This is a genomic window from Paraburkholderia mimosarum LMG 23256 = NBRC 106338 (genome assembly GCF_000739815.1).
GTDB classification, from domain to species: domain Bacteria; phylum Pseudomonadota; class Gammaproteobacteria; order Burkholderiales; family Burkholderiaceae; genus Paraburkholderia; species Paraburkholderia mimosarum.
Genome location: NZ_BBJJ01000025.1, coordinates 57,672 through 113,475, shown reverse-complemented (window position 1 = coordinate 113,475; position 55,804 = coordinate 57,672). Strand labels below are relative to the sequence as shown.

Below are 55,804 nucleotides of genomic sequence, written 5' to 3'. Positions count from 1 at the left end.
GGTTCTAAGAACCAGTCGCTCACTCAAAGCTGACAGGTTTCGAATAAATTCAAAAACCTGACTTACTTTAGTGTGAGACTCTTGATACTTTTGCTATTCCGGCTTCGCCCCGAAAGGCAAGGCCGGGTCGCCACCGCATCAAGCGCCCACACTTATCGGCTGTAAATTTTTAAAGAGCAATTCGTCTTAATCGCTTCGTTTTCGTTCGCAGCGATCAGCGAAGGAGGCGAATTATGCGGGTCATTCCGGATGCCGTCAAGCGCATTTGGAATATTTATTTTTTTGAGGGCCGCTACGGCGATTCTGCCTCCGCATCCGCCAGTCACGCCGCCACGGTCTCGCCGATTCCCTCGGGAATCGGTTCGAGCAGGCCGACATAGAAGCCCTGTGCGTAATCGATACCGATTTCGCTCAAGCGCCCGATGATCGCCTCGCTTTCCACCACGAATTCAGCGATCGTTGCCTTGCCTGCCGCGTGCGCCACCTGATGAACGGACTGGCCGATCGTCCGTCGAGATCGCTGCTGGCGATACCGCGCACGAAGCTGCCGCCGATTTTCAGGTAATAGACAGACTCTTCAAATAGTTGACTTCCTCCCCGGGCTAAACCCCAAGGATTCCTACTTCTAGCGCTTGAAGTCCCAAGCGGACAATGTTCCTTGCGGCGTTTGTGTCGCGGTCGTGTTCCGCGCCGCAGTCGCTGCAAGTCCACTGTCTTATTCCGAGGCCGGCTCTACTTTTCGGACTGCTGGGCGGAATGCTGCCGCAGCACGAGCACGTCTGGGTTGAAAACGCCTCGTTGACTTCTTCGAACACCACGCACTGCCTAATGGCCTTGTACTTGAGTGTTGTTCGGAACATCGTCCACGCGGCGTCGTGCACGGACTTTGCCATGCTCGTTTTCGCCATCGCTTTCGCGTTCACGTTGCCTACGAAGATTGCTGCATGTTTCTTGACCAGCGCGGTCGTTTCCTTGTGGATGGCATCCTTGCGCCGGTTCGCGATCTTGATGTGGACAGCCTTCACGCGTCGTTTCTTGTTTGCCCGCTGCGCGATGCCGAGCGCGGCTTCCGTATCGCGGTAGAACTTCGGCATGTTGAACGCCGAGCCGTCGCTGTACGTCGCCATCGTCTTCAGGCCGAGGTCGATGCCGAGCGTGGTCACGCCGTCTGGCACTCGTTTTTCGTCGACCTGGACCTTCACGGCGATGTTGACGTACCAGCGCCCACGCGAGTCCTCGTTGAAGCTGCCCGCGCCGAGTTCGTACCTTGAGAGGCCGTACGAGTCCCACAGGCCGATGTTGATGCCGTTGAATTTAAGCTGGCCATTTTTGTACGTCAGTGCGCGCTTCTTGAACGGCACCCACCCGAGCGAATACTTCGGGGACTTCCGGTCGCTCACGCGCCAGTTCATCTTCTGGCGCTTGAACTGCCGCAGGCGCGTCGCGAATTCCTCGCAAACCTGCTGAACCGTGGGCGAGCCAGCAACGACGCCATCGCACTTCACGAAGCCATTTGTCAGCTTCTGGAGGTCGAATCCCGACAGCCACACCTTGGGACGGTTGCAGTATCGCTTGAGGCTTCGGTACTGCGTTTCGTTGCAGAAATTCCAGACCGTATTGACGTCGCGCGCCATCGCAAGCATCGCCTTCGCGTGCTTGTCCTTGATTCGCAACTTCAGGGTCTTTACGGCTTCCATGCCTGAAACCATACCTGGTCTCCAAAATTATTGAAAGGGGGATATGGGCGGCCGAGGAAGGTTGATAGCGAATTGAGGCAGGGTAGGCATTGTGTCTTCGCAATGCACGTTCACCTTGTTTTCGCTACGAAGTATCGGCGAAACCTGTTCATGAAAGAGCACCTGGATGGGATGCGATGCGATTGATCCTCGCGAGTGCCGGGACTTCGAAGCGGAACTGGCGGAGTTCAACGGCGAGCAAGATCATGTGCATCTGTTCGTAAACTATCCTCCACAGGTCGCGGTATCGAGCTCGCTGCGTCCATGAAGGCCCTATCTGCATGGCTGCTGCGGCAGGAATTCGGAGACTTCCCCCCTTGGCTGACTCGATAGTGAACGGTAAGAGTGCCGTAACACGACCATTGCGTACGCAACAAAAATCAGGGATTGCATACTAATGGAGTGACTTTCGCTAAGTCGATTGAGGGTCCCAAGCGCGCGGCGCGCTGCACACATGGCGGGCCGAAAAAGGCTAAGCTGTGATCCGGCCTGCGCGAGCCGCAGCGGACCCACGGCGCACGGCGCGCGCGCGAAATCGACATCACTGCAAGGAGTGACCACGATGAAAAGGCAACGCAAGGCTACCCGGATCGCCTCGACCCTGCTGGCTGCGGGGTTCTTCCTCGCGCTCGCGGGCAGCGCAATCGCGCAGACGGCCGCGGCGCCAGGCGCCAGCGAACCTTCGACGACCGGCATGCCGGCAACCGAACAGCAGGGCGACGTATCCTTCGTGTCCGGCGGCGTTGGCCGCGACGAATCGACTGCGCTGCGGCAAGCGCGCAGCCAGTGGCCGCTCTCGCTGCTGTTCACCGGCCCCGGTTCGAGTTATGTCGCCGATGTTCACGTGCAGATCACGAACCCGAGCGGCGCATCCGTGCTCGATACGCGTTCGCACGGCCCGCACATGCTCGTGCGACTGGCACCGGGCCGCTACACGATCAATGCGACGTATGGCAGCACGACGAGAACGCAACACGTAAACGTCGGTGGCAACGGTAGCGCGCGCGCGACATTCTCGTTTCCGGCCGCCCACTGAGCGCGACTGGCATCTCCCGCCTGGTGGCCCGGCTCACCAGGCGCGAACTCTCCAGAAGTTCGGCGAGAGAACGCAGTTCGGCACGGCCCTCACTCACTTCGATCGTACCCGGCCTGGCGATGCTTTTTTCGATGCCAAGGCCCGCTTCGGGTGGCGGCTCTTCCCCGGGTCGAATCGAAGCCACCATCGAACGGCACCCGCGGGATTGGACTGATCGGACCGCACCACGCCTGGCGGAGGCAATCGGGCATCGCCTGGCGCAAACGATGCCAATCGTGTCGCGTTCTGCCGTAGCCGGCGCTACCATAGCGCGCCGGGGATCGTCGCAAACCGGTGGCACCCCGGCGCGCCGGCCATATCGATAAAGGGAGCACTTGCCATGCTAGACGTGCCAGCAACAAGGAATATCCGACGTACACACGCGCTGGACGACGCGATATGGGGCGCCTTGACGGGCCGGCATCGCCAGTTTGCCGTTGTGGACCAGCGCGTGCTGCGGTATGCGCCTGCGGTCGCGCCCTTCGCCGCGATGGCGGACACCACGCCGGAATCATTCGAAGCCTTGCGCCGCCTGATCGCGGAACACGAACCCGTGGCCTTGACCACCCTCGACGCACTGGATCCGCCCGACGGCTTCGTGGTCATCCGGCACGCGGCGCTGCTGCAGATGGTATGGGGAGGCCAACCCGTTGGGGCGACCTCGCTCGAACACGTTCGTCTCGAAGCGCGCGACGTGCCGGAGATGATGGCGCTGACCGCCGTGACGGAGCCTGGTCCGTTTGGCCCGCGCACGATCGAACTCGGCGACTACCTGGGCGTACGCAAGAACGGTAAGCTCGTGGCCATGGCGGGCGAGCGCATCAAGATCGACGGACATACCGAAATCAGCGCCGTTTGCGTGGACCCGGCCTTCAGGGGGCAGGGCCTCGCCGCCGGCCTCATCAGACTGCTGATCGCGGCAATCTGTGCGCGCGGCGAAACACCCTTCCTGCACGTACTGACGTCGAATCACGGCGCCGTTTCGATCTATCGGGAAATGGGCTTTGTCGAGCGACGCGAAATGCATCTCACGGTGCTCGGCATCGCTCAGCCCTGAACTCGCGCCGGGCGCTATCGCCAGAAAGTAAGGAATGCGAACGAGGCATCGCCCTCATTAAAGCGCGACTCTCCATCCGGCAATCCCCTTCGCGCGCAGACATCCGTTCTGGCGAAAGCCGAAGCCAGCCCCGATACGCTACGCGGATTTCAGCGCCACGTGCTTGCCGGCTCTCGACGCGCTGATCCTTCCGAACACGAATTGACCCAGATACCAGGCGAGATCGGCGTTCGCGAGGATGTCGCCTTCGGTGACTTCGGCGGGCTCGAGCTTCATGCGGCGCAGCATCAACTTTCCCTCGCGGGATGTCACCCAGCCACGAATGAATTCCCGTTTGCTCCGTTCATCGGCCGCCATGTAGTGCTCACGGCCCAGCCTCGCTTCCTCGTTCATGCGCGCGCGCGACTCCTCCTCTTTCGAGGCAATGCTATGCGCAACCGACGCCTGAACCTCCACCGTTTCGGCGCTCTGCTGGGCTTCGTGGTTCAGCAGCTTGGCCTGCACTTCGACCATCGTCCGCTCGGCCTCCGACATCTTCCAGTTGTCGCGCAGCGCCTTCATCAGATAGCCCGACGGGCTCTTCTTCACCTGGCCGCGGTGAAGGCGGAAGCGTGTGTATTCGATCGCCTGCTGGATGCGTTCGTCCGTCCACGTTTCGCGATTCTCCGAAATCTCGCTGAACTGTCTCGACGAGAGGTTGAACTCGTCCTTGAGCACCTTGTACACGTGACTCGCGTCGGCAAGGCTCGCCATCACGGCGTCCGCGGTGTCCTTGCGCTTGAGCACGAACCGGATGCGATCGATTTTCTTCGACGATGTCGACTCGGTCCTCGTTTCATACGAGAGCTCGATGTCGGACACCTCGTTGATTTCCTTGACTGCCGGTTCGAGCCAGTCGCGCTTGAAGTATTTGAAAATGGCCGCGTTTGCGCCCATCTTGCCCGGCCACGTCCGCATCACTTCGAGCGGAATCCAGTCGGTGCGGCCTGCCGGAACGCTTGGCAGAACCTTGTCGTAAATCGCCCTTGCGAGGCTCCGGGTGAAAGCGGTCGAGATGCGCAGGCTGAGCCAGTGCGACTTGCGCGGGTCGCGAATGTGCGGCACCAGGGTGGGGTGAACGTCGAACCGGATGCGCCCGCGATGAAAGCCAACGAGCCCGATGAGCTGCACCTGCACCCACAGGTCGTCTTCGTGAGGATCGCGATCCGAGGGCGTATTCGTTACGCGGATCTTTGCGTTCTGCGCTTCGTCGGCAATCGTCCGGAGATGTTTGAGATTCCGGCTGTCATAGCGCATCAACCACTTGAAGTAGTTCAGTTCGACATCGTACTGGTCCTGGGGCTGCGGCTCCTGGGCGACGATAAAGTACGCGGCGTCCAGAAAGCGTCGCGCCGGCAACCCCATGTTCACGATTTCGGTGAAGAAGTTGTTGCGCTGATACCCGATCTCGCGGCTGGACTCGTTCACCGGCAAACCCAGATCGAACATGTCCTCGAAGAGCGCCAAGGCCATCTGCCGGGGCGTCGTTCTGGTTCTGCCCTCTTGCGGATTGTCCGATGCCATCGCGTGGTTTGCCCATGTGCCGATTTGGAGTCATGGGACTTTATCACTCGTGGGTGAGGTGTCAACACAACAAACCTCACCATCTGGAGATGGCTAACCAGCGAGTTTGGGGCGTTTGGAAGCTGGTGCACAAAGAATCTCACCTGACGCACAACCAACCTCACCACGGAAGTCCGCCGATCATCGTAAGCCGGCCGTCCTACCTGATTCCCGACGAGTTGCCGGTCAGGTTTGCACAATGAACCTCACCCCTGTGGATAGATCGGAGCGCTGCACAGCCTACCTCACCATCGCGCGGACTCAACCTCACTTCTCCGGGGACAAAACCTCCCTCTTGTGCACATACGACCTCACCTTCAGCACAACGGGCCTCACCTTTTCCTACCTAACTCATTGATTATTATGGAAGTAGCGAGCACTTGTTAGTTTGTCGGTTCGGTTTCAGGTTTACAAAACAACATACAAACCGGGAAGCGCCGTCCTGGATAGGTGCGCGACGTATCAACGGCGGCTGCGAATAACGGGGTGCTGTTGGATATTTCGATGGTTTTGTGTTTTGGGCCAAGAGAAGGCAAAGGATTTATGGTGAGGTCGATTGTGCACACTGGATCTCAGCGTCTCCGGGTGGCAGGAGGCCCCATGGTTGGAGCGTCGGAAGGCAGCCAAAGGTGAGGTCATTTGTGCAATCGGGCGATGAGAAGCCCTGTTTTTGCCTTTTGGTCGGCGGTTTCAGCTCGGTCAGCCCTGAGAAGGTGAGCCTCGTTGTGCTCGATTTGGCGAGGCTTCGGCCCGAATCGACCCAATTGCGCGCGTTCGGACGGCAAAAAATCCAATAAATTTCTACGTTTACGACGATTTAGGCTGAAAATATCGCATCGCTTCTGTATTATGAGGTTTATCGAAATCATCACGAAAACCTCAGAATGGTGAAAACAAGCCAACTTCCAGCCGTCGATCGGACTGTGCCTCTGGAGCAGATTAGCGCGTTCGCTGAAAAGGTATCGATTTTTACGGATGAACTGCGCGAAACCATCCTCGCACCCAGGCCACGCAAGACCGCACCCGTGTTCAAGACGGGTGAAATCGCCGCGATGTGCAACATCACCCACTCGCAGGTTCAGTATCTTGCCACCAAAGGCGATGGCGAGTTACCGCCCGGCACCGCAGCAGGCACCGGCCGCACGCGGACGTTCACCCTCGAAGAGGCCCGTATCTGGGTACAGAAAGTCTCGGATATCTATCAGACTCCCCTCGTCACCGGCACAAGGGAGCCGGACGGAAAAATCATCATAACCGCCCAGCTCAAAGGCGGGTCAGCCAAGACGACGACGACCATGTGTCTGGCGCAAGGCCTGACGTTGCGCGGACGCAAGGTCCTCGTCGTCGACCTCGATCCGCAAGCTTCGCTTTCCGAGCTCTGCGGGCTGTACGCCGAAAAGGACGTAACGCCGGAAGACACGGTGCTCCCCTATATCTACGACCAGCAAATCGAGGGGGGTCTCGCCGCGCGTGTTCAGTCGACCTATTGGGACGGCCTCGATGTAATCCCGGCGCACACGGAACTCATTGGAGCGGAATTCCACTTGCCGGCGATGCAGAAGATCAAGCCGGGATTCAAGTTCTGGACGGTGCTGCGTGAAGGTCTCGAGCCGCTTCGCAAGCAGTACGACTACATCCTCATGGATACGTCTCCGTCGCTTTCCTATATGAATCTGAACGCGCTGCTCGCGGCGGACTCGCTGGTGATGCCGATGGTCCCCGAGAACCTCGATTTCATCAGCTCGTTGTCCTTCTGGCGTTTGTTCTCGGACGTGTCAAAGAGCTTTATCAAATACGAGCAGGGCAAGAAGTACGACTTCATTTCGCTGCTGCTTTCCCGGGTGGATTATGGACGCACTTCGTCGGCGCCGATCGTTCGCGCGTGGGCAGAGAGCGCCTACGAAAACTGGCTCCATGCGATCGAGGTTCCGGCCAGCTCGGTGATGAGCACAGGCGCGCTGGCTTTTTCCACGGTATTCGATGTGAGCAGTTCGCATAGCGCGGCCAAGGCGCTACAGCGCGTGCGACAGCCGCTCATCGACTACTGCCGTTGGTTAGACGAAATTTACGAAGAAAAATGGAGGACCGCGCAATGAGCAACATGCGTGAACAACTACTCGCGAAAACGGCGGGCATTCGAAAGACGTCGTCCATCAAGGAGGACGAGGTCAAGCGTTCGGAGCGCACCCAGACTGCGCCCGGACTCGCCGGCGCGCTCGCTGTCGCGCAACTGCGCGTGCAGGAACTCGAGTCGGCGGGTGTTGCGTCGCAGTTGCCGGTCGCCGAGATTGCGCCTAACCCATGGCAACCGCGACGCATCTTCAACGAAGCCAAGTTGAGCGAACTCGCCGAATCGATCCGCGAGGTCGGGCAGGTGCAGCCGATCGTCGTGCGACGTGTCGAGGCAGGGTATCAGATCGTTGCGGGCGAGCGGCGCTGGCGTGCGCACAAGGTTCTGGGACTGGAATCGATCAAAGCCGTGGTCGCGGATTGCTCGGATTCGGACATGGCCGTTCTGGCGATGGTCGAGAACGTCAGCCGCGATGATCTGGCGGACTACGAAATCAGCCTCTCGATCCGGCGTACCGAAAAGGAATTTCCGGACCGGAAGCGATTGGCGGAAGCGCTTGGTTTGTCGCGAAGCGGCCTCTTTCAGTTCTTGAGTTTCGACAAGCTGCCTTCCTTCATCCTCAGTGACCTGGATATTCAGCCGAGGCTTTTGGGGGCGAACGCGGCAGAGGCGATCGTATCGGCTATCCGAAAGTTCGGCGAAGCCGGCCTGGCCGCGGCGCGCGAGGTTTGGCCCGCAGTGGTCTCAGGGGAGATCGAGCAAGGAAAAGCCGCAGCGGCGATCAGGCAGATCGCGACGCGGGGAGCGACGTCGGCGCCGGCAAATGAGCGAAGCATCGACAAGTTCTTCGCCGGAAAGGAACATGCTGGATCGATTACGAAGGACGTGAACGGCTTTACCGTCAAGTTCAAGCCAGGGATGATGACCGAGGCGCTGGAAACGCAGATTCGTGCGCTCATTAGCCAGACGTTCAATCAAGATCCGAAGTGAGGTGATCCCACCCTTCTCGAAGCCCGCCAAAAGCGGGCTTTTTTTTCGGCTGACGCTGCGAGCAGTCCATAGTATGGACTGAGGGGTCCCGGCGATGTGATGTACCTGCCTTGGTCTGAGCCCGACGACAACGTGAGTGCATAGTATGGAGTCGTCCGGCGGGAGGGGGAGGCAACCGCTAGCGCATTTTCTCGAACGCATTGCTGTTGGCGACTTGTGCCGGCGAACGAGCTGAAGTGGCATTGCCCGGGCGAGTCCATACTATGGATTCCAGCGATGCGTGCAGGGAATCGCGGCCGGCGGAACTGGCTGGTTTCGCGAGCAGAGAAGGCTAGAGTCTGATGCGAACCGGTCCATAGTATGGACTGTCGGCCATTAGACCCAGGTTGGAGCGCAAACGACGTTCGCCAGCGCGGAGCACCTCGGAGTACGTCGGCCGTGCAGCGCCGCGTCGAACAAATCGCCGAAAATAACCCGACAACGAGTCCGTACTATGGACTCGCTCACGTTACGCGCCGGGAAGATGGGTTGGGGTGGGCCTCCATCGCGCAAACGAAAGCGAAATAGATGGAGAGTGAAACAAATCACCGCGTTGAGGCGAAGTACAAACAGAAGCCCTGGTTAGTCGAGCAAGGGATTGATTTTGTGCGATTGAATTCAACGGCGGAACTGCGTCAGATGCCACCGCGCCTGCCCTTCCCGTACGATGTGCCGAACACTATTCGAAAGCGCAGGAACGCCGCGATCTGCACGCGGCTGTTGCCTTTTGCGGCGTCGAGGCCGACTGAGCGCGAAGCCTCTTGGCCGCCCAATCCCAATCTGGTGGGCGGTCTGTTGTCATCTCTGCCAGGCCGAGCCCGAGGCGCTCGGCAGGCGCAATGACGCCTAGTCACGAGTCCGCTGTCTCGCTTGAACCTGGACTGATGTCACTTGGCTCGTCCCCCGGACCTGGTTGATTGGCACCCACAGCAGACGACGATGCGCAAGCGTGGCTTTTTTCCCCCAGGCAGAGATCGGCCAAGAGCGATTCCGAACCATTCCCCTGCAGTGATTTTTTCCCCGAGCGTTCCGCTTCTCCCACTCGCTGGCGTTTTGCCGACGGCTTTGGAAATCGTTCAGTAGCCCACCCACTATCTGACCAAGATTGCTTCGCCCGTGCTGAGGTCGAGAATCGACTGGGATGAAAACCTCGGACCACTTGGCCGGAATGACGCGCCGAATGCACGGGGCCAACAAAGCTTGGATATCAGGCGCAATGCGAAGCTCGGCGATTGATCAGCGAAAGGCGGTACAACAGCTCATCAGGTTCTTTAGCCGCGGATCTCGATGCTCGTTTGAATGTCGCTATCCTCTTCTTGAACGCGAAGCTTCGAGCCGATGAGCGTACAGATAGTGCTTTGGTCAGTGCAGGAGGAGCGGCGCGTCAAACGCCCAGTCCCTCAAGATTGTCTAGTTAATGCAACTAACCGCATAACGACGCAGCTACCGTATCGCCGCGCCGCCTATCGTGCAGAACATGCCGACCCCCTTGATCGAACCACCTGGGCAGCGCGGGCAGTTTGACCGCTTTGTTTCGTGAAACATTCGGGGTCAAAGTTTCAAAAGCTCCAACGCCCCACACAAAGGACGTTTCCGAGAATTCTCGCGAAATTGTTTCACGCGCTAGCCGAGATCCGCAGCCGAAATAGTCGCGACAAACGCATCATTGGGGAACGCAACGACCGCCGCGCCTTCGGCGTAACAGACGACACGTATTTTGTAGTGAAACGTCGCGCGACGTTCCGGGTCGTCGGCTAGCTTGCCAGGGAGCGCGCGAGACAGGCCTTGCACCGTTCGCAAATCAGCACGTTTTAAAATTCTTTGCCCAGATGTGCATCAGCAGTGACCCCGCGTTTGACGAAGCGCATCGCGCCGGCGGCGGGCCGCCATTTGCCACGCTTGCCGGGCAAGTTGGGTGCATGAGCGCCCGCCTACCGCTTCCTTCCACTGAAAAGGCCGCCGGCTGGCGCACGCATCCCCCCGAGTCCTTCGCACCGGCCGTGAGGCGCAACATCCAATATGTTTCGTTATCCGAATTAAAATTCGGAAGACTGCGCTCGCAGATCCAGTGAAAGCTTTCGCCCCAAAACATGTCCAATGACCGCGACTCGCAGCTTGTTATCCATCGCGGTGGGGCGCAGCCGAATCCCTTCGCTCTAAATCGCCAAAGTGCGTTCGCCCGACGCGACGGCCAGGGGCTCCTGTGTCAATGGCGGCCAGCCACCAGGCACCAGGCAAACCGCATGCGCTTGATGTTTGCCAACGAAGCTTCACGCACGAGGCGCCGGCCATTCACCGGATCGTCTGGAAGATCGCGGTCGCAACGACGAGTTGGTCGGCGAAAGAAATGGAACAGAAAACAGTTCGGCCGCGTTTGAGCAAGTCCAAACGTTTGCCCGACCGTAGATGTGTACGCAAAGAGTCAGCGGGCGCCCAGGCGCTCCGGATTTTCCGTGGCCAGCCGGCTGCCGGCGAACGGATCGTTCGCCCAATCGACGCGCGCGCGTTGGGGAGCGGGTTTCTCGTCGGAATTCCCAATGGCGAAGTGTTCGAGCGATTGTCCGGCGCTGATCGCCTGAACAAGCCACTGCGGCATCTCACCGTTGCCGTCCCATGTGTTGCCAGCCGCATTCTGGTAACGCGCAGCGCGCAGTCGCAACTGGTCCTGCGCAATCGAAGCCGCAATATCGTCTGGCTCGATTCCAAATTCCGCCATTCGGCGGCGGAGATATGAAACTATACTTTCTCGTTTTCGTTCATCCACGTCTAAAACTCCTTCCATGCGAGTGACTGCCTAGCTGCACCACACCGTTATCGAGTCGCAAGTCGCATGCCGCAAGAATAGCACGGCAGCTAACGGAGGCTGACCGGTACGCGGGAATTCTCCAGGCGTTCCGCGTCGTTTGCGGGCTGTCGCGCGCCCCTGTATCCGGGATGCCAGCGGTACGGACGACGCGCGCCAGGTGGCCATCCCGATTGCGGTCAGCGTCGTGCGAAAGCCACTATGATTGGCGTGTGGTATCCACGCTGTGGGAGACGACTCGTGGCAACGTACAAAGAACTGAAGGCGCAAATTGCGGAACTCGAGAGTCAGGCCGCCGCCGTCCGTCAGCAGGAGTTCGAGACGGTTCTCGCGGATATTCGCGCGAAGGTGGCCGAGTTTGGATATACGCCGCGAGATATCTTCGGCAGCCGCCGAGGCAGAGCGGGGCAGTCGCCTGCCGCGACGTCCGCGAGATATCGTGATCCTGCGTCCGGCGCGACCTGGTCCGGCAGGGGGCGCGCGCCGAACTGGATCAAGGATGCAAAGAATCGCGACCGGTTCCTGATTTCCGGATAGATCGATTGCCGGCGTTCCGATGCTTGCCCCTTACTCCGAAGCACAAGGGGCCGTTTGCCAGTACAGCGCGAACATGTCTGGCAACATGCATGAACGTTCGTCTGTCCGTTTCCGGAAACGTGAAAGATAACACCCGGAAACCACATCGTCGCCGCCACACGCGGCGAATCAATCCCCCCTAAAGTGGCTCACAGTTTCGGCCGATATGCAGTTTGGCTCTTCTGCGTCCTGTCTGGATCAGGGCAGCCGTAGCCGACTGACCCTCCGTTTCGCGAGACGGCTCATTACCTGACGCCAGTTCGCCTGACGCCTGGGTTGCCATACCCGAACTGAATAGTGAGCGTTGCGTGCACGGAATCAAGTTTGCCTGGCTGCTGTCTGGTCTGATCGGCATGGTTTTGCTCTTCGGTTGCGATCAGCAAACCGACGCGCCACGCAGCAAGGCGCCGGCGCCAAAAACCACCATTACCGCACTGGTCTGGGCGCCTGACTGGCCAGAGGAGATGCTCCAGATCGCTGCCGAATTCGGCAAGCTCAATCCCGATCTGCACGTCAACGTGCAGTTCATGATCGGCAATTCGGTCGAGGAGAATATCAAGCCGCGCGTGGCAGCCGGCACGTTGCCGGATCTCGTCAGTATCAACCCGAATGCCTACTCGGCCGAACTGGCCGAACAAGGCGTGCTTGCCGACGTCAGCGAGACCTCGGCATGGAAGAACATGCTGGATCCGCTCAAGCCCGACTGGACCAGTCGCCGCGGCAAGGGATTTGGCATTTCCGGCGGCGTGGCGACAACGATGATCTATTACAACCGGGCCATGTTCGCGAAGGCAGGAATCGACACGCTGCCCACCAACTTCGAAGAATTTCTCGCTGTTTGCGCGAAGCTCAAGCGGGCGGGGATAGTCCCGATCATGTGGAACGGAGGCTTTCCCAACATGCTCGGCAATGGGCCGTTCGCTTCCGGCTTTGCCAACGGCGTGGTTGCACACGAGCCGCGCTGGAAAGAAAAAATGGCGGATGGCACGCTGAATCTGGATACGCCGGAGGTGGCCGAAATCTTCGCGCGCATCGCCATGATTCCCCAGCGGGGTTACGCTCAGCCATCGTTCATGACGACGGGGTACGACGAAGGCATGCGGCTTTTCAAGGAAGGTCAGGTTGCAATGGCGTTTCAGGGCAGTTGGGCCGCCGGCATCATGCTGCACGGGAACGACTTCGAGGTTGGAGTTTTCATTCCACCCTGGAATGCACGAGGAGAACGGGCAGTGCCGGTGCTCGGCAGCGAAACCGGTTTTGGCGTGTGCGAGACGCCCAACAAGGCTGCCGCCATGCGCTTTCTGGAATTCATCGCCGGAAAGGGATTTCCGATTCTCCAGAAGAAGCGTCACAACATTTCGCCGTTTCAGCGGGGGATCGGAACCGTCGTGACCGACGCGGAGATCGTCGACTACACGAACACGGTCAGCCGCTCTCCGGTCACTGCGAGTCCCTACTATTCGTCGCTTCCTTCCAACACGATCGAGCTGCTGCATAAGCTGATGCAGGATGTGCTGCTCAGGAAATTGACGCCCGGGCAGGCTGCGGAGCGCCTCGACGTCTCGGTCAAGACTGAAGCGAAGATGCACTACAAATGAACTCGATCTCCGCGCTGCTGCGGCGCGCTTCCAACTACCTCTGCCAGGAACTGCTTCGGCGCGTCGAGATCCGCTATCGACTCATTGGCGCTTTTATTCTGTTGTCGTTGCTGCCCATTATCATTTCGGGCTGCATTTCGTATGTGAAGTCGATTGCGGCAATCAAGGAAAACGCGGAGATATTTTCCAAAGAAGTGGTGAGGCAGGTTTCGCGAAACATCCAGCTGCGGATGCAACAGATCGAAACGGAAAGCAATCTCCTGGTGCTTTCGGGTCGTGTCCAGGGCGCGCTGGGGAAAGCGGCGAACGCAAGCGCGACGGAGCAGAGCGAAGCGCGGCAGGACCTTGCGAGAATGCTGCTCGATCACTACGGATCGGTCGACTTCATCAACCAGAAGTATCTGCTCGACCATGAAGGCCGGATTCTGGATACGCAGGCATTCGCCCAATTGACCACGGGCGTGACGACGCTCGTCGGTCTGGCGGAACGCGCGCACGAGCACACATACTGGGGCAGTTACGACAACGGGGTCGGCCAGCAGAACCTGGGGATGGTGCGCGCCATCTACGACAAGAGCAGCAACACGAAGATCGGCAATCTGGTTCTTGTCGTTCGCCCCGAGTATTTCTCGACGATTTTCAACGACGTCGCCTCGGGCAGCGGCACGGCGATATACGTGTTCGATTCAAGGAACAACAAGCTCATCGTCGTTCCCAATAACGGCTCGTCGCCCAATGCTGGCGCCACGCCCGCACCGGACTTGATCGACGATATCGCCCGCCACGGCGCATCGGGTGAGGCAAGCCGGTGTATCCCGATGGCCGGGAAAGGCGGCGGGCGTTACCTTGCCGCCTACGCGAACATCCCTGGCACGAGCTGGTTCGTCGTCAGCATGATCCCTGAGCGAAACTTGACAGCGGAGGCACAGGCGGTACGCAACCAGATCGTGCTGGTTGGCATTTCCGGGTTTCTGCTTTCGATTTTCCTGGCCTACTTCATTTCCAATAGCATTTCGGCCCCGTTACGGGATCTCGTTCGCAGGATGCATGACACCGGCGAAGATGCCGGTGCCGTCGAGGACGGCGTGCAGGACGGGCAAGGCACCGTCGGCGGACTGGACGAACTGGCCCGGCTGGCTCACCGCTTCGAACGAATGCGGACTGCGATCCGGCAGAAAATCCAGAAGATCAACGAGATCAATGCATCGCTCGAGCAGACCGTCGTCGATCGAACGGCGGAACTCGTCACGCGCGAGCGGGAATCGCGCACGCTGATCGAGAACTCGCCCGATACGATTACGCGATACGACAGGGAGTTGCGCCGCACTTACGCCAATCCCGCTTTTTGTTCGTCGGCTGGGTGCGATCTTGCCACTGCGCTCGGCAAGCGGCCCTCGGAGCTCCCGGGCGGCCCTAACGCGCTGGTCTACGAAAAAAGGATTGGCGACGTGATCGCCACCGGCAAAAGCACGCAGTTCGAACTGAGGTGGGCGGCCAAGGACGGGCAGGAATATTGCACCCATATCCGCATCACGCCCGAGATCGATCGCAGCGGCCGCATCACTTCGGTGCTGGCCGTCGGTCGCGACCTCAGCGACCGGATGGCGTTCGAGGCCACCATCTGGAAGCAGGCCAATTTCGATGCGCTGACGGGTCTTCCGAACCGGCAGTTGTTTCAGGACCGTCTGAGTCAGGAAGCCACGCGCGTGCGCCGTTCGGAAAAGCGCATGGCTTTGATGTTGATCGATCTCGATCGCTTCAAGGAGGTCAACGACTCCCTGGGTCACGACACGGGGGACATCCTGCTGATCGAGGCTGGCCGGCGCATCACCTCGTGCGTGCGCGATCTGGACACCGTGGCCCGACTCGGCGGCGATGAATTTACGGTCATCCTCCCCGATCTCGACGACATCGAGGCCGTCGAGACGACAGTGAAGCGCATCAATCGCAAACTGACCGAGCCATTCAAGCTCGGTGCGGACGAGGTGTACATCTCGGCCAGCATCGGCGTCACCGTTTTCCCCGATGACACTGCCGAACTCGATGCGCTTTTCAAGAACGCCGACCAGGCCATGTATGCGGCCAAGAATGCCGGGCGGAACCGCTTCAGTTACTTCACGCCCGACATGCAGTTGGAGGCGCAAACGCGCTTGCGCTTGACGAGCGACTTGCGCGCAGCGCTTTCTCGCAATCAGTTCCAGGTGCTCTATCAACCTGTTGTCGATCTGGCAACGGGACGGATTCGCAAAGCCGAAGCGCTGATCCGCTGGCTGCATCCCGAGCGCGGCATGATCAACCCGCTGGACTTCATTGCGCTGGCCGAAGACACGGGTCTCATCATTCCGATCGGCGACTGGGTTTTCAGGCAAGCGGTGCAACAGGTGCGGCAGTGGCGAGAGCAGTATGATCCGTCGTTCCAGATCAGCGTCAACATGTCTCCCGTGCAGGTCCGTCAAGACAGCGGCATGGGTGCGCGGTGGCACGAATATCTCGACCGCGAGGGCATGCCGGGCCAGAGCGTGGTGGTGGAAATCACCGAGGGGCTGCTGCTGCAGGCCGAATCCAACATCGACGAAAAGCTGCTGGACTTCCGTCTCGCCGGCATTGGAATCTCGATAGACGACTTCGGCACGGGGTATTCTTCGCTTGCCTACCTCAAGCGCTTCGACATCGATTACCTGAAAATCGACCGTTCATTCGTACAGAACCTGAGCGTCGACGAAAATAATCAGGTGCTCTGCGAGGCAATGGTGGTGCTCGCACACAAACTCGGTATCCAGGTCATTGCCGAAGGCGTGGAGACCGTCGAGCAACGCGATTTTCTCAAGGCGATGGGCTGTGATTTTGCCCAGGGCTTCTTGTACTCCCGGCCGATCCCGGCGGACCGGTTCGCACCGCTGGTATGGCCGCTGATCGCGGAAGGAGCGGCCGACGCCCAACGGCGAAGCTAGCCCTGGGAGCCTCGCTGCATCCCACATATTGGGGAAAGTCCCTGGTCAAGACGCCGCAACAACGGCGATTTAACAAAGTTAGAATCTAGGCTCTAGATCGGCGGCGACCGCCCGCGAAGGGCAGCGTGTCTTTGCACACATGCTGGTTACCCGCCTCGTGGCAGCGGCCAATTAACGACGATGAGAAAAAGGGGGAGATTCCGTGAGCACTCCTGAGCAAGCATCCCTTGCCACGCCGTATCAATCCTGCGTAACGAATTTTTCCCTGGTCAGCGTTCAACTGCTTGCCAGTTTCAGTGAGTTGATGCGTTTGAATCTGGAGACCTGCCGTTCGGTACAGGCCGGCGCAGTCCTGCACTGGGAAAACGTGCTACGGGCGCAGACACCTGAGCAGTGGGTCAGACATCAGACCGATGCACTGCCCTGGCTTGCGCTGCAAATCTCGGGCTACACCGAGGGCTGGATGGATATTGCGTCGCGAACGACGGCAAGCCTGAACCGCTCCGCCAGTGATGTCCATCACGGGCAGGCGCGCCATGAAAGCACGATGCTCAATGGCGTCACGAAGTGCGAAGGGGGTGTCGATGCGATGAATCCTGCGCGCGCCGATTCAACTGCCGCTCCCGACAATGCGGCGCCAACCGCTGCGAAGCGACGAAGGACCTCCCAGGAGCCGCTGTCGCTATCCAGATAGAAGATTTCTAACGCTTCTACTGCCTTCGCCTGTGTGTTCTCGCAGACTTTCGGTATGTTGTCCGAATTAGTTGCTCTTTTCACAGTTGCCCTTCGAAACGGAGACGCCATGTTGAGCCCGCACGAAGTCGCCACGTTATTGCTGGTGAAGGACGCGCCCGAACGTATTGAGGCCGACCGCGCCGAACTGGGCGCGCTGCGCGCGCTTCAGTTGATTGCCAATGATTCACCTGAAGCCGGGTTTCTCATTCCTCGCGTCACGCCGCGCGGCGATGCAGTCCTGCGCGCCATCGCGCGGGTACGCTGACGGGCGGTCGAGCGCAAACAGGCCGTCATTCAGGCCGCGCGTATTTTCCGTGCGAGCCGCCCCAAAAAGGGGCTGCGATCCTGTATGTTCCTGAGGAGGCTGACATGGATCCATCCTGGCTGGGTATGGCTGCCGGCACGATCGTGCTGGCAATAGCGGTATTTGGCGTCGCGGCGCATTACCGCCGGGAGCGTCGTCGTGCGGATCTACTACGCAATCTCGACCATCATGACTGGTGCCGCTGGACTCGCTCGCGACACTGAACGGTTCGGGACGCGATGCATCGAGCACCGACGTCGAGCCACCTGTGCCCTCACGTTCATCGCCTCGATGAACGAGCGAGACATTGCACCATCACACCGATAGGGGGCCCCCCCGTGGGCTACGACCTGGCAGAAAAGGATCTGGCGCAGATCCGCAACGTGCTCAACCATCTGGAGCACTCGGCCGACTTCCTGCGCGCTTACGATTCAGGGGCGATCGTCGGCGTGAATGATTGGCGGGCCAGAATTCGCACGGTCCTGGCCATGCCCCGGCTACCCATCCAGATCGAATTGCAGGGCATCGACCTGCTGGGGCGCCTCGACCATCTGGAAGCCTCGCGATACACCTCGAACAACGCTTGAATCGCGCATCCGGCATGTGTGCCGCTCGACGGCGACAGCAAGCCGTCGAGCCGGGAAGTTTCCAACGCATCGAATAACAGCGAGCGCGCTAGCGCCCGAGCGCATTAGCGTGCCGTTTCCGGGCGCTGCCAATGCGCGGTCGATTGCTTGTCCGTTATGCGGACTTTTGCCAGCAGCGGTTTGTAGCCTCGCAGGATGACCTCGCTGATCGCGAGAAGCTCCGAGCGAAATATGTCATGAGTGAATTTGCTGCCATCGGCAAACTCGAGAGAGTAACCATCGATTGGTCCCCATTGGCCGCGCGGCAACGGTTCGATATACACGTCCATCGTCAATCTCCAGTGAGTAGAAGGTGATGGGTTTGAGTCTATCGCAGTGAAACATCGGCAATGCGCGCGCCCCCGGAGATTAAATATCCCGGATATTCAAAGGCTTGCCAATCTTGTTTCACCATAAGGGACGAGGTCTTCCGATGCGCAATTCCGCGCGCTCGTTGACGTATCGTTGTCTTCGCAAACTGAACAGGCATTGCACGATATGAAAACCCGGTCAGTCCTCTAGCACCGCCCGCTGTGGCGTCCGGTAGGACCATGGTCCGATTGGCTTCATCCGGGACTTCCCTCACGATTGCACAGGCGCTCGGCGCGCCTGGGAGGGGAACGAGGAGGGGTTCGACATGATGAAGCTCGCGTGGGTCATCGTCGCGGCGGCGTTCATGGCCGGCTGCGCCCAGCCGTGGCAGAGCGTCGAGCCAGGCGCGGACCAGTCGGCATTGATCGCTCGTCTTGGCCCGCCCCGCGAGACTTATAACCTGCCGGGGGGCGGTAAGCGCCTCATGTGGCCAACGCAGCCGATGGGCACGACGACGACCGCCGCGGACATCGATATCAACGGCAAGATCCTGAGCGTGCGCCAGGTATTGCAGGAAAGCGAGTTCAACCGCGCGAAAGTCAACGAGTGGACGCGCGATGACGTCCTGATCCATTTTGGGCGCCCCGCGGAGACCGCATACTTTTCGCGCATGCAGCGGGAAGTCTGGTCCTACCGGTACATGGAGAACAACATCGACTACATGATGTTCCACTTTTACTTCGATGATCAGGGCATTCTGCGGCTCACGCAAAAAACGCCAGATCCCATGCGGGACCGGAACCTGAGGCGCGGGTTCTAGCATCGACCGACATTGCGAAATTGCCCAAGAGCCCGTTTCGACGGTGTGGGCTGCAAGGAGGAGGACGGCATGTGCAGCGCTCGGCAACCGACAGCCATGGTCGCGCGGGTTCGTTGCCTGGTTGCCTGGTTCGTTTGGGCGCTGCTCATGTTGCCGGGTATGTCGGCGGGAATGGACTTCAAGATTTACTACCAACCCGAGCTCAAGCTGAACATGATCATCGGGAAGGGACGTATTCAGAGTGGCGACGCAGATAAATTCCTGGCGGTCGCCAAACTCGCGGGTCGCGATGGCGAAGGGCTCGTCCCCTTTGTTCTCGATAGTCCGGGCGGCAATGTCGAGGCCGCGTTCCGGATCGTGGATGCCATGGATCAAGTGCGTGTCTATACGACCGTTCCCGATAACGCGAAGTGCGCCTCCGCATGCGCCTCGATCCTGTTCGCCTCGGGGGAGCGTCGTAGTGTGGTTGGCACGGGCATGCTGGGCTTTCACAGCTGCTATCGGCGCGACGGAAAAACCTATACCGAAGACTCCCTGTGCAACGAAATCATCGCAGCGAACGCCATGCGAAGGGGAGTGAGTCACGCAGCCATCAATCGTTTCGTCAAGGAGTATGGCGCGAGCGAAATGGCATGGGTCGGGCGCAACATTGCTTGCACGACGCTTCGTGGACTTTGCCGCCCGGGGCTGCTCGAAACGCAATCGGGGACCAAAGATGCGCTGGCCCAAAGCCTCGATTGCAGTGGGCTCCTGAGCGTTCAGGCGCAGATCGTTTGCACAGATCCGGAGCTTGCCCGCCTGGATAAAACAATGGCCGAGGTCTTTAACCAGAAGCTAAAGACCTCGGCCAACAAGACAAAGCTGCGGGCGGATCAACGAGCGTGGCTACGCAATTCGCGCAACGTGTGCGAGGATAAAGCGTGCCTGCTGCGGAGCTATCAGCTCCGCGTCGCCGAACTCAAGCGGACGCAGCCGTGATGATGTGACGGTCACCGCCGGCGGCGTGACTGCTTCATACCTTGCGTGCGCGAAGATATCTGAAGAACTCCGCACCTTCCTGCAGGCGCCGCTTCATCATCTCCCAGCTCATCAGCATTTCGCGCACGATTTCCCAGATCTTCGACGGCCGGAAATAAAAGCGTTTGTAGAACTCCTCGACGCCAAGGTAAATCTCTTCGCGCGACAGGTGCGGATAGCCGATCGTGGAGGCCTGGGTGCCGGCGGAATTGATGAGCGTAATGACCTTGGTGTCATTCAGCCATCCATTTTCGACGGCCTGCTTGTGAAGGACAGTGCCCGGATACGGCGCGGCGAGCGACACCTGGATGGTGTGGGGATTGATCTCCTTCGCATACTGGATCGTCTTCTGTATCGTCTCGTGCGTCTCGCCAGGCAGCCCGAGGATGAACGTGCCGTGAATCTTGATACCTAGCTTGCGGCAGTCCTCACTGAACTGCCGCGCCATATCGGTGCGCAGGCCCTTTTTGACGTTTACGAGAATCTGGTCGTCGCCGGATTCATAGCCGACGAGCAGGAGCCGCAACCCGTTCTCTTTCATCACCTTGAGGGTGGAGTAGGGCACATTCGCCTTCGCGTTGCACGACCACGTCACGCCTAACTTGCCGAGTCCGCGAGCGATCTCCTCGGCTCTCGGTCTGAGATCCGTGAAGGTGTCGTCGTCGAACATGATCTCCTTGATCTCGGGCATGTTGTCCCTGACCCACTTCACTTCTTCGAGGACGTGTTCGACCGAGCGCGTGCGATAGCGATGGCCGCCGACCGTATGCGGCCAGAGGCAGAAGGTGCACCTCGATTTGCAGCCGCGCCCCGTATAGAGCGAAAGATACGGATGCTTGAGGTAGCCGCTGAAGTAATGCTCCGGCGTGAGGTCGCGCTTGTAGATGGGCGAGACGAACGGCAACTGGTCCATGTCTTCGAGAATGGGCCGGGCGTCGTTGTGCATGATCCCGCCGTCTGGCAGACGGTAGCTCAGGCCGAGAATCGATTCGAACGGAAGTCCCTGCGCAATCTCGCGACAAGTGAAATCGAATTCTTCACGGCATACGAAATCGAGCGCATGGCTTGCGGTGAGCGAACCATGAGGGTCGACGGCCACTTTGGCGCCGATCATCCCGATGAGGATCGAGGGTTTGCGCTGCTTCAAGTGCTCCGCGAATTGAATGTCGCTCTGGAACGACGGCGAACTCGTATGGATGATGACAAGTTCGTATTCCTGCGCGATGTCGAGCGTCGCTTCGAGCGACAGATCGTCGGCGGGGGCATCCACGACACGGCTGCCCTCGACCAGCGCAGCGGGCTGGACGAGCCAGGTTGGATACCAGAACGATTTGATCTCGCGCTTCGTCTGGAAGCGCGAACCTGCGCCGCCATCGAAGCCCTCATAGGAAGGCGCCTGCAAAAACAACGTTTTCATGAATCCCCTCGAAGAATATCGTCCGCGCGGACTTGATTAGTTATCCGCGGGGACTCGCCATGCATCGGCGACGTTCACGAATTATTTCGAAGCCTTCAAAAACATGACAGTGTTGCAGGAGAGCGGCATTGCCATGCCGCTCTCACCTTTGGATCAATCAGGACGCGTGGCGGGGGCCACATCACCATCCTTTTCGAGCCGCGCGATCGAATAACGCGAGTTGGCGAGATGTTCTCACCGGGGAACCAGCGGCGGATCAAGAATACTACGACTTGCGATCCCGGCATGGCGAAAAATATGGACGTATGCGGCCGCCGCTTGTGGCACCGAAGAGAAGTTCGAATGCCGGGGCTGGTATTAACCCCATGTCGAACCTTGTCGCATTCTTTGGCGGGCACGATCCTTTCTGTACTATATTTTCCGGAACCTGCTTTCCACAGCGGTACGGGGGTTGGCAGAGTGATCTTCTCTACGCGGCGTGCGGCGCCGCGCGCGGCAACCCGGATTACGGGAAATCCCTTACGTTAATGACACCGCGCGTGCGTTCATGGTGCTCGGTGTCCCAAAGTGGGAGGCGATTTATGGCGCTGGATCACGGCAATACGAACGGCGTGCCGGTTGGCAATGGCCGGCATATCAGCCCTGCCGAGTTTCTGCTGATGGCGGGTTTTCTCACGTACCGCGCATCGCTCGCGCCGATCGACGCCCGCGTGGCCGCCCGGCGTGTTCTCGATGCCGTGCTCGGTGCGGCCGCGGCTCACGGGTTCGCGCACGCGGACGCGCTCGAATCGATGATGGCAAGCGCAGAAAAATCCGCGCAGATGCGCAGGCTCGCGGAGCAGGCAACGGCAGCTGTCGGCGATACGCTCGCGTATCTTCAGGTGATTCGCGGTGCCGGCGTCACGCTGGAGGCGGACGCCTGATCGCGGCGCCCGCGCACGATCCCGCCTTGGCGCCTACCTATGTTCGACGCTATCGGCGAGCGCGAGCAGCAGGGCCGCGCCGTTGCCGCGCCAGGCACTGCCGTGCATGCAGGCCAGAGTCGTTGGCTGTAACGCAGCGAGGCCTTCGAGCATGTCGCGCGCATTTCTCGTGTGTGAGAAGTAATCCATCTTGTGACGGAAGGCCTCGCTCGGTTCGAGAATATCGCTCTCAGTCAGCGCCGGGTGACGGGAGCCGCCCTGCGAGAACAGGTCACCACAGAGCAGCGTTGCCGACGTAGTTTCCATGAGGAAGCCGCATTCCCACGCGTGCGGCAGATGCGGCGTATATAGCCAGCGCACGCTGCGCTGCCCCAGCGAAATCGTTTCGTCGTTTTCGAGCGCGCGCGGCGGCCGGTCGGCATAGTCGCTCACGGAGACCATGGCCGCGATCTTGCCGCATAGCGGCTCCGCATGCGGCGCCGCTGCGAGAAACGCGTTGAGCGATCCGCACTCGTCGGCTTCGAAATGCGAAAACCCGATATAGCGCAACCGGTCGAGCGGCATGATCCGCTCGACGGCTTCCGCCACGCTCGCAAAGTGCGCGCGCAATCCTGTATGAAATAGCAGCGGCTCGTCGTCGGCGATCAGGTACTGGTTGAACGAGAATCCGCCGCCACCCGGCAGTTCGACCGGAGTGGAAATGCGATAGATGTCGTCCGCGATTTCGTCGACTGTCGTACCGCCGGGCAGAGATGGGGTCGCCATGGTGCGCTCCTTTCCTGGACAACTGATGTCACTCACAAAGTGCGTGTTCGCCGATTGTCGATCATGCGGATACGGATGTCGAAAGACGACCCTCAGAGTGTAGAACATGGATTCCGCGTAGATATTTCATGCGTATGCTGCAACTAACTGTCCAACGCGGCCACATCCCGCAAACGCCCTTTCGGCGGCAAGCCAATGCAGCATCTTGGTTGATCGGCTTTATCGTGCGAGAAGCCTGGTGAGCGCGTGAAGCCTCACGGGCATGCTGATCGCGGGTCGCCAGCGGGCAGCGAACTGGTTAGCCGCGTCAGGTTCGAGCCATAGCTCCACGGAAGGATTTTGATCGAGGGCGCGATCCCCGGCGCGGCATCTGCGACTCGAGGCATCCCGATTGCTGCACCACGGAAGTCGCAATCAGCGGCATAACCATGAGGAGCAGCCAAATGTATTCGACGTTCTGGAATTTGCAGCAGGCCAATGCAAACCTGTTTTTCAGACTCGCTTCGAAAGGGATCGACGCTTTTAAGACCACCACGGATCTGGCGGCCGAAGCGTCGCGGTCAATGATGAATGCGGCGCATGAGGACGCCGAACGGGTTGCCGCGGAACAGAGACGTGCCGATACCCGCCCCGATCTGATAGCCGCGGCCTTCCCCTCGCCGGACAAGGCACAGTCCTATGCACGCGAAATGTTCGAGCTTGCGTGTGATGTGCAGGCCGGGTTGGCTCAGTGGACCCGGGAACAGCTGGGCGCCCAGCAAGAAAGCATGCGAACACTGGCCGAGCAGGTCGGTAGAGTGTCCGATTCGGCCGCCAGGACGGCGGACGAGTTTTCGGGCGTGATTCGCCAGAACGCCGAAAACGTGTCGAGCCTCGCGGAGCGCAGCGCGAGGGACGCCAGGGACACGGCCAGCACCGTTGCGGAAGCCGGAAAAACGGGGCGGCAGACGGAGCAGCCCTCGGATCGCAGCTCCGGCCAGGGCGCCGGCTCGCAAAAGCACTAGAACTGGGCGTTGCGGGGGTGGGCCGCCGTTGCGCCGCACAGAGCCCATCCGGCGGGCGGGAGTGTAGCCGGGAGCCTGCCTGCGAGGGCGATCGAGCAGCCGTCGAAGCAGGGCGGGCAGGTGGTTGTGACGTTCACGAGACCGATCAGCCACCGAAATCATCGCGGCGAACCCGCGCGTGTGGGTGAGACCTGGCGGCCAGAATGCAAGCGCACCGCTAAAGTCGTCGATGGATGACCGGCCCCCCCGGCCAGCCCTTGGCATTCAGCCGTCGTATCGTTCAGGGCGACTCGTTGCGCGAGCCCGCGCCGCTGTCGCCCTTACTGCGCGAGCCATCCTCCATCGACCTTGAGCTCTGCGCCACGCATTTCGCTGGCCGCCTCCGAGCACAGGAACACGGCCACGCCGCCAATCTGCTCGACGCTCGCAAAGCGTGCTGACGGCTGTTTCTCGCCCAGCAGCTTGAGGGTCGCATCTTCGATGGACAGCGCCTCGCGATGGGCGAGGTCGTCGATCTGCTTCTGCACGAGGGGCGTGAGCACCCAGCCCGGGCAGATCGCATTGACGGTAATGCCGCTGCGCGCCGTTTCCAGCGCGGCCACCTTGGTGAGCCCGATGACGCCGTGCTTGGCCGCGACATACGCCGACTTGCCGACCGACCCGACGAGCCCATGCACCGACGCGACATTGATCACGCGTCCCCAGCCCGCCGCGCGCATGATGGGAAGCGCCGCGCGCGTCGCGTGAAACGTCGCGCTCAGATTGATCGCGATGATCTGATCCCAGCGCTCGACCGGAAAGTTCTCGATTGTTTCGACGTACTGAATACCTGCGTTGTTGACGAGGATGTCGAGACCGCCGAACGTCTGCGCTGCGAAGGTGATGAGCGCTTCGATCTCGGCCGGGCGGCTCATGTCCGCGTTGTGATGCACGGCGCGCACGCCGGTGGCTTCGATCTGGGCGAGTGCGCCAGTCGGGTCGCCGAATCCGTTCAGGACGAGGTTGGCGCCCGCGCGGGCCAGCGCGGTCGCAATGCCGAGCCCGATGCCGCTCGTCGACCCGGTGACGACGGCGGTCTTTCCCGCGAGGGCGGGCCTGTTGGTGTGGTGCATGAGTGAGCCTCGTGTGAATGCCGGTCAGACGATACCGGTGAGGTAGAACACGGCGATGACGAAGAAGACGGCGAGCGTCTTGATGATGGTCACGGCGAAGATGTCGCGATACGACTCCCGGTGCGTGAGGCCCGTGACCGCGAGCAGCGTGATCACCGCGCCGTTGTGCGGCAGCGTATCCATGCCGCCGCTCGCCATGGCCACGACACGGTGGAGGACCTCCATCGGAATGTGCATGGTCTGCGCGGTCTTGATGAAGGTGTCCGACATCGCGGCCAGCGCGATGCTCATGCCGCCCGAAGCGGAGCCCGTGATACCCGCGAGCGCCGAGACCGACACAGCGGCGTTGACGAGCGGATTCGGGATGGCCTTGAGCGCATTGCCGATCACGAGGAAGCCGGGCAGCGCCGAGATCACGCCGCCGAAGCCATACTCGGAAGCGGTGTTGAGCGTGGCGAGCAGCGCGCCGCTCACGGCCATTTTCGTGCCGGCCGCGAAACGCGCCTTCACGCGGCCGAACGCCGTCGCGATGACAAGCAGTATGCCGAGCAGCAGTGCGCCCTGCACGGCCCAGATGGCCACGACGCTTTTCACGGCCACGGTCACGGGCGCGTGAATGCCGGGCAGCACGTCGGGTGCCACGGTGAAGCTCTCGCCGTACCACTGCGGAATCCATTTCGTCAGCACGAAGTTGGCGACGCCAACGAGCACGAGCGGCGCAATGGCCAGCGCCGGATGCGGAAGATTGCCCGTCTCCACGCGGTCGGGCTCGTTCACGAGCGACGTGCCATAGCCTTCACCCTTCGCCATGGCGCTGCGGCGGCGCCATTCGAGGTACGAAAGACCGACCACGATGATGAAGAGCGAGCCGATTACGCCGAGCCAGGGCGCGGCCCAGGCGGTGGTCTTGAAGAACGTGGTGGGAATGATGTTCTGGATTTGCGGCGTGCCGGGCAGCGAATCCATCGTGAACGTGAATGCGCCGAGTGCGATGGCGCCGGGCATGAGGCGCTTGGGAATATTGCTCTGGCGATAGAGTTCGGCGGCGAACGGATACACCGCGAACACGACGACGAAGAGCGACACGCCGCCGTACGTGAGCAGTGCGCATACGGCAACGATCACGGCATTCGCGCGCGAGCGGCCGATATAGCGGATGGCGGCGTGGACGATCGCTTCGGAAAAGCCCGAGAGTTCGATGACCTTGCCAAACACGGCGCCTAGCAGGAACACGGGAAAGTAGAGCTTCACGAAGCCCACCATCTTTTCCATGAAGATGCCGGAAAAGACGGGTGCGACAGCGGCGGGTTCGATCAACAGGACGGCGCCTAGTGCGGCGATGGGCGCGAAGAGGATGACGCTGTAGCCGCGATAGGCCACGAACATCAGGAACGCCAAAGCGGCGATCACGATCACAAAGGACATCTTGTCTCCAGTTGGGTTTATTCGTGCAGGTGTGTTTGTTCTGCGCGCCGTTGCCGGCACGACCGCGCAATACAGCACGATATGTGCCAACGGGCTGCAAGCCCTGCGGGAGAGGGCGCTATGCCGGCCAGCGGCGGGTGCCCGGCATCGGCCAGGATGGTTGTGGCCGCAAGGTGTCCCGGAATTGAGACGGCATGGGCGCAAAAGCACGCGCCCGCAAGCCGATCCGCCGCGCAGGCCCATGAATCTCGGGCGCGCGGCGCATTCTCATTTCTGGGATAATCGGTCCCGAAAACGAGAATTCATGGCCGCAACGGCCCGACCGACGAAAAGAACCGAATGGAAATCGAAACGACCGCGCTGCTGGCCGACTTCGACCACGTGCGCAAGCTGGCGATGCAATCGCTCTTTCAATCACTCGACAAGTTCAGCGAAGGCACCGTTATCGTCGATCGCAACGCGCGCGTCGTCTGGATCAACAAGGACTACGCGGCACGCTTCGGATTCGACGACCCGGCGGCGGTGATCGGCCTCGATTGCGAAAGCGTCATTCCGAACAGCATGATGCGCGAGGTCGTGAAGGGCGGCGAGCCCATCCTCCTCGACATTCTCGAAACCGATCGCGACCCGATCGTCGTCACGCGGCTGCCGATCAAGGACGACAACGGCGAAACGATCGGCGCGGTCGGCTTCGTGCTGTTCAACGAGCTCAAGGGGCTCTCGCCGCTCTTCAGCCAGTACGCGCGGTTGCGCGCCGAGCTGATCAGCACGCGCCAGTCGCTTGCGCAGGTGCGTCGCGCGAAGTACAGCTTCTCCAGCCTGATCGGCACGAGCGCCGCGAGTCTCGAAGTCAAGCGCCAGGCGCGCCGGGCCGCGCGTCTCGCGTCGCCCGTGCTGCTGCTCGGCGAAACGGGCACGGGCAAGGAACTGCTTGCGCACGCCATACACGGCGCGTCCGGCCGCGCGGACGGGCCGCTCGTGACGGTGAACGTGGCGGCGATTCCCGACACGCTGCTGGAACTGGAGTTCTTCGGCGCGGAAGCCGGCGCTTACACGGGTGCGGACCGCAAGGGGCGCATCGGCAAGTTCGAACTGGCACAGGGCGGGACGCTGTTTCTCGACGAGATCGGCGACATGCCCCTCGCGCTCCAGGGTAAATTGCTGCGGGTCTTGCAGGAGCAGGAATTCGAGCCGCTCGGCTCGAATCGCATCGTGCATACCGACGTGCGCATCATCGCGGCAACCTCGGCGGATTTGCCCGCGCTGGTAGCGCAGGGCAGGTTTCGCGCGGATCTCTATTATCGAATCAACGTGCTGACGATCCGCGTGCCGCCGCTGCGTGAGCGCCTCGCCGACATCGAGGCGATGGCCTATGCGATCCTCGACAAGCTTTCCGTGGAAAGCGGAGCCGTGCATCTCGAACTCGACCGCGATGCGCTCGCGGTGCTGTGCGCGTACAGCTGGCCAGGCAACGTGCGCGAGCTGCGCAATACGCTCGAGCGCGCGGTGCTGCTATCGGAGAACGAGAGAATCGATGCGCGTTCGCTCGCGCGCTTCATCGGCGACGGGCGCGGGCATCGGGCCGAGGACGAGGCGCGCGACATGGCTCACGACCGGCGCGATACACCGCTTGCCGCCTCGCCCGATCGCGCCGGTGTGCAACAGTACGAAGAGGCGATGCACGATTTCGAGCGTCGCTTCCTGACCGATGCGCTGCGCGCGGCGGGCGGCCACGTGACGAAAGCCGCCGCGCAGATCGGCATGGCGCGCGCGACGCTGTACCGGCGGATCGTTGCGCTCGGTATCGAGGTTTGACGGCCGGGTCGCTCAATGATTTTTCGATCGAAGCAGCGCGGCTGAAATTGCGCGACCATCACGACAGTTGGCGGTCGCCCCTGAAAACAGACTGGAGGAGAGAAGCACATGACGAAGCGAGTGATTGTGACGGGAGGCAGCGGCCTCGCCGGAAAATGGGTGGTCGAGGACCTGGTCAAGCATGGCTACGAAGTGTTGAATCTGGACCGTGTGCCCATGCCGCAGCGCACGGCGCGCACGCTGATCGCGGACATCACCGACGCCGGCCAGGTTTTCAATGCGATCGCCTCGACCACCGCGCCGGTGGAGTTCGCCGACGACCTGGAGCCGAAGCCGATCGATGCGATCGTTCACTTTGCAGCGATCCCGCGCATCATGCTGACGACCGACAACGAGGTCTACCGCATCAACGTGATGAGCACGTACAACATTCTCGATGCGGCCTCGAAGCTGGGCGTGCGCAAGGTGATCGTGGCGTCGAGCGAGACGACGTACGGCGTGGTGTTCGCTCACAGGCATCGCGATCCCGCGTATTTTCCGCTCGACGAGGACTATCCGGTGGATCCGATGGACAGCTACGCCACGTCGAAAGTGGTCAACGAAGTGACGGCAAAAGCGTTCCAGGCGCGCACGGGTTCGGACATCTATTGTTTTCGCATTGGCAACGTGCTCGATCCCGACGACTACGCGAAGTTCTCCACATGGCTCAAGGATCCCGCGCTGCGCAAGCGCATTGCGTGGAGCTATATCGACGGGCGAGACCTCGCCAATGCGTGCAGGCTGGCGATCGAAACGGACGGGCTGGGCTTCGAGATCATGAATGTCGCTGCGGACGATGTGTCCTCCGACCAGCCGACCCAGGTGCTGCTCGACCGGTACTATCCCGGCGTGCCGGTCAAGAAGGCGCTCGGCGAGTTCGAGACGCTGCTCAGCAACGAAAAGCTCAAACGTCTGCTCGGCTGGCGGCAGCAGCATTACTGGCGCGATGAAGTGAAACGCTTCAACCCGTAGGCGAGCGCAGGTTGATCCGATGACGCGCCTCGAAAGCCCCATCGATGCTGCCTGCCTCGACGACGAATGGCTCGAAGCTGACGGCTCGGGCGGATTCGCGTCGGGCACGGCCGGCACCGCGCGTACGCGCCGCTACCACGCACTGCTGTTGGCGGCGACGCAGCCGCCCACCGGCCGCGTGGTGCTCGTTAACGGCATCGAGGCGTGGCTCGAGTACGGGGGCCGCAAGACTGCGCTGACGATGCAGCGCTACGCGCCCGATATTCTCGCGCCCGATACGACGCAGCGCATGGCGAGCTTCGACACGTCGCCGTGGCCGACATGGCGCTACCGGCTGGGCGACGGCGCCGTGCTCACCGCCGAAGTCTTCGTTGCAAAGGCCAGTTGTGAGACCGTGCTGCGCTGGCGCCTCGAAGCAGCGGCGCGCAGCGATGCAGCCGCGCCGGTGCTGAAAGTGCGCCCGTTGATGTCCGGCCGCGATTACCACGCGCTGCATCACGAGAATCCGGCGTTCGTGTTCGACGCGCAGATCGACGGCGAGCGGGTGCGCTGGCAACCGTACGGCAATCTTCCTGCCATCGTCGCGCGCTCGAACGGAAGCTATGCGCATGCGCCGGACTGGTACCGCAACTTCTGCTATGTGCGCGAACGAGAGCGCGGTCTCGACTGTGTAGAGGATCTCGCGTCGCCCGGCGTGTTCTCCTTCGATCTCGGCCAAGGCGACGCCGTGATCCTGTTGCGCGCGCAACCATTCCGTGACACGGCCAATACAGTGCGTGAAGCGAGCGAAAGCGCGGCGAGCCGCGCCGTGCTGCTCGCCGGCTTCGAGGCCTTGCGCCGGGCGTCGCGCGGCGCTCGCCTGGCGTGCTCGGCGGATGCCTATGTCGTCACGCGCGGCGATGGCCGCACGATCGTCGCCGGCTACCCCTGGTTCACCGACTGGGGCCGCGACACCTTCATCGCGATGCGTGGCCTGTTGCTCGCGAATGGCCGCTACGAAGAGGCGGGCGCGATCCTGCTCGAATGGGCGTCGACGGTTTCCGAAGGCATGTTGCCGAACCGATTTCCCGACGCCGGCGGTGCGCCCGAATACAACTCGGTCGATGCATCGCTGTGGTTCGTCGTCGCCGTGCACGATTATTTCGCCGCAGCGAACGTGCCGGACGCGGCGCGGCACGTGCTGCGAGGCGCGGTCGAAGCGATCCTGGACGGCTATGCGCGCGGCACGCGCTATGCGATCGCCGCCGATCCGCGCGATGGGCTGCTGCGCGCCGGCGTGCCGGGCGTGCAGCTCACGTGGATGGATGCGAAGGCGGGGGACTGGGTCGTCACGCCGCGCATCGGCAAGCCGGTCGAAATTCAGGCGCTGTGGATCAACGCACTGCGCATCGCCTGCGCATGGGACACGCGCTGGCGCGAACTCGAAGCGCGCGCCAGCGCCTCGTTCGCCGCGCGCTTCGTCGATTCGTCGACGGGCGCGTTGTTCGACGTGATCGACGTCGATCATGTTCGGGGCGCCATCGATCGCTCGATCCGGCCCAATCAGATCTTCGCGATCGGCGGCCTGCCGTTCGCGCTGCTCGAAGGCGATGCGGCGCGCGCGGTCGTCGCGCAGGTTCAAGCGCATCTGCTCACACCGATGGGGTTGCGCACGCTCTCGCCGTCGGACCCCGCCTATCGCGGCCGATACCGGGGCGGCGTCCTGGAGCGCGACGGCGCCTATCATCAGGGCACCGTCTGGCCCTGGCTGCTCGGACCCTTCGTGGAGGCGTGGCTGCGCGTGAACGGCGAAGGCGCGGCGCAACGCGCGCACGCGCATGCGCATTTCGTGGCGCCTCTGCTCGCGCATCTCGACCATGCGGGGCTCGATCATGTTTCCGAAGTCGCCGATGGAGATGCGCCGCACGTGCCGGGCGGCGCACCGTTCCAGGCGTGGTCGCTCGGCGAACTGCTGCGCGTGCTCAAACGGCTCGGCGACGCGTGCTAAGACCGCAGCATCCGCTGTATTGCCAGTGTGCGGACAAACCGCGCTAGCATGTGACTCTCGACGCGCTCGCGCGCCGCGCAATATCCGACGCCAAGGTCCGAGTAGAAGGAGATGCCCATGCTGCAGCGCGCCGCCGGCCTCATCCACACCGTTGAAGGCCAACGCCTGTACTCGGGCGACTATGCCCGCTGGCAACGCTGGGGCCCCTACCTGAGCGAGCGCCAGTGGGGCACGGTGCGCGAGGACTATAGCGAGCACGGCACCGCGTGGGACTACTTTCCGCACGATCACGCGCGCATGCGCGCCTATCGCTGGGGCGAGGACGGCCTGGCCGGTTTTTCCGACGAGCGGCTCAGCTGGTGCTTCTCGGTCGCGCTGTGGAACGGATGCGATCCGATCCTGAAGGAGCGTCTGTTCGGCCTCACGAACGAAGAGGGCAATCACGGCGAGGACGTGAAGGAGCTGTACTTCTACCTCGACAGCACGCCGACGCATTCTTATATGCGCATGCTATACAAGTACCCGCAAGCCGCGTTTCCCTACGAGGATCTGATCGAGGAGAACGCGCGGCGCGGCGCCGGTTTGCCCGAATACGAGATCCTCGATACAGGCGCATTCGACGACGAACGTTATTTCGATGTGCAGATCGAATACGCGAAGCACACGCCGGATGACATCGTCATGCGCGTGACGGTCGAGAACCGCGCGGGGCAGCATGCGTCGATCGACGTGCTGCCGCAGATCTGGGCGCGCAATACTTGGTCGTGGAAGCCCACGAGCAGCAAGCCGTCGCTCGCGCTCGTCTCGTCGTCGGCGGGCGAGCATGTGGTCGCGCACTGCGGCGCTGATAACTCGCACGAGCCGCTTGTCGTGACGGCTGCGTCGAACGAGGGGGCGAGTGTCGAATGGCTCTTTTGCGAGAACGACACCAACGTGCAGCGGCTATTCGGCATGGACGGCGCCGGCCCGTTCAAGGACGGCATCAACGATTATGTCGTGCATGGCCGCCACGACGCGATCCGCCGCGACACCGGCACGAAGGCGGCCGCGCGCGTTCGTCTCGAACTGGCGGCGCACGGACGCGCCGCCGTCACGCTGCGCTGGCGCTCGCTGTCCGCGCCCAGGGAAGAGGTGCCGCTCGACATCGACAGGCTGTTCGCGCAGCGCATCGCCGAAGCGGATGCGTTCTACGAGGCCCTGCAGCGCGACATCGAAAGCGCCGACGCGCGGCTCGTGCAGCGCCAGGCGCTCGCGGGCATGCTGTGGTCGAAGCAGTACTACCAGTACGACGTGAATCGCTGGATAGAAGGCGACCCGCTGCAGCCCACACCGCCCGCGGCACGCCAGCACGGGCGCAACGGCGACTGGCGGCATCTGTGTAACGCGGACATCCTCTCGATGCCGGACAAGTGGGAGTACCCGTGGTACGCGTCATGGGATCTCGCGTTCCAGGCGGTCGCCTTCGCGCTGGTCGATCCGATGTTCGCAAAGAAGCAGATGCTGCTGCTGGTGAAGGACCGCTATCAGCATCCGAACGGACAGCTGCCCGCGTACGAATGGGCGTTCGGCGACGGGAATCCACCGGTGCACGCGTGGGCGGCATGGCGCGTGTACGAGATCGACCGCTCGATCACGGGCAAGGCGGACCGCGATTTCCTCGAACTGATCTTCCATAAGCTGCTGCTGAATTTCGCGTGGTGGGTGAATCGCAAAGATGCGGACGGCCACAACATCTTCCAGGGCGGCTTTCTGGGGCTCGACAACGTCGGCATCTTCGACCGTTCGTCGCCGCTGCCTACGGGCGGCCACATCGATCAGGCGGACGGCACCGCATGGATGGCCGCTTACGCGCTCGACCTCATGCGCATCGCGCTAGAACTCGCGTTTGCGAATCACGTGTTCGTCGACATGGGCGTGAAGTTCTTCGAGCACTTTCTTTATATCGCTGGCGCCGTGAGCTGCGACGACGGCTGTGATACGGGCCTATGGGACAGCATCGACGAATTCTTCTACGACAAGCTCAGGCTGCCGGACGGCACCAGCGTGCCGCTACGCATGCGCTCGATTGTCGGGCTGATTCCCTTCTTCGCGGTGCGCGTGCTCGAGGAGCGGGTGCACGGCGGCCTGCCGGGTTTGCGCGACCGGCTCGTCTGGTTCCTCCAGCACCGGCCCGATCTTGCCCGGCTCGTCTCGCGCTGGAACGAGCCTGGCAAGGGCAACACGCTGCTGCTCTCGCTGTTGCGCGGGCACCGGATGAAGGCGCTGCTGCGCCGCGTGCTCGACGAAGCCGAGTTTCTCTCTGACCATGGCGTGCGCGCGCTCTCGCGCGCTCATCTCGAAACGCCTTTCGTCTATCGGCACAACGGCTGTAACTTCTCCGTCAAATACCTTCCCGCCGAATCGGATACGCGCGTGTTCGGCGGCAATTCGAACTGGCGCGGTCCGGTGTGGATGCCCGTCAACTATCTGCTGATCGAGTCGCTGTACGAATTCCACCGCTATTACGGCGATGACTTTCTCGTCGAGTATCCAACCGGCTCGGGCAGCAAGCTGTCGCTCGCGCAAATCGCCGACGAGCTGGCGCATCGCGTCACGACGCTGTTCCTGCTCGACCGCAACAATGAGCGCCCGGTCATGGGCACGTACCCGCTACTGCAGGCCGATCCGTGCTGCCGCGATCTCGTGCTGTTTCACGAGTACTTTCACGGTGACAACGGGCGCGGCGTCGGCGCCTCGCACCAGACCGGCTGGACAGGGCTCGTCGCGCTGATGCTGCAGCCGCGCATGATGAGCCCGTCGGGCAGCGTGCCGGTCGCGGGCGAGATCGAAGCGGTGGCGGCGCTCAAGTGAGGCGCGTTGCCAGGCGATGCATACCTCGTCGTTCGCGGTTGCCTCCATGCCGGCAATCGATCTTCGCGCAAAGGCTTGTCCCCGGAATTTTGTCCACGGAGAATGCACGCTGATGGAATGTCAGATGCAAGCGGTCCGGACACGTGCCGGCGCTCTGACACTATCCACGTCCCGGCGAAGGCCAGCATCGACGCTGGCCCAATGCGATCACAGGCATCGCGGCGGACAGATTAGACACTCATCGGGCAAGGGCGTCCGGAGCAGTAGTCATCCCGGAGAATGTCCGATGTTCAGACGCATCCTTTTCGAACTTGCCCGTGTTTTCGTGTCGGCGCAGCAAGGTACGGAGCTCCCATCCATCGACGTGCCGTCCGGCGCCTTAAATGAAGCCACTACGGGCGGCGAAAGCGGCCTGTCCCGATTGCGTGACTGCGCAGCAACGCGTTCGGCGCGTTCGCGCCGTCGCGTCTGGCGGCCGCGTGAAGTGCGTCGCGTAGCGCGTCCACTAGCGCCTGCCACTTTCGAGTTCGTAGCGCGAGGCAGACTTGCCGCCGTTCTCGAGAACGAAGCGCGAGAGTGCCGAGGGCGATGAAAAACCGGAACTTCAGGCGGTCGAGCCGGTTTCAGTGAGAGGCGGATCCGATTGTGCGATTTGCAGATCCTCGAGATCCGCGAGGTCGCCGCCGCTCGTTTGCTGTTCGGTCCATATCTGGTTATCGGGAAACCAGAAAGCACTGTCGCGCGGCGGCACAACGAGCTTCACGGGCAGCGATGGATTGAAAACCTTCGACCAGCCCGAGAGGTACGAAGGTGTCTTCAGCAGATACCCGCAACTCGCGAGCAGCAGGCTCGCGACGAGTGCCTCGCGGCCGATGGCGAGTCCGGGATGGCCGCTGAAGTGCACGGGCTTCTCGCCCGTCGAGAGCAGCCTGGCAGGCGCCACGTTGACGGGCACGGCGAAACCGCGATTCACGAAAAAATTGAGGAAGGGTTGTTCGTCGCTCGATACGAAGATGTTCGTCAGCTGGGGCTCGGCGGCGAGCGTTTCCTCGACCCTGCGGCAAAGCGCATCCCATTCGATGGTATGCGCTTCGTATTTCTTGTCGGTGCCGCGAAAATGCACGCCTAACGTCGACGCACCAATGTGGAGCCGCCGCCGTATTGCTTCGACTTCCGCGCGAATCGCCGTTGCCGGCCGAAAGTTCGACAGGAACACTGTGCTCGCGCGCTTGAGTTCGAGGTCCAGCTCGTAACGACGAAAGCCCAGATCGCTCAGATCGCTCACGATGGACGTTCGCAAACGCAGGCCTGAGGGCGGCACGGGTACCGGCGTGATGTTGTCAAAGCATTCGCCGAGCCAGTCCACCTTGCCTTCGGCGTCGCCATAGCTGCCGCCACGCGCCGAAATCATGGGCGTCAAATTCCTTTCCTCGCAATACAGGAGGCAGCACAAAACGATTTGCATCACGGAGAAAAAGCCTGAATTGGCGCGGATCTCGATGACGAAGTAACCGCGGTTCAAGCGCTGCCGCGCATGCAGGGAAAGGCGTACCGGCGTGTTGAGCGCATTCTTGAAACCTTCGCTCTGCCGGATTTGCCTTGCGATGTCGATAAGGTTGCCAATCATGCCACGTCTCTCCTGTCGCCGGTGACCGTTGCCCGGCAGTCCAGCGGGGATCAGAGGATTCAGGCGCCGGCGCGTAAAGCGCCGCTCATGCAGGCATGTGCTGCATGCTTCGAAAAAAAACTGATGAATCAGGATGCCTGCGCCGAGTGGCCAGCGCCGGCGAAAAGACGTGATGCACTACGCGCGATAATAGCGGGAATCAAATCCCATGGTCGAGTGGACAAAAACGAAATTGTGCGGGACGCCGCACATTTTTGAACGGTGCCGGAGTCATCGCGGCTTGGGCTAGCCGACATCGGTCGTGCGCTTTCGTTACCATGGCGTCTCCCGACGCGATGCCTTCTCCGAAGGCGAAAAGATGAAACGTTCAGCGTACACACTCGAGGACACGGGCAACCTCGTGCTGCTCGAGCACATCAACCTCACGATACCGGACCAGCGTCTCGCGACGGCGTTCTACGTCAGCGGGCTCGGACTCACGCGCGATCCCTTTGTGATGACGGGCGTGACCAATATGTGGATCAACATTGGCCGTTCGCAGATCCACCTGCCACAAGGCGAAGCCCAGCGCTTGCGCGGGCACGTCGGGCTGGTCGTGGGGCCGCGCGAGGCGCTCGTCGCACGGTTGCACAGAGTTCAGCCGGTGCTCGACGGAACCGCGTTCGGATGGGTGGAGCGCGACGATCGTGTGGAGGTGACGTGTCCGTGGGGCAACCGTTACGACTGCCTCGATCGGGATGCTTTTCAGGGGCAAGCGCCGTGGTCTGACATCGATCTCGGCATCGCCTATGTGCAGCTCGATGTGCCGGCCGGCAGCGCGGAATCGATTGCCGCCTTTTACCGCGAGGTCTTCGATGCGCCCGCCGACGTTCGGGACAGCTACGGTTTGCAGCAAGCGGTAGTCGCCGTGGGAACGCGTCAGCAACTCGTCTTTGCTGAAACGCGCGCGGCGATCCCGGAGTACGACGGACACCATATTCAGGTGTACGTCGCGAATTTCTCCAAACCCTACGCCTGGCTCGCGCAACGCGGGCTGACATACGGCGAGGAGCCTCATCAATACCGCTTCGCCGACATCGTGGATCCCGTCACCGGAGGGCAGTGCTTCAAGCTCGAACACGAGGTGCGGAGCCTGCGTCATCCGCTCTATGCGCGACCTCTGGTGAACCGCGATCCCGAGCAAAGCAACCGAAATTACCGCAAGGGCGGGGATATGCGCAGCGGCGCGTTCTAGACGTTGGTCGGCGCATCTCTCAAGTGGGGCGCGCGCAGGTGGAGCGCACCGGCGCCTCAATGCAGCAGCGTAACCGGTGTCGCGCGCAGCCGCCAAAGCTTCAAGAGCATGCCCAGTTTGCGCAGCATGCCGAGATGGCTGGCATCGACGACGACGATGTCGGCATGTCCGCTTTCGACGCGACGGGACACGCTTCGCACGAAGGGCCCGCACATGTAGCTCGAGGTATAGGGCACCCCGGCATCGTCGAGAATCGCGCAGGTTTCACTGAGCGCGCGGCTCAGGTGGCGCTGGCTTTGTTCGCGTAGTTCGTCCTGCGACCAGAACGCGCTGGTGCGTTCGATGGTGACGTCTTCCAGGACCTCCACGATTTCGACTTCGGCCACGCAGCGCCGGGCGAAGAGGAACGCGCTATGGCGCGCGGCTTTTTCCGCGCCGTGGGGGTCGAAGATGGGTATGAGGATTTTCAGCACGCTCGCTCTCGTCACGAAGAGGCTCAGCGTTACCGCATGAGCACGGAAGCACGAAGATCGATCCAGGGATCGCCTTCGTATAGCGTAGAGACAAGCGCGTAAATATGGTGCAAAAAGTTGGGGCATGGCGACGTGCTCGACGCCGCATCATCATTCATGGTCTTGCCGTCCATCGAGGCCGTGCACGCTCGCCGATGAAAGCGCCATACGCCTGCGCTGCAGGAACCGGCGTACGGCCGGGTCCCGTTCGAGGCCGATTGCGAGATCGTATGCGCCGAGCGCGTCGGCCGTTGCGCCGGTACGCGCGAGCAGATCGGCGCGCGCGGCCCAGTAGGGCTGGTAGTCGGCGAGCCGCGGATCGTCCGCATAAGGCGCGAGCGCGTCGAGCGCCGCCTGCGGGCCGTCGCGTTCCGCCAGTGCCAGCGCGCGGTTCACCGCAACCACCGGCGATGCTGCAATGGCGAGCAGCCCATCGTAGAGCTGCACGATCTCGTGCCAATTCGGGCGGCGCGTCAAGCAGCGATGCACGTGCGCAGACTGCAGCGCGGCCTCGAGCTGAAAGCGCCCGATCGCGTTGAGCGCGTTCGCGCGCCGGAGCAGGGCGTCGGCTGCGTCGATCATCGGCGCGTTCCATGTAGCCGGATCCTGAGCCGAGAGCGGCACGTAATCGCCGGCCGCATCGCGTCGCGCACCGCGCCGCGCCTGCGCAAACAGCATCAGCGCGAGCAGGCCCAGCGTCTCGGGTTCATCGGGAAGCAACTCGACGAGCAGCTGTGCGAGATACAGCGCCTCGTCGGTGAGGTCGCGCCGCTCGGTGTCGCCGCCGACCGGGTCGGTCCAGCCTTCGGCGTAGGCCGCATAGACGGCTTCGAGCACCGCAGCCAGGCGGCCGGGCAGCTCCTCGCGCTCGGGCACGCTGAACGGAATGCCTGCTTCGCGGATCTTGGTCTTTGCCCGCACGAGGCGTTTGCCCATCGCGGCGGGCGACATCAGGAACGCGGATGCAATCGTCTTCGCCTCGAGTCCCAGCACCACTTGCAGCATCAGCGGCGTGCGAATCGCGGCTTCGAGCGCGGGGTGCGTGCACGCGAACAGCAGCGCGAGCCGCCGGTCGGGCAACGCGCCGGGCTCGCACTCGTCGATTTCGTCGGCGAGGATCGCGAGCTGGTTCGCCACCGCGTCGCCGACCTGGCGATGACGCGCGCCATCGATCGCCCGACGGCGCGCAACCGTCATCAGCCACGCTTCGGGGCTGGCCGGGCAGCCGTGCTGCGGCCACGTTGCGAGCGCGGCCGCGAACGCTTCGGCGAGTGCGTCCTCGGCCGCGGCGACGTCGCGCGTGCGCATGGCGAGCAGCGCGACGAGCTTGCCGTAGCTGCGGCGAGCGACCGCTTCGGCTATCGAATGCGCGGCGGCGTCAGCGTGACGGCCGCCGCCGGACTGGCTCATGCACCCGATGGCGCATCGTAGGGTGCGGTCCAGACCGGGCGCACCTCCATGATGCCGTGCGCCGCGCCGGGACAACGCGACGCCCACGCCATTGCCGCATCGAGGTTGGGCACGTCGATCAGGTAGTAACCGGCGAGCTGCTCCTTCGAATCGGAGTACGGCCCGTCGAGCACCTGCGGCTTGCCGTCGACGAGCCGTACGGTCGTGGCCGTGTTCGTGTTCTGCAGCCGGTTTGCGCCCACCAGCGCGCCCGCCTTCTGCAACGATTCGGTGTATGCATGATAGGCGGCAACGCCTTGCTGCCGCTCGCTGTCAGTCATCTGGCTCCAGCGGTTTTCTTCCGAATAGATCATCAACAGGTATTCCATTTGAGCCTCCGTCATGGGGTTGAGGCGGATGAATTGCAACGGGCCGCCATCACAATGACGCACGGGCCGCATGCCGACGGACACGAAGTCAAAAAAATCCGCTGGCGGGAGTCGCGCGCTACGCCGCATAGAAAAAGACGTTTGGAAACCAGCGCATACGGCCGTCTTTCGCAAAGCATTGTCGAGCGACCGGCGCGCCTTGTCGACCTGTGATTGCGGCGTGGCAGAGGACTCGATCACGTATTTCCGCCGCATTGCATGCCGCAGCGGCCCGCGAGGGAACGATGATGGAGCGCTCAATCGAGGTCATCGGCTTCGGTCATGCGTCCAGATTCTTCTGCAATTTCATGATGACCCGATGCGCGGCCTTGATCTCGTTGACAGTCAACCCATCGGAAGTTGCGACCGCTTGACCCTTCCTTTGCGATCGACCGTCAACTGGCGACCGAGGCCGCTCCTGTTGTGCTCGTGAACGTCTTCACACTCGATCCCGCCGATGAGCCGATATTCCTCAAGGTCTGGCAGGACGATGCAGCGTTCATGAAGCAACAAGCCGGGTTTATTTCGACTCAGCTTCATCGCGCACTCGGAGAAAAGCCAACGTACATGAATTACGCTGTCTGGGAATCCACCGCACACTTTCGTGAGGTGTTTTCTCATCCGGAATTCAGATCGAGCCTCGCGGCTTATCCTTCCTCGGCCGTCGCTTCGCCGCATCTCTTTCAAAAGGTCGCAGTGCCAGGTATTTGCGTGAGTTAGGGGTAGAAGCCCTGGCGGCCACCGTCCGATGCACAAGATCGTTGGCGCAGTTTTCCGGGATGAAAGCGACTTTCATTCAGGTTAAAGGCGGACAATCCTATGCCTCGCAAAGCTCGGTTAAGGTGTTCGTCAGCATACCAGGCTACCATCGCGCGGATCGCTCACGCCTCCTGGAAAGTTACTTTGTCGCCGCTCACGAACGATGTCACTCATGACAACTGGTCCGCATGGATTCTCGGGCAGCGCCACGGCGAAGATCGCGCCCATGAGCATACCGTCCGTGCCGAGATCACGAAGTACGCTGACCGCTTGCTGGATTCCGTTAGCCTTCGTTCCGACATAGTGTTGGCCGACATCGGTACGGGTGACGGTCTGGTCGGCTTTCGGGCAATCGAGCGGGCTGGTGCTGCGATCCGGGTGGTCATGACAGATATTTCGCGCCCCTTGCTGCGGCACGCGGAAGCGACTGCCCGAACGCTCGGGGTGAACGGGCAGTGCGCATTCGTACACGGCTCTGCCGAGAATCTGCAAGGCATTGCCGATGAGGCAGTCGATGCGGCGACGATGCGCGCGGTTCTGGCGTATGTGGAAGACAAGCCCGCTGCAATGCGCGAGCTGTACCGCATCCTCAAGCCGGGTGGCCGCCTGGCCATCGCGGAGCCGATCCTGCGTGACGAAGCGCTCGAGGTCTGCATGCTCAAGCGACTGGTCGATCAGCGTGCGTTCAACACCGACGATCCGTTTTTCCCTCTCCTGCTGCGGTGCCGGGCGGCACAGTACCCCGATACGGAGGAGAAGGTGCGCGCGCTGCCCATCACGAACTACGGCGAGCGCGACCTTGTTCGCTTTGCCATCGACGCAGGATTCACGGATATTCATCTGGAATTGCATATCGATGTGCGAACGGAGGACAGCCTCCCCTGGGAAACGTTTCTTCTCACCTCGCCCCACCCTTTGGCGCCCACCCTGAAAGAAGTCCTCGAGGAGAATTTCACCCGCGAAGAGCGCACGTACCTGGAAGTGCGAATGCGGGCGATTTTCGAAAGCGGACAACAGTTCGGCGCCGAGCGCATTGCTTACCTGACGGCGAAAAGGCCGTAGACGCCGGTCGCGCCGGAGGACGGCACGTTGCGCGCATACACTGTCTCTCCCGCCGGTTGGAATAGGCTGGATGCAGTTTTCGTTACCCGTCATTCGCGCCTGGCTAGCCGGTTCAGCGATGGCGATCGCACGCCATTACGTCGCGAAACAAGCTGCTGGCCGCAGGAATAATCGTCGCGTCCTTCTCGTTCATTGACCGTAAGGTCCTTTGGGCAGAAGGAGTGCGGTCATGAAGTCACTATTCGACGTATTCGGTGTCGTAGCATGCGGCGCGGCCATCGCGACGCTCGTGTCATGCGGTGGCGGGTCTGGCTCCAGTTCCAGCAGCACGAGCCCGCCTATCCAGTTGTCGTCGTTCACCGCGACGGCCCTCGTGTCCGACGGCGCGGTGCCCGCCGCGCATACCGACGTCAATCTGAAGAACCCTTGGGGCGTCGCCTTCAATCCGAAAGGGTTCGCCTGGGTGGCCGACAACGGCACCAATGTCGCGACGCTCTATGACGGCAACGGCGTGCCGCAATCGCTGATCGTGACGATACCGGCGGGAAAGAACGGCTCGGCATCGCCCACGGGCATCGTTTTCAACGGCACACAAAGCTTCACCGTCACGGAAAACGGCAAGTCAGGGGCCGCGGCGTTCATTTTCGCGGGCGAGGGCGGCACCATTACGGCGTGGGCGCCCGCCGTCGCGCCGACCAGCGCATTCGTCATGTACGACGACGGGACGGGGGGGGCCGTGTACAAGGGCCTCGCGCTCGCCGCGATGAACAACAGCAACTTCCTCTACGCGACCGACTTTCATAACAACAAGATCGACGTCTTCAACACCGCTTTCGCAAAGGTCGCAATGCCCGGTGGGTTCTCGGACCCGGCGATTCCGGCCGGGTTCGCACCGTTCGGCATCCAGGCGATCGGTGCAAACCTGTTCGTCACTTACGCGATGCAAGACGCCGCGAAGCACGACGACGTTGCGGGCACGGGACTCGGCATGGTCGACATGTACGACACGGCCGGCAACCTGAAGCAACGGTTCGCGACGGGCGGTCCGCTAAACGCGCCATGGGGCGTCGCGCAAGCGCCCGGGAACTTCGGCTCGATGAGCGGCGCGATACTGATCGGCAATTTCGGCGACGGGACGATCAACGCGTTCAACGCATCGAGCGGGCAGTCGATGGGACCACTCAGCGCGTCGAACGGAAGTCCGCTGGTCGAACACGGCGTGTGGGGCATCGCGTTCGGCAACGACCTCAGCAATCAGCCTTCCAATACGCTGTTCTTCGCGGCGGGGCCGAATGACGAAGCCGATGGGGTGTATGGGCGGATCGACCTGAATACAACTCCGATTCCGGGGACGAACACCGGTTCGAACACGGGCGCAGGCATCGGAGGAGGAACGGGCATGGGCATGTAGTGCTGAACGCGCATCGGAAGCGACCGCTCTCCATGCGAGAGCGGCGGCCCTCTTTTTGGAAGGCGTTATGACCTCGGATGCTGCGATGTGGCGGGGCGGGCGCGCCTTCTCGGGCGGGCCGCAGAAAATTCCTTGACGTGGCCACCGATACCGCGTACCTTCACCGTTCGAATCTTCCAGGTGTGTCTGCTCATCATTTGCCGCGACTCGCGGCTCTCGTTGACTTCTCCCGCTCGATTTTTTATTCGCCGCTCGTCAGGGCGCGCGTGTTTTTATTTGTCAAATTAAGGATTTTCTAGTGGAAACCGGTACCGTTAAATGGTTTAACGACAGCAAGGGCTTTGGCTTCATCACCCCGGACAAGGGCGGCGACGACCTCTTCGCTCACTTCTCCGAAGTGCGCGGAACGGGTTTCAAGACGCTTGCCGAGGGCCAGAAGGTCAGCTACGAGACCAAGCGTGGTCCGAAGGGGCTCCAAGCCTCGAGCATTACGCCGCTGTAAAGCGTAAGCATCGCGCCTGCCCATGTGGGCGGCGCGAACCTCTGCTTCAAACCGTGGCGGTTGATTGCCACGCGTTCCGTGCGCGCGTTCTCGCGCTCCGTTCTCCTTCGCTTGAATCCCCGCCTTCGTCGCCCTTGCGCGGCCTGATAAATAAGCATTCCAAATAGAAGACTGACGTCTTTGAAAGCCCGAGACTGAGCCGGTTGGGCCAAGGCGCAGCTATCACCGCTGTTTCTGCAAGCGCATACATGCTTCTGCGTTCGCCCTGCATTCCTCATACCAGTTCAATAGAATCGGGGACGCGGCGCGTCAAAGCGGCATACGCGATGAATTTTTCACACGATTGGGGCGACCACGAACTAGTGTGTTTGGGTCGATGCACCGCTATCTGTCCAGGCGAACGAACCAGGTTCGGTTTTTGCTGCGTCAGGTCGTTTTCGCTTCCCTCAGGAGTTGACGGTGCAGACACCACGGCGCCGGTAATCGACAGGCGGCCATCTGCATACCTTTTTCGCGAGGCTCCGAATGAAAATCCATTGCAGTTGCCTATCCCGGTTCGTTTGTCAGGGCATTGCGGGGGGCGGCGTCATCGCGCTCGCATGCCTGATCGGCCCAGGCGCGCAAGCGCAAACGCTGGGATCGCTCGTGCAGGTCGCCGGGGGCGACCCGTTTAGCGGCTGCACCGCCGACCAGGTGCACGCGCAGGAATCGGCATTCGGCAGCGTCCTCTTTCCCGCCACCTCGATCGAGCCCTGGGTCGCGGTCGATCCGACCGACCCGTCTCGCCTGCTCGCCGGCCACCAGCAGGACCGCTGGAGCAACGGCGGTTCGCGCGGACTCGTCGGCGTCGTCTCCACCAATGGAGGGAGCACGTGGACCAATACGATTCCGTCCGGGGTGACCGACTGTACCGGCGGTAAGTTCCGGCGCGCTTCCGATCCCTGGGTAGACTTTGCGCAGGACGGAACGGCCTTTTTCTTCTCGCTGGTACTGGATCCCGCAAAGCCGACGACGCCGTTCGGTGCGCGAAATAGCGGCATGCTGGTCAGCCGTTCCGCCGACCACGGCGCAACGTGGCAGCCTCCCGTTGCGCTGATCCGCAGCAACTCGCCGCACGTGCTCAACGACAAGAATTCGCTCACTGCGGATCCGACTGCGAACAAGTACGTCTATGCGGTTTGGGATCAGTTGAGTGTTTTCCCGCAAACGAAGGAAGGCGCCCAGTTGCTCGCGCAAAACGATGGCGTCCTGATCGCGCAGCAATTGCGCAACGCTGCAGCGTCCGCCGCGGGCGGCGCGCCCGTCTTCAAGTTCAATTACACCGGCCCGAGCTTCTTCTCGCGGTCCACCGACAACGGTGTGACATGGAGCACGGCCGCGCCGATCTACCAGCCGGGCACGAACGCACAGACCATCGACAACATGGTGCGCGTGTTGCCCGATGGAACCCTGCTCGACTTCTTCACGGCGATCAATGTCACGCCGGCCACGGGTTTGAGCATTGGCTATATCAAGTCCGTGGATAAAGGCGGCCACTGGTCGGCGCCGACATTCACCAACGATATCTACGAGGCCGGAAACGGCGTGGTCACGCCTGACAGCGGCAAGCCGGTACGCGATGCCGCCATTCTCTACAGTGCCGCGGTGAACCCCGTTTCGGGGGCGATCTACCTCACCTGGCAGGACGATCGCTTTTCATCCGCGACTTGCACCACACCCACGGGCTCGATTCCGATTGAAGGGATCGTCTTCAGCGAATCGGATGACGGCGGGGCTAGCTGGTCGACACCCGTCATGATCAACCAGACGCCGCCGAACGGGACGAACCCCTGCCGGCAGCAGGCTTTCATTCCAGCGGTGGTAGCGTCGGGCGACGGCAGTACGATCGTGGTGACCTACTACGATTTCCGTAACGACACGAACACACCTGCCGGATTCGAGGGCACCGACTATTTCGCGGTCTTCTGCTCGACCGCCACGGCGTGCAAGAACGCCGCCAATTGGGGTAACGAACGCAAGCTGACCGATGCTTCGTTCAACATCCTTGACGCTCCCTTTGCGGAGGGTCATTTCCTCGGCGACTACATGGGCCTGGCCGCTAGCGGCGCCAAGACGGTACACCCGGTCTTCGGTGTTGCGACGAGTGCGAACGTGACAGGCGAATTCACGCGCACGATCACGTTGCCGTGAGCGCAAACGGCGGCGGCTGCGGAAAGTCGCCGCCCGTTTCTCGCAGCGGCCGGTCTGCCACTAAGACCGCGGCGGGACACGAAACCAGGTGACGGCCACAACCAGCAGGAACACTGCATAGGCCGTCGCGAACACCCAGCCGGGCAGGTCGTAATACAGCCAGTTGCTGACGCAGCGCTGGATGAAGCCCTGCGGCCCCATGTTGCCGGTCCGTAGCCAGTCCTCGAGGACCGTTAGCGGACACGGTATGTCGAGAGCAGCGAGCATCGCAACCACGCCTATGGCGATCAGATGCGCGAGCCGGAACGCGCGGTTGCGCACCCAGGCGCGGTGTAGCCATGCGCCTGCCCAGATCGCGAACAACCCGCCGACGATGAATAGCACGACCAGCGCGTGCAAGACGAGAACGGTATTGGCCAGCCAGTTCATGACGTTCCCCGTGTGTGCCCCTCGCTGCGAGCAGGCGGGCGCGATGCACAACTCGCGCGAGCCAAACCGGCCCATGTCGGCGATTTTCCAACACCGTTCAGGCAAGTGATGGTCGCGCCCAGACTCGCAACATCGCAATTCACGTTGGGCTGCGCTCTGCGCGGTTCGTGCCCGGATGGCATGACATCTGCATCGTGCGCTGCTGCGGGAGGCCGGTCGCTTGACCGGTCTGCAAGCACCCTGTCTATGACGCGCAGTAGCGCTGTCGTGCAACTGGAGAGGCTGACGTGGACCAAACGTGGCTGGGTATGGCCGCCGGCACAACCGTGCTTGTCATCGCCGCGGTTGGCGTGACGGCGCACTACCTTCGTGAGCGGCGTCGGGCGGACCTTCTGCGCAATTTCGATCATCACGCCTGGTGGCAACGGACCCACGGTGCAGCGCGTAGGGCAGGCGGCACCGATGCAGGAAGGTGGACAGGGAAACAAGAGCGGGGCGGACACAAGGAACGGGGACTCCATCATGCGCGACGAATTTGCTGAAAGGGATCTGGCTCATATCCGGAACGTGCTCTGCCATCTCGAGCACTCGGCAGACAGCCTTCGCGCCATCGAGAAGGGCATGATGGTCAACCTGAACTACTGGCGCGGCCGCGTCCGGGGCATCCTGGCCATCCCTTTGCTATCCATGCAGGTCCAGCAGCAGGCGAACGATCTGCTCGGTCGCCTCGATCGGCTCGAGAGAACAGGTCATTGAACTGACGCACGCGGCGACGTTGTGTCGTGGCGTTCGTGCTTTACGAACCTTGTTGCGCTTGCGGCGCGTTACGTTGCTTGAGCATCGGATCGAGCAACGTATCTTTGACGTCAACGGGCGATGACGTCCGCCCGACCTTCGCGTAATGGTCTCTGAGCCACACGCCCGCCACCTCGCGCCCGCGCTCGAACAGCGTTTCGAGCAAGGGCCAGGAAGTACTGCTCTTGGAAACGAATCCGAACTTCGCGAGGAAGTCGTCGTCGCGAATGATGTGGAACCTGACGATCTTGAAGCGGCTCTTGCTCGCGGCCTCCGCGCCAACGGAGTCGAGCACGCGGTTGACCGCTTCGATCGCGTTGATCTCGAGCACGACGGAAGCGTTGAAGCCGATTTCGTTGAGCCGGTCCAGAATGCCGCGGGCATTTTTCGGCGGCATGTCGCGGCGCACGAATGGATTCGCGAGAATCAGGATCAGGTCCTGCGCGTGGGCGATCAACGGCGCGAGAGGCGGATTGCCTAGATAGCCGCCATCCCAGAGCGGCACGCCATCGATAGTCACGGTGCGGAATTCGCTCGGCAGACAAGCGGAAGCGCGCAGCACGTCTACGGATAGTTCGGGCTGCGTAAAGATGGCGCGCTGGTTGGTTCGTACATTGGTCACGCTAATGAAAACCTGCGGGGCGCTGCTCGACGTGTTGAGTGTGGCGAAATCGCTCTCGAAAAGCGCGGAGCGGATCACCGGGCCCAGTGGATCACGATAAAACGGATTGTCATAGGGCGAAGCGACGAGTCCCGCGGCCTCCATCAAAATGGCGATCGGACTCCAGTCGATATTCCAGCCGCCGAATGGTCCGGGCGCGGAAAAGCCGAAGAGCGCATTGCCGGCCCGCGTCCCGGCGCGCGACACCGCTTCCCAGAAGGCGCGCAGCATCTCGCGCGCCTTCGCCGCGCCGCCGGTGGCAAGGCCCGCCGCGCAGAGCGCCGCATTGATGCCGCCCGCGCTCGCACCGCTGATCGCCGCGATATCGAGTGGCGTTGCCTGCGACGCCGATTCGAGCAATCGATCGATGACGCCCCATGTGAAAGCGCCATGCGAGCCGCCGCCTTGCAGGGCAAGCGAGACTTTGGGGATAGACTGTTGCCCGGTGTTCCGGGATTGCTCCGTCGCCATGGCTCGTCTCTCTTCGTGATTTCGCTCACGGCAATCGTACGCGCGCGAAAGAACGCGCGCGCTGAAACGGCCGCGAATGCGAACGGCTTGACTGCCCAGGTCAGCATGAACAGACTCTAGTCATCGATCCATGCTGGAGCGAACTTGGCCTACCCGGATCTCATTGAAAGCAAGCCGAAGGGCGTGCGCGTCGTTGCGGCGCAAGCGAGCCCGTGCGACGAACTCGTCATCCGCGCGCAGCCCAGCACCGTCGATCGGCCGTGCCGGCGCAAACGTCTCGCGCTCGCCGCGACGATCCTGGGTTCGAGCATGGCGTTCATCGACGGCTCCGTCGTCAATGTCGCGTTGCCGTCCATTCAGAGCGAACTTGGCGCGAGTGTCGGGGCGATGCAATGGGTCGTCAATGCGTATCTGCTGTTTCTCGGATCGCTCGTGCTGGTCGGCGGATCGATGGGCGACAAACTCGGCCGCCGCACCGTGTTCATCGCGGGCATCGCGCTCTTCACGCTGGCGTCGGCCGCTTGCGGACTTGCGCCGAACGCGGTCGCGCTGATCGTTGCGCGCGGCGTTCAAGGCATCGGCGCAGCACTGCTCGTTCCCAGCAGTCTCGCGATCATCGGCGCCGTGTTCGACGACGCAGCGCGCGGACGGGCGATCGGCACGTGGGCGGGGTTCGGCGCGATCACGTCGGCGGTGGGGCCGGTGGCGGGCGGTTGGCTTGTCGACGCGCTGTCCTGGCGCGCGATCTTCTTTCTCAACGTCCCGCTAGCGGCGCTGACGATCGCGCTCGCCATATCGTCCGTGCCCGACAGCCACAGGCTCGATGCGCCTCGACGGCTAGACTGGCCAGGCGCGCTGGCCGCGGCAGTCGGACTCGCCGCGCTCACGCTCGGTCTGACCCTGGCCTCGGAGCGCGGCTTCGCGCATGTGCTCGTCTTGTGCGCGATCGGCGCTGGCGTGCTCGTGCTCGCCGCATTCGTGATGATCGAAGCAAACAGCGCCAACCCCATGGTGCCGCTCGACGTGTTCCGCTCGCGAGATTTCACCGGCGCCAATTTCGTCACACTGCTGCTCTACTTCGGGCTCGGCGGTGCCTTGTTCTTCCTGCCATTCACGCTGATCCGCGCGCACGGCTACAGCGCGACGGAAGCAGGCGCGGCGCTGCTGCCGATACCCGTGACCATCGGTTTCCTATCGCGCTTCACTGGCGGACTCACGAGGCGCCTGGGGTCGCGTGCGCTTCTGAGCGCAGGCCCTGGCGTCGCCGGAATCGGCTTCGCGTTGCTGGCGCTGCCGTTCGTGCGAGGCGGCTATTGGGCAGGATATTTTCCGGCGCTCGCCGTGCTCGGACTCGGCATGACGATCACCGTCGCACCGCTCACCACGACCGTGATGGGCTCGGTGTCGAGCGACCGTACAGGCGTCGCGTCCGGCATCAACAATGCCGTTGCGCGCGTGGCGAGCCTGCTCGCGATTGCCGTGCTCGGCATCGTGTTCGTGTGGACGCATGAGGCTGCGCTTTCGGCGCGCCTCGATCAGCTTCACGTGCCACAGCATGCACGCGAGGGGGGACAACTGCTGGAACCCCACGCGGGGATGCTATCGGGCGCAGGGTCACGCGAGACACCCGTCGCGCGCGCGCAGGCCGACGCCATCATCGACGCGATGCGCGCCGTCGCCGTCGTTTCCGCCGCGGGTGCGTTCGCCGCAGCCGGTATTGCGATGGCGTGCATTCAGCCCCGGAAGCGTTCTGCCCGTCGATCGGCCGCCGAAGACTGAGGAGTCGCAACGATTCATGCAAGCCGCATATCGGCTCGATACTACGAGATTCCGGTTTCGTTGGAGCGATAGCAGCAGACATCGAAACTGCCTTGGAAACAACAGGCCGTTTTCTATACTTCGCAAGGAGAAGGCGTCGAAACGATGTTCATCGGTCGCATGGGGTTTCGATCCGGAAACGGCTACACGAAAGCCATTGATTGTCGCCGTCGCCGAAACCGCAGCTTGCACCCGCATGAACAGTCCCTGCGTTTTGATGATGCAGGAACGTCTACTATCGTTTTCATTTCGATTGCCGGATTGCCTGTGAAGGCTGGCGCATGAGGCCGTGAGCAGGACGGCGTCGAAGCGGCGGTTCGTGTTCGACTGAACCGAAAAACGGAGATCCGCGATGAATGCAACTGCAAGGAATGGTGCACCGTCCGACCAGCCGCTTGTCGACATGACGCCGTATGGATACGGACCCGATGACTCGATCAGCGACGTCACGGAAAACGCCGCCGTCACGCATCACACGCTCACGCTCAACGGGAAATCGATTGCCTATACGGCGCGTGTGGGTCATCTCGTCACGACCGACAGCTATAGCTCGCGGCCGGGCGCGAAACTGTTCTACGTGGCCTTCACCGCCGACGCTGCGACGCCGTCGTCGAGGCCCGTCACGTTTTTCTATAACGGCGGTCCGGGCTCGTCGTCGGTTTTCCTGCTTCTCGGGTCATTCGGACCGAGGCGCATCAAGACGAGCATGCCGAACTTCACGCCGCCCGCTCCCTACACGCTCGAAGACAACGGTGACAGTCTGCTGGACCAGACCGACCTCGTTTTCATCGACCCGGTGGGCACCGGATACTCGACCGCGGTCGAGCCTCACACCAACAAGGACTTCTGGGGCGTGGACGAGGACGCAGGCTGCATCAAGCAGTTCATCAAGCGTTATCTGACCGTGTTCAACCGGTGGAATTCGCCAAAATATCTGTTCGGCGAGTCTTATGGAACACCGCGCACCTGTGTGCTCACCTGGCTGTTGCACGAAGACGGCGTCGATCTGAACGGCATTGTCCTGCAGTCTTCGATTCTCGATTATTCGCAAACGGGCAATCCGATCGGCATCCTCCCGACGTTCGCGGCCGACGCCTGGTTCCACAAGAAAGTGACCTTGTCTCCGGTGCCTCCCGATCTGCCGAAATTCATGGACGAGGTAAGCGCATTCGCGACCGGTCCGTACGCCAACGCCTTGAACGCTTTCCCCGATGTCGATGAGGCGGTGCTGAAGCATTTGAGCGAGATTCTCGGCATTCCGCCGATGGTCCTCAAATACTGGCAACTCGATCCTTCGCTGGGAAACGGCTCGGCGTTCCTGACGAGCCTGCTGCTCGATGCCGGTCTGGCCGTGGGCGCCTATGACGGCCGCGTGACGGGCATCGACACGGGCATTGCCGAATTCGTCGCGCCGGATTCGGGCGGCAACGATCCCACGATGGCTGCCGTGGGCGGCGTGTATACGGCGATGTGGAACGTGTACCTCAACGAAGAATTGCAGTACACATCGGTATCGCCCTTCATGGATCTGAACGACCTCGCGTTCGAGAACTGGGACTTCGGTCATATCGACCCGACGGGCGCACAGAAGGGCGGCCCGGGAACGCTGTACACAGCAGGCGACCTTGCGGCCGCGATGTCCATCAATCCGTACCTGAGGGTCTTTTCGGCCAACGGGTATTACGACGCAGTGACGCCGTTCTTCCAGACTTTCATCACCTTCCAGACCATGCCGGTGGGCAGCGAGCAGATCGATCACAATCTGTCGGTCCACAACTATCCGTCGGGCCATATGGTCTATCTCGACAACGCATCGAGAACGGCGATGAAAGCGGACCTCTCGTCTTTCTACGGAGAGGCACAAGCCCATGTCGCCGCGATCAGGGCAGCGATTCAGCCGGAGCAAACCGCTGTCGAAGGGATCGCGCAATATCGCCGCCGATTGAATCGGACGCCATACTAAATTGCCGACTGACGCGGCAAGACGAGCGACCGGGCGCCCACCGCCGCAGGGTCGGACGCGCCCATGTTCGAAGCAGGTCGGCGAGCTGCAATGCCGAGTGAGGCCATCATGAACGTACCGAATCGTAAGCTGGCGGGTAGCCTCAGGCACGCCCTGCCCGGAGCCCGGGTATTGGGCCAGGCGAACGCGCGCGGCGTCATCGAAGTCACCTTGAAGCTGAGGCGAAAGCAGCCGCTGCCGGATCTGGACGCGCGCCCGGCTGCACCGCTGACGCGCGACGAGCTTGCCGCGCGCTACGGCGCATCGCAGGACGACATCGACCAGGTCACGCAGGTCATGGCGCAGTACGGTCTCAAGACCGTCGGTGCGAGCGTGGGCGCGAGGACCGTGCGGTTGTCCGGGACGGTCAGTGCGATGGAGTCCGCGTTCAACGTGAAGCTCTTCAACTACGCGCACGCGGAGGGGAACTATCGCGGGCGTGTCGGCTATCTGTTCGTTCCCGACCCGCTCAAGGACATCGTGCAGGGCGTGTTCGGCCTCGACAATCGCCGTATCGTGAAGCGGCGGCGTCAGCCCGTACGCGGGACGAACACGCCGCAGGCACTTTCGTCCTCGCATCCGTCCTGGTATGTGCCCGCGCAGTTCGCAACCCGTTATGCCTTTCCGCAAGGCGACGGCACGGGGCAGACGGTCGGCCTCCTCGAATTCGCAGGGGGCTATTTTGCCGGGGATCTCAGCAAGTTCTGCGAGAAAGCCGGCGTGTCGATGCCGACAGTGACGGCGGTGAGCACGGACGGTACTTCGACCGAGAGCAGGGATGGCGCTGAAGGCGAAGTGATGCTCGATATCGAGGTCGTTGCAGGGCTGTGTCCGAAGAGCGCCATCGTCGTCTATTTTTCGGCGTGGACGGAAGCAGGCATGATCGCCGGGTTGGACGCCGCGATGCAGGACAAGACCCACAATCCGGGTGTGCTGTCGATCAGCTGGGGCGCGCCCGAGGGCACGGATATCTGGACCGCTCAGGCGATGTCGCAAATCAATGAAACGCTGAAAGAGGCGGCGTATCTCGGCATGACAGTGTGCGTCGCCGCCGGCGACGACGGTTCGAGCGACGCGCTCACCGACGGGCACGCGCACGTCGATTTTCCGGCGTCGAGCCCCTATGTGCTCTCCGTAGGGGGAACGACCATCGTCGATTTCACGGGCGCGGCTCCGGACGTCGTGTGGATGGAGGGCGACGGGCTGCGGGCCGATCAGGGAGGCAGTACGGGGGGCGGCGTCAGCGACGTCTTTCAACGGCCGGACTGGCAAAGCGCGATCACGATTACATCGGTGAACCCCGGTGCGATCAACGGCCGATGCATACCGGACGTCGCCGCCAATGCGGACTGGAATGCGTCGCCCTACCTGCTGGTCGTGGATGGCCACGTGGAAGCCAATGGCGGCACGAGCGCCGCGAGTCCGCTATGGGCCGCGTTGATCGCCTTGATCAACGGTCAGCTCGCGGGCGGCAAGCGCGTCGGTTATCTGACACCTATGCTTTATGGACCGGCGGGTGCGGGCGGCGCGCCAACTCTCGGTGCGGCGGGTTGCACGGACGTGACTTCGGGCAACAACAACACCGCCTCCGCGGGCGGCTATAGCGCGGGTACGGGCTATGACGCGGTATCGGGGTGGGGCACGCCACAAGGGCAACACCTGCTGGCTGCAATCCAGGAGGCGCTGGCATAGCGGCCGGTTTGCCAGGTTGTGCGAATCATCGCTAGGAGGACGACATGGGACTTCCGCAGAAAATCATGGTGATTCGCCATGGCGAAAAGCCCCAGGGCGCGATACCGCCTTATGGCGTGACGACTGCTGGCGAGCAGGACGCCCATTCGCTGCTCGTACAGGGATGGGCCCGCGCGGGCGCGCTGGCGGTGCTGTTTACGCCATCCCGCGGCGCGCTGCAAAGCGAGGCGCTCGCTCAGCCCAATATCATCTTCGCGGCATCCGACGACGGCGGTAAGTCGAGCAGGCGGCCTGAAGAGACGGTGAGCGTCGTTGCACAAAAACTGTCGCTCGATGTCGATACGACTTACGCCGTTGGTCAGGAAACCGAACTGGTTGACGTCGTGAAGTCATGCGGCGGGGTGGTGCTGATCGGCTGGGAGCACAAGCACATCCCGCTCATCGCGAACGCCATACTCGGCAACACGTCGGCGCCGCAACAATGGCCCGGCGAACGGTTCGACATGGTATGGGTGTTCGACCTCGATGCTGCGGGCGCGGCTTATGGTTTCAGCCAGGTGCCCGAACTGGTGATGCCGGGAGACAGTGCAGAACCGTTCCCAACCTGAATGGACACTGACGTTTGATGGGATTGGGCAAGGAAACGATGCCCGATGCAATTCGCATGGTGCGCGGACGCGAATCTATCCCCGCGCCCTGCTATCATGCGCACCATCAATTTCGTCCGATGAATTCACAACCAAAAACAACCCACGCTATGAAAAGAAGCCTTCTCGCCGCACTCTGCTTCTCGACGACCTCGGCTTTTGCCTCCAGCCAGGTTCTGCTGGAGACCCCGGTAACGTATGCGCCGGACGCGGGCGTAGTCCAGAAGATCAAGGACGAATGCCACATCGAAGACATGCTGACTCGCCACGTCGGCACGGCGCTGCGCAAGATCAATAAAACCGGCGACGGCACGATCGCATCGGAAGCCGATGCCGGCGACGCAAAGGTGCTCCGCTTGCAGATTACCCACGTACTGGGCGTCGGCGGCGGCGCATGGAGCGGACCCAAGGCGACGACGGTATCGGCGGATCTGATCGAAGGCGGCAAGGTCACCCGTCACACGAAAATCAACCGCTGGTCGGTCGGCGGTGTGTGGGGCGCGTTCAAGGGAAGCTGTTCGATTCTCGACCGCACGACCATCGTGATCAGCAAGGACCTGAGCCGCTGGGTGCGCGATCCGTCCTATGAAATCAAGGAAGAGGCGCCGCCTAAGGAGGCTTCCGCACCGACGGCGGAAACCGATTCCGGGAAGGCCGAATAAACCGTCGCAGACGGTCACGATACTTGCTATGCAGTACGAAGCTACGGGAAGCGCGGAGGGTCATTCACGGGCGAGCGCGCGAGCGCGTGTCTAGCCGAACGGCCTGAGCTGCGACGCTGGCACGTCGATGCGCAGGTTCTCCATCAGCACCGTTTCGATCGGCTCGCGTGATGCGCCCTCGCTCGCGATTTTGACGGGTAGCCCGTGGCTTTCATCGAACCACAGCTCATACCGGAACACGCCGGTCGCGACGTGTCCGCGCCTGCACGTCACGATCAGATGCGAGGTCCGGCGCATGCCGACAATCTCGGCGCCAACGACCTGCGTATCGCCACCCTGCCGAAGTAGCTCGCGGACATTCAGGAGCAGCGCCCCGATGTCGGACTGATCGACGCGATGACCCCGCGGGCTTTGGATCATACGGCTGTCGGGGCTCAGCACGAGGCTCGGAAACGTGCCGAAACCCAAGGGCCAAAGCTTGACCTTTCCTGACGCCGGACTGTAGGCGAGCGTGGCGCCGGCATGCGGGCGGATGAAGTCCATTCGAACGAAGCCGGGCTTGCGGTAGCCATAGAGCACCTCCACCGGTTCCGTTCCCGGCGATGTCGACTTCAGCGTGACCTGGTAGTTTGCGAGCGCATCGAAGCGCGCTTGCGCATCGGCAACGAGATCCCGGTTCGTAAGCGGTGCGTCCGTCATCGCAGAGGCCTACTGCGCAGTCGACGCGGCCGACACCACCTGGCCGGTGATGTCTTCCACCACGCATTTGCGAAACGCCTGCGCGACCGTCGCGGCCGGCACCCCTTCTGCAGGATCACGCCCCATTCTCTGCAAGGTCTCCGCGACCCAGCCGGGGCTCACGGCATTGACACGAAGCCTCCCGGCGAGTTCG

Annotated in this window: 50 protein-coding genes (1 of these 50 running past the window's edge); 33 read left to right on the top strand and 17 right to left on the bottom strand. The window is 61.9% G+C overall.

Annotated elements, in window-relative coordinates:
- Positions 1-322 precede the first annotated feature (322 nt).
- Both BMI01S_RS39125 and BMI01S_RS19650 read right to left on the bottom strand, forming a co-directional pair.
- Complete coding sequence (locus tag BMI01S_RS39125) at positions 323-484, bottom strand: hypothetical protein (protein WP_238327934.1); 162 nt, start codon at positions 482-484, stop codon at positions 323-325.
- Between the two features lie 118 nt (positions 485-602).
- Positions 603-1,709 carry an RNA-guided endonuclease InsQ/TnpB family protein gene (locus BMI01S_RS19650; protein ID WP_208460983.1) on the bottom strand — a complete coding sequence of 369 codons (1,107 nt, stop codon included), beginning with the start codon at positions 1,707-1,709 and terminating at the stop codon, positions 603-605.
- Between the two features lie 154 nt (positions 1,710-1,863).
- Here BMI01S_RS19650 and BMI01S_RS39120 point away from each other — a divergent pair, with 154 nt between their 5' ends.
- From BMI01S_RS39120 to BMI01S_RS19635, 3 genes are all read left to right on the top strand, one after another.
- Positions 1,864-2,004 carry a transposase gene (locus BMI01S_RS39120; protein WP_081716074.1) on the top strand — a complete coding sequence of 47 codons (141 nt, stop codon included), beginning with the start codon at positions 1,864-1,866 and terminating at the stop codon, positions 2,002-2,004.
- A 294-nt stretch (positions 2,005-2,298) separates the two neighbouring features.
- Positions 2,299-2,772, top strand: coding sequence for a hypothetical protein (locus tag BMI01S_RS19640; RefSeq protein ID WP_028212870.1), 474 nt, complete (start codon positions 2,299-2,301; stop codon positions 2,770-2,772).
- Between the two features lie 379 nt (positions 2,773-3,151).
- Complete coding sequence (locus BMI01S_RS19635; RefSeq protein WP_042290233.1) at positions 3,152-3,868, top strand: GNAT family N-acetyltransferase; 717 nt, start codon at positions 3,152-3,154, stop codon at positions 3,866-3,868.
- Between the two features lie 138 nt (positions 3,869-4,006).
- On the opposite strand, the gene BMI01S_RS19630 is transcribed toward BMI01S_RS19635, so the two are convergent.
- Positions 4,007-5,431, bottom strand: a complete 1,425-nt coding sequence (locus BMI01S_RS19630; protein ID WP_028212868.1) for a replication initiation protein — start codon at positions 5,429-5,431, stop codon at positions 4,007-4,009.
- A gap of 923 nt (positions 5,432-6,354) precedes the next feature.
- Here BMI01S_RS19630 and BMI01S_RS19625 point away from each other — a divergent pair.
- A complete protein-coding gene (locus BMI01S_RS19625; protein WP_028231388.1) occupies positions 6,355-7,566 on the top strand; it encodes a ParA family protein in 1,212 nt (403 codons plus the stop codon).
- Positions 7,563-8,531 carry a ParB/RepB/Spo0J family partition protein gene (locus tag BMI01S_RS19620; RefSeq protein WP_028212866.1) on the top strand — a complete coding sequence of 323 codons (969 nt, stop codon included), beginning with the start codon at positions 7,563-7,565 and terminating at the stop codon, positions 8,529-8,531. The genes BMI01S_RS19625 and BMI01S_RS19620 overlap by 4 nt, the downstream gene beginning before the upstream one ends.
- A 2,461-nt stretch (positions 8,532-10,992) precedes the next feature.
- Here the strand turns inward: BMI01S_RS19620 and BMI01S_RS44045 are convergent.
- Positions 10,993-11,166: a hypothetical protein gene (locus BMI01S_RS44045; RefSeq protein ID WP_409372321.1), complete on the bottom strand. Its 174-nt coding sequence runs from the start codon at positions 11,164-11,166 to the stop codon at positions 10,993-10,995.
- A gap of 447 nt (positions 11,167-11,613) precedes the next feature.
- On the opposite strand from BMI01S_RS44045, the gene BMI01S_RS19610 reads away from it, so the two are divergent.
- The 7 genes from BMI01S_RS19610 to BMI01S_RS19590 all read left to right on the top strand — a co-directional run bounded on the left by BMI01S_RS19610 (position 11,614) and on the right by BMI01S_RS19590 (position 18,124).
- Positions 11,614-11,910, top strand: coding sequence for an H-NS histone family protein (locus BMI01S_RS19610; protein WP_028212864.1), 297 nt, complete (start codon positions 11,614-11,616; stop codon positions 11,908-11,910).
- A gap of 392 nt (positions 11,911-12,302) precedes the next feature.
- Positions 12,303-13,547 (top strand): ABC transporter substrate-binding protein, encoded by a 1,245-nt coding sequence (locus BMI01S_RS19605; RefSeq protein ID WP_036045348.1) that lies wholly within the window; start codon positions 12,303-12,305, stop codon positions 13,545-13,547.
- A complete protein-coding gene (locus BMI01S_RS19600) occupies positions 13,544-16,498 on the top strand; it encodes a bifunctional diguanylate cyclase/phosphodiesterase (RefSeq protein ID WP_028231391.1) in 2,955 nt (984 codons plus the stop codon). Before BMI01S_RS19605 ends, BMI01S_RS19600 begins: the two co-directional genes overlap by 4 nt.
- A 202-nt stretch (positions 16,499-16,700) precedes the next feature.
- The gene (locus BMI01S_RS40925) at positions 16,701-17,192 is read left to right on the top strand and encodes a phasin family protein (protein ID WP_161635534.1); all 492 of its coding nucleotides are present in this window, start codon (positions 16,701-16,703) and stop codon (positions 17,190-17,192) included.
- A gap of 108 nt (positions 17,193-17,300) precedes the next feature.
- Positions 17,301-17,498, top strand: coding sequence for a hypothetical protein (locus BMI01S_RS19595; protein WP_028212861.1), 198 nt, complete (start codon positions 17,301-17,303; stop codon positions 17,496-17,498).
- Positions 17,499-17,602: 104 nt separating this feature from the next.
- Positions 17,603-17,761, top strand: a complete 159-nt coding sequence (locus BMI01S_RS41980; protein WP_167334426.1) for a hypothetical protein — start codon at positions 17,603-17,605, stop codon at positions 17,759-17,761.
- A 114-nt stretch (positions 17,762-17,875) separates the two neighbouring features.
- A complete protein-coding gene (locus tag BMI01S_RS19590) occupies positions 17,876-18,124 on the top strand; it encodes a hypothetical protein (protein WP_028231392.1) in 249 nt (82 codons plus the stop codon).
- A 104-nt stretch (positions 18,125-18,228) separates the two neighbouring features.
- Here the strand turns inward: BMI01S_RS19590 and BMI01S_RS19585 are convergent, their stop codons facing one another.
- A complete protein-coding gene (locus tag BMI01S_RS19585; protein WP_036019511.1) occupies positions 18,229-18,453 on the bottom strand; it encodes a hypothetical protein in 225 nt (74 codons plus the stop codon).
- 347 nt (positions 18,454-18,800) lie between these two features.
- Here BMI01S_RS19585 and BMI01S_RS19580 point away from each other — a divergent pair, with 347 nt between their 5' ends.
- The gene (locus BMI01S_RS19580; protein WP_036019509.1) at positions 18,801-19,295 is read left to right on the top strand and encodes a hypothetical protein; all 495 of its coding nucleotides are present in this window, start codon (positions 18,801-18,803) and stop codon (positions 19,293-19,295) included.
- Between the two features lie 69 nt (positions 19,296-19,364).
- A complete protein-coding gene (locus BMI01S_RS19575) occupies positions 19,365-20,273 on the top strand; it encodes a lysozyme inhibitor LprI family protein (protein WP_042290228.1) in 909 nt (302 codons plus the stop codon).
- Between the two features lie 34 nt (positions 20,274-20,307).
- Here the strand turns inward: BMI01S_RS19575 and hpnJ are convergent, their stop codons facing one another.
- Positions 20,308-21,729 carry a hopanoid biosynthesis associated radical SAM protein HpnJ gene (gene hpnJ, locus BMI01S_RS19570; protein ID WP_028231393.1) on the bottom strand — a complete coding sequence of 474 codons (1,422 nt, stop codon included), beginning with the start codon at positions 21,727-21,729 and terminating at the stop codon, positions 20,308-20,310.
- Between the two features lie 581 nt (positions 21,730-22,310).
- Between hpnJ and BMI01S_RS19565 the strand changes: the two genes are divergently transcribed.
- Complete coding sequence (locus BMI01S_RS19565; RefSeq protein ID WP_028212856.1) at positions 22,311-22,652, top strand: hypothetical protein; 342 nt, start codon at positions 22,311-22,313, stop codon at positions 22,650-22,652.
- Between the two features lie 33 nt (positions 22,653-22,685).
- Here BMI01S_RS19565 and BMI01S_RS19560 read toward each other — a convergent pair whose 3' ends face one another.
- Complete coding sequence (locus BMI01S_RS19560; RefSeq protein WP_028231394.1) at positions 22,686-23,417, bottom strand: MBL fold metallo-hydrolase; 732 nt, start codon at positions 23,415-23,417, stop codon at positions 22,686-22,688.
- 443 nt (positions 23,418-23,860) lie between these two features.
- Here BMI01S_RS19560 and BMI01S_RS19555 point away from each other — a divergent pair, with 443 nt between their 5' ends.
- Positions 23,861-24,421, top strand: coding sequence for a hypothetical protein (locus BMI01S_RS19555; protein WP_028231395.1), 561 nt, complete (start codon positions 23,861-23,863; stop codon positions 24,419-24,421).
- 320 nt (positions 24,422-24,741) lie between these two features.
- Here the strand turns inward: BMI01S_RS19555 and BMI01S_RS19550 are convergent, their stop codons facing one another.
- Both BMI01S_RS19550 and BMI01S_RS19545 read right to left on the bottom strand, forming a co-directional pair.
- Complete coding sequence (locus BMI01S_RS19550; RefSeq protein WP_028212853.1) at positions 24,742-25,533, bottom strand: 3-hydroxybutyrate dehydrogenase; 792 nt, start codon at positions 25,531-25,533, stop codon at positions 24,742-24,744.
- A gap of 24 nt (positions 25,534-25,557) precedes the next feature.
- On the bottom strand, positions 25,558-26,958 hold the full coding sequence (locus tag BMI01S_RS19545; protein ID WP_028212852.1) for a GntP family permease: 1,401 nt from the start codon (positions 26,956-26,958) through the stop codon (positions 25,558-25,560).
- 339 nt (positions 26,959-27,297) lie between these two features.
- On the opposite strand from BMI01S_RS19545, the gene BMI01S_RS19540 reads away from it, so the two are divergent.
- From BMI01S_RS19540 to BMI01S_RS19525, 4 genes are all read left to right on the top strand, one after another.
- Complete coding sequence (locus tag BMI01S_RS19540; RefSeq protein WP_028231396.1) at positions 27,298-28,773, top strand: sigma-54 interaction domain-containing protein; 1,476 nt, start codon at positions 27,298-27,300, stop codon at positions 28,771-28,773.
- Positions 28,774-28,881: 108 nt separating this feature from the next.
- Positions 28,882-29,784, top strand: coding sequence for an NAD-dependent epimerase/dehydratase family protein (locus BMI01S_RS19535; protein WP_028231397.1), 903 nt, complete (start codon positions 28,882-28,884; stop codon positions 29,782-29,784).
- A 19-nt stretch (positions 29,785-29,803) separates the two neighbouring features.
- The gene (locus BMI01S_RS19530; RefSeq protein ID WP_028231398.1) at positions 29,804-31,771 is read left to right on the top strand and encodes an amylo-alpha-1,6-glucosidase; all 1,968 of its coding nucleotides are present in this window, start codon (positions 29,804-29,806) and stop codon (positions 31,769-31,771) included.
- Positions 31,772-31,882: 111 nt separating this feature from the next.
- Positions 31,883-34,621: an MGH1-like glycoside hydrolase domain-containing protein gene (locus BMI01S_RS19525; protein ID WP_042290222.1), complete on the top strand. Its 2,739-nt coding sequence runs from the start codon at positions 31,883-31,885 to the stop codon at positions 34,619-34,621.
- Between the two features lie 604 nt (positions 34,622-35,225).
- Here the strand turns inward: BMI01S_RS19525 and BMI01S_RS19520 are convergent.
- On the bottom strand, positions 35,226-36,032 hold the full coding sequence (locus BMI01S_RS19520; RefSeq protein ID WP_244145340.1) for an O-fucosyltransferase family protein: 807 nt from the start codon (positions 36,030-36,032) through the stop codon (positions 35,226-35,228).
- A 123-nt stretch (positions 36,033-36,155) separates the two neighbouring features.
- On the opposite strand from BMI01S_RS19520, the gene BMI01S_RS41975 reads away from it, so the two are divergent.
- Both BMI01S_RS41975 and BMI01S_RS19515 read left to right on the top strand, forming a co-directional pair.
- A complete protein-coding gene (locus BMI01S_RS41975; protein WP_167334425.1) occupies positions 36,156-36,506 on the top strand; it encodes a hypothetical protein in 351 nt (116 codons plus the stop codon).
- 142 nt (positions 36,507-36,648) lie between these two features.
- Entirely contained in the window at positions 36,649-37,482 is an 834-nt protein-coding gene (locus tag BMI01S_RS19515) for a VOC family protein (RefSeq protein ID WP_244145335.1), read from the top strand.
- 56 nt (positions 37,483-37,538) lie between these two features.
- Here the strand turns inward: BMI01S_RS19515 and BMI01S_RS19510 are convergent, their stop codons facing one another.
- The 3 genes from BMI01S_RS19510 to BMI01S_RS19500 are packed head-to-tail and all read right to left on the bottom strand — an operon-like array spanning position 37,539 to position 39,772.
- Positions 37,539-38,081 carry a universal stress protein gene (locus BMI01S_RS19510; RefSeq protein WP_238327932.1) on the bottom strand — a complete coding sequence of 181 codons (543 nt, stop codon included), beginning with the start codon at positions 38,079-38,081 and terminating at the stop codon, positions 37,539-37,541.
- A gap of 24 nt (positions 38,082-38,105) precedes the next feature.
- Positions 38,106-39,404, bottom strand: coding sequence for an RNA polymerase sigma factor (locus BMI01S_RS19505; RefSeq protein WP_042290216.1), 1,299 nt, complete (start codon positions 39,402-39,404; stop codon positions 38,106-38,108).
- The gene (locus BMI01S_RS19500) at positions 39,401-39,772 is read right to left on the bottom strand and encodes a YciI family protein (protein WP_028212846.1); all 372 of its coding nucleotides are present in this window, start codon (positions 39,770-39,772) and stop codon (positions 39,401-39,403) included. Before BMI01S_RS19500 ends, BMI01S_RS19505 begins: the two co-directional genes overlap by 4 nt.
- Before the next feature lie 399 nt (positions 39,773-40,171).
- Here BMI01S_RS19500 and BMI01S_RS19495 point away from each other — a divergent pair, with 399 nt between their 5' ends.
- The 5 genes from BMI01S_RS19495 to BMI01S_RS19475 all read left to right on the top strand — a co-directional run bounded on the left by BMI01S_RS19495 (position 40,172) and on the right by BMI01S_RS19475 (position 45,735).
- Positions 40,172-40,531, top strand: coding sequence for an antibiotic biosynthesis monooxygenase family protein (locus tag BMI01S_RS19495; RefSeq protein ID WP_028231400.1), 360 nt, complete (start codon positions 40,172-40,174; stop codon positions 40,529-40,531).
- 183 nt (positions 40,532-40,714) lie between these two features.
- Positions 40,715-41,632 (top strand): class I SAM-dependent methyltransferase, encoded by a 918-nt coding sequence (locus BMI01S_RS38170; protein ID WP_028212845.1) that lies wholly within the window; start codon positions 40,715-40,717, stop codon positions 41,630-41,632.
- A 229-nt stretch (positions 41,633-41,861) separates the two neighbouring features.
- Positions 41,862-43,043 (top strand): TIGR03118 family protein, encoded by a 1,182-nt coding sequence (locus BMI01S_RS19485; protein WP_028212844.1) that lies wholly within the window; start codon positions 41,862-41,864, stop codon positions 43,041-43,043.
- 298 nt (positions 43,044-43,341) lie between these two features.
- Positions 43,342-43,545 (top strand): cold-shock protein, encoded by a 204-nt coding sequence (locus tag BMI01S_RS19480; RefSeq protein ID WP_028212843.1) that lies wholly within the window; start codon positions 43,342-43,344, stop codon positions 43,543-43,545.
- Positions 43,546-44,070: 525 nt separating this feature from the next.
- Positions 44,071-45,735, top strand: a complete 1,665-nt coding sequence (locus tag BMI01S_RS19475; protein ID WP_028231401.1) for a sialidase family protein — start codon at positions 44,071-44,073, stop codon at positions 45,733-45,735.
- Positions 45,736-45,795: 60 nt separating this feature from the next.
- Here BMI01S_RS19475 and BMI01S_RS19470 read toward each other — a convergent pair whose 3' ends face one another.
- Complete coding sequence (locus BMI01S_RS19470; protein WP_028231402.1) at positions 45,796-46,164, bottom strand: DUF2784 domain-containing protein; 369 nt, start codon at positions 46,162-46,164, stop codon at positions 45,796-45,798.
- 522 nt (positions 46,165-46,686) lie between these two features.
- Between BMI01S_RS19470 and BMI01S_RS19465 the strand changes: the two genes are divergently transcribed.
- Positions 46,687-46,920, top strand: a complete 234-nt coding sequence (locus tag BMI01S_RS19465) for a hypothetical protein (protein ID WP_081716071.1) — start codon at positions 46,687-46,689, stop codon at positions 46,918-46,920.
- A 40-nt stretch (positions 46,921-46,960) separates the two neighbouring features.
- Here the strand turns inward: BMI01S_RS19465 and BMI01S_RS19460 are convergent, their stop codons facing one another.
- Positions 46,961-48,091 carry a patatin-like phospholipase family protein gene (locus tag BMI01S_RS19460; protein WP_042290213.1) on the bottom strand — a complete coding sequence of 377 codons (1,131 nt, stop codon included), beginning with the start codon at positions 48,089-48,091 and terminating at the stop codon, positions 46,961-46,963.
- Positions 48,092-48,235: 144 nt separating this feature from the next.
- On the opposite strand from BMI01S_RS19460, the gene BMI01S_RS19455 reads away from it, so the two are divergent.
- The 5 genes from BMI01S_RS19455 to BMI01S_RS19435 all read left to right on the top strand — a co-directional run bounded on the left by BMI01S_RS19455 (position 48,236) and on the right by BMI01S_RS19435 (position 54,912).
- Entirely contained in the window at positions 48,236-49,870 is a 1,635-nt protein-coding gene (locus tag BMI01S_RS19455; RefSeq protein ID WP_028231403.1) for an MFS transporter, read from the top strand.
- Between the two features lie 391 nt (positions 49,871-50,261).
- Positions 50,262-51,872, top strand: coding sequence for a S10 family peptidase (locus BMI01S_RS19450; protein ID WP_028212838.1), 1,611 nt, complete (start codon positions 50,262-50,264; stop codon positions 51,870-51,872).
- 108 nt (positions 51,873-51,980) lie between these two features.
- Positions 51,981-53,603 (top strand): S53 family peptidase, encoded by a 1,623-nt coding sequence (locus BMI01S_RS19445; RefSeq protein WP_028231404.1) that lies wholly within the window; start codon positions 51,981-51,983, stop codon positions 53,601-53,603.
- Between the two features lie 44 nt (positions 53,604-53,647).
- Positions 53,648-54,211, top strand: a complete 564-nt coding sequence (locus BMI01S_RS19440; protein ID WP_028231405.1) for a hypothetical protein — start codon at positions 53,648-53,650, stop codon at positions 54,209-54,211.
- A 38-nt stretch (positions 54,212-54,249) separates the two neighbouring features.
- Entirely contained in the window at positions 54,250-54,912 is a 663-nt protein-coding gene (locus BMI01S_RS19435) for a hypothetical protein (RefSeq protein WP_244145336.1), read from the top strand.
- Between the two features lie 90 nt (positions 54,913-55,002).
- Here the strand turns inward: BMI01S_RS19435 and BMI01S_RS19430 are convergent, their stop codons facing one another.
- Both BMI01S_RS19430 and BMI01S_RS19425 read right to left on the bottom strand, forming a co-directional pair.
- The gene (locus tag BMI01S_RS19430) at positions 55,003-55,611 is read right to left on the bottom strand and encodes a LolA-like protein (protein WP_028231406.1); all 609 of its coding nucleotides are present in this window, start codon (positions 55,609-55,611) and stop codon (positions 55,003-55,005) included.
- Between the two features lie 9 nt (positions 55,612-55,620).
- Positions 55,621-55,804, bottom strand: the 3' portion of a protein-coding gene (locus BMI01S_RS19425; protein ID WP_028231407.1) for a short chain dehydrogenase. 422 nt of this gene lie beyond the right edge of the window; only the last 184 of its 606 coding nucleotides appear in the window; its start codon lies beyond the right edge, outside the window; it ends in the stop codon at positions 55,621-55,623.

Bases quoted from the DNA above. Each gene is read 5' to 3' on its own strand.
- BMI01S_RS19650 (WP_208460983.1), bottom strand. From the start codon at position 1,709: ATGGTTTCAGGCATGGAAGCCGTAAAGACCCTGAAGTTGCGAATCAAG.
- BMI01S_RS39120 (WP_081716074.1), top strand. From the start codon at position 1,864: ATGGGATGCGATGCGATTGATCCTCGCGAGTGCCGGGACTTCGAAGCG.
- BMI01S_RS19640 (WP_028212870.1), top strand. From the start codon at position 2,299: ATGAAAAGGCAACGCAAGGCTACCCGGATCGCCTCGACCCTGCTGGCT.
- BMI01S_RS19635 (WP_042290233.1), top strand. From the start codon at position 3,152: ATGCTAGACGTGCCAGCAACAAGGAATATCCGACGTACACACGCGCTG.
- BMI01S_RS19630 (WP_028212868.1), bottom strand. From the start codon at position 5,431: ATGGCATCGGACAATCCGCAAGAGGGCAGAACCAGAACGACGCCCCGG.
- BMI01S_RS19625 (WP_028231388.1), top strand. From the start codon at position 6,355: ATGGTGAAAACAAGCCAACTTCCAGCCGTCGATCGGACTGTGCCTCTG.
- BMI01S_RS19620 (WP_028212866.1), top strand. From the start codon at position 7,563: ATGAGCAACATGCGTGAACAACTACTCGCGAAAACGGCGGGCATTCGA.
- BMI01S_RS44045 (WP_409372321.1), bottom strand. From the start codon at position 11,166: ATGCCGCAGTGGCTTGTTCAGGCGATCAGCGCCGGACAATCGCTCGAA.
- BMI01S_RS19605 (WP_036045348.1), top strand. From the start codon at position 12,303: ATGGTTTTGCTCTTCGGTTGCGATCAGCAAACCGACGCGCCACGCAGC.
- BMI01S_RS19600 (WP_028231391.1), top strand. From the start codon at position 13,544: ATGAACTCGATCTCCGCGCTGCTGCGGCGCGCTTCCAACTACCTCTGC.
- BMI01S_RS19595 (WP_028212861.1), top strand. From the start codon at position 17,301: ATGTTGAGCCCGCACGAAGTCGCCACGTTATTGCTGGTGAAGGACGCG.
- BMI01S_RS41980 (WP_167334426.1), top strand. From the start codon at position 17,603: ATGGATCCATCCTGGCTGGGTATGGCTGCCGGCACGATCGTGCTGGCA.
- BMI01S_RS19585 (WP_036019511.1), bottom strand. From the start codon at position 18,453: ATGGACGTGTATATCGAACCGTTGCCGCGCGGCCAATGGGGACCAATC.
- BMI01S_RS19580 (WP_036019509.1), top strand. From the start codon at position 18,801: ATGATGAAGCTCGCGTGGGTCATCGTCGCGGCGGCGTTCATGGCCGGC.
- BMI01S_RS19575 (WP_042290228.1), top strand. From the start codon at position 19,365: ATGTGCAGCGCTCGGCAACCGACAGCCATGGTCGCGCGGGTTCGTTGC.
- hpnJ (WP_028231393.1), bottom strand. From the start codon at position 21,729: ATGAAAACGTTGTTTTTGCAGGCGCCTTCCTATGAGGGCTTCGATGGC.
- BMI01S_RS19565 (WP_028212856.1), top strand. From the start codon at position 22,311: ATGGCGCTGGATCACGGCAATACGAACGGCGTGCCGGTTGGCAATGGC.
- BMI01S_RS19560 (WP_028231394.1), bottom strand. From the start codon at position 23,417: ATGGCGACCCCATCTCTGCCCGGCGGTACGACAGTCGACGAAATCGCG.
- BMI01S_RS19555 (WP_028231395.1), top strand. From the start codon at position 23,861: ATGTATTCGACGTTCTGGAATTTGCAGCAGGCCAATGCAAACCTGTTT.
- BMI01S_RS19550 (WP_028212853.1), bottom strand. From the start codon at position 25,533: ATGCACCACACCAACAGGCCCGCCCTCGCGGGAAAGACCGCCGTCGTC.
- BMI01S_RS19545 (WP_028212852.1), bottom strand. From the start codon at position 26,958: ATGTCCTTTGTGATCGTGATCGCCGCTTTGGCGTTCCTGATGTTCGTG.
- BMI01S_RS19540 (WP_028231396.1), top strand. From the start codon at position 27,298: ATGGAAATCGAAACGACCGCGCTGCTGGCCGACTTCGACCACGTGCGC.
- BMI01S_RS19535 (WP_028231397.1), top strand. From the start codon at position 28,882: ATGACGAAGCGAGTGATTGTGACGGGAGGCAGCGGCCTCGCCGGAAAA.
- BMI01S_RS19530 (WP_028231398.1), top strand. From the start codon at position 29,804: ATGACGCGCCTCGAAAGCCCCATCGATGCTGCCTGCCTCGACGACGAA.
- BMI01S_RS19525 (WP_042290222.1), top strand. From the start codon at position 31,883: ATGCCCATGCTGCAGCGCGCCGCCGGCCTCATCCACACCGTTGAAGGC.
- BMI01S_RS19520 (WP_244145340.1), bottom strand. From the start codon at position 36,032: ATGATTTCGGCGCGTGGCGGCAGCTATGGCGACGCCGAAGGCAAGGTG.
- BMI01S_RS41975 (WP_167334425.1), top strand. From the start codon at position 36,156: ATGCAGGGAAAGGCGTACCGGCGTGTTGAGCGCATTCTTGAAACCTTC.
- BMI01S_RS19510 (WP_238327932.1), bottom strand. From the start codon at position 38,081: ATGCCCCAACTTTTTGCACCATATTTACGCGCTTGTCTCTACGCTATA.
- BMI01S_RS19505 (WP_042290216.1), bottom strand. From the start codon at position 39,404: ATGAGCCAGTCCGGCGGCGGCCGTCACGCTGACGCCGCCGCGCATTCG.
- BMI01S_RS19500 (WP_028212846.1), bottom strand. From the start codon at position 39,772: ATGGAATACCTGTTGATGATCTATTCGGAAGAAAACCGCTGGAGCCAG.
- BMI01S_RS19485 (WP_028212844.1), top strand. From the start codon at position 41,862: ATGAAGTCACTATTCGACGTATTCGGTGTCGTAGCATGCGGCGCGGCC.
- BMI01S_RS19475 (WP_028231401.1), top strand. From the start codon at position 44,071: ATGAAAATCCATTGCAGTTGCCTATCCCGGTTCGTTTGTCAGGGCATT.
- BMI01S_RS19470 (WP_028231402.1), bottom strand. From the start codon at position 46,164: ATGAACTGGCTGGCCAATACCGTTCTCGTCTTGCACGCGCTGGTCGTG.
- BMI01S_RS19465 (WP_081716071.1), top strand. From the start codon at position 46,687: ATGCGCGACGAATTTGCTGAAAGGGATCTGGCTCATATCCGGAACGTG.
- BMI01S_RS19460 (WP_042290213.1), bottom strand. From the start codon at position 48,091: ATGGCGACGGAGCAATCCCGGAACACCGGGCAACAGTCTATCCCCAAA.
- BMI01S_RS19450 (WP_028212838.1), top strand. From the start codon at position 50,262: ATGAATGCAACTGCAAGGAATGGTGCACCGTCCGACCAGCCGCTTGTC.
- BMI01S_RS19445 (WP_028231404.1), top strand. From the start codon at position 51,981: ATGAACGTACCGAATCGTAAGCTGGCGGGTAGCCTCAGGCACGCCCTG.
- BMI01S_RS19440 (WP_028231405.1), top strand. From the start codon at position 53,648: ATGGGACTTCCGCAGAAAATCATGGTGATTCGCCATGGCGAAAAGCCC.
- BMI01S_RS19435 (WP_244145336.1), top strand. From the start codon at position 54,250: ATGCCCGATGCAATTCGCATGGTGCGCGGACGCGAATCTATCCCCGCG.
- BMI01S_RS19430 (WP_028231406.1), bottom strand. From the start codon at position 55,611: ATGACGGACGCACCGCTTACGAACCGGGATCTCGTTGCCGATGCGCAA.